General features: G+C 61.8%; 43 protein-coding genes and 3 tRNA genes (2 of these 46 running past the window's edge). 25 read left to right on the top strand and 21 right to left on the bottom strand.

Going from position 1 to position 57,671, the window contains the following annotated elements:
• Nucleotides 1–370 carry the end of an alpha/beta hydrolase gene (locus BUS42_RS07610; RefSeq protein WP_074310815.1) on the top strand. 560 nt of this gene lie to the left of the window's left edge, so only the last 370 of its 930 coding nucleotides appear in the window; its start codon lies beyond the left edge, outside the window; the stop codon is at nt 368–370.
• A 22-nt stretch (nt 371–392) separates the two neighbouring features.
• A complete protein-coding gene (locus tag BUS42_RS07605) occupies nt 393–1,196 on the top strand; it encodes a TrmH family RNA methyltransferase (RefSeq protein ID WP_074306397.1) in 804 nt (267 codons plus the stop codon).
• 151 nt (nt 1,197–1,347) lie between these two features.
• On the opposite strand, the gene BUS42_RS07600 is transcribed toward BUS42_RS07605, so the two are convergent.
• Together BUS42_RS07600 and BUS42_RS07595 are read right to left on the bottom strand one after the other, a co-directional pair.
• Nucleotides 1,348–1,968 (bottom strand): LOG family protein, encoded by a 621-nt coding sequence (locus BUS42_RS07600; protein WP_074306396.1) that lies wholly within the window; start codon nt 1,966–1,968, stop codon nt 1,348–1,350.
• Entirely contained in the window at nt 1,949–2,776 is an 828-nt protein-coding gene (locus BUS42_RS07595; protein WP_074306395.1) for a hypothetical protein, read from the bottom strand. The genes BUS42_RS07600 and BUS42_RS07595 overlap by 20 nt, the downstream gene beginning before the upstream one ends.
• Nucleotides 2,777–3,058: 282 nt before the next feature.
• Between BUS42_RS07595 and BUS42_RS07590 the strand changes: the two genes are divergently transcribed.
• The gene (locus BUS42_RS07590; RefSeq protein ID WP_074306394.1) at nt 3,059–4,057 is read left to right on the top strand and encodes an NADPH:quinone reductase; all 999 of its coding nucleotides are present in this window, start codon (nt 3,059–3,061) and stop codon (nt 4,055–4,057) included.
• A 16-nt stretch (nt 4,058–4,073) separates the two neighbouring features.
• On the opposite strand, the gene BUS42_RS07585 is transcribed toward BUS42_RS07590, so the two are convergent.
• A complete protein-coding gene (locus tag BUS42_RS07585) occupies nt 4,074–4,826 on the bottom strand; it encodes an HAD family hydrolase (RefSeq protein ID WP_074306393.1) in 753 nt (250 codons plus the stop codon).
• A 100-nt stretch (nt 4,827–4,926) separates the two neighbouring features.
• On the opposite strand from BUS42_RS07585, the gene BUS42_RS07580 reads away from it, so the two are divergent.
• From BUS42_RS07580 to BUS42_RS07570, 3 genes are all read left to right on the top strand, one after another.
• The gene (locus BUS42_RS07580) at nt 4,927–5,877 is read left to right on the top strand and encodes a sugar phosphate isomerase family (RefSeq protein WP_074306392.1); all 951 of its coding nucleotides are present in this window, start codon (nt 4,927–4,929) and stop codon (nt 5,875–5,877) included.
• Nucleotides 5,878–6,101: 224 nt separating this feature from the next.
• Nucleotides 6,102–8,246 (top strand): Calx-beta domain-containing protein, encoded by a 2,145-nt coding sequence (locus BUS42_RS07575; RefSeq protein WP_074306391.1) that lies wholly within the window; start codon nt 6,102–6,104, stop codon nt 8,244–8,246.
• 184 nt (nt 8,247–8,430) lie between these two features.
• A complete protein-coding gene (locus BUS42_RS07570) occupies nt 8,431–9,612 on the top strand; it encodes a M20 metallopeptidase family protein (RefSeq protein WP_074310813.1) in 1,182 nt (393 codons plus the stop codon).
• A gap of 58 nt (nt 9,613–9,670) precedes the next feature.
• On the opposite strand, the gene BUS42_RS07565 is transcribed toward BUS42_RS07570, so the two are convergent.
• Both BUS42_RS07565 and BUS42_RS07560 read right to left on the bottom strand, forming a co-directional pair.
• Nucleotides 9,671–10,789 (bottom strand): carboxylate-amine ligase, encoded by a 1,119-nt coding sequence (locus BUS42_RS07565; RefSeq protein ID WP_074306390.1) that lies wholly within the window; start codon nt 10,787–10,789, stop codon nt 9,671–9,673.
• Between the two features lie 77 nt (nt 10,790–10,866).
• Nucleotides 10,867–11,256 carry a DUF5658 family protein gene (locus tag BUS42_RS07560; protein WP_074306389.1) on the bottom strand — a complete coding sequence of 130 codons (390 nt, stop codon included), beginning with the start codon at nt 11,254–11,256 and terminating at the stop codon, nt 10,867–10,869.
• A 266-nt stretch (nt 11,257–11,522) separates the two neighbouring features.
• On the opposite strand from BUS42_RS07560, the gene BUS42_RS07555 reads away from it, so the two are divergent.
• Nucleotides 11,523–14,261, top strand: coding sequence for a WD40 repeat domain-containing protein (locus BUS42_RS07555; protein ID WP_074306388.1), 2,739 nt, complete (start codon nt 11,523–11,525; stop codon nt 14,259–14,261).
• Nucleotides 14,262–14,937: 676 nt separating this feature from the next.
• Here BUS42_RS07555 and BUS42_RS07550 read toward each other — a convergent pair.
• Together BUS42_RS07550 and BUS42_RS07545 are read right to left on the bottom strand one after the other, a co-directional pair.
• Entirely contained in the window at nt 14,938–18,378 is a 3,441-nt protein-coding gene (locus BUS42_RS07550; RefSeq protein WP_074306387.1) for a PVC-type heme-binding CxxCH protein, read from the bottom strand.
• Complete coding sequence (locus tag BUS42_RS07545) at nt 18,375–19,619, bottom strand: SGNH/GDSL hydrolase family protein (RefSeq protein ID WP_159452185.1); 1,245 nt, start codon at nt 19,617–19,619, stop codon at nt 18,375–18,377. The genes BUS42_RS07550 and BUS42_RS07545 overlap by 4 nt, the downstream gene beginning before the upstream one ends.
• Before the next feature lie 287 nt (nt 19,620–19,906).
• On the opposite strand from BUS42_RS07545, the gene BUS42_RS07540 reads away from it, so the two are divergent.
• Nucleotides 19,907–21,010, top strand: coding sequence for a M20 family metallopeptidase (locus BUS42_RS07540; protein WP_074306385.1), 1,104 nt, complete (start codon nt 19,907–19,909; stop codon nt 21,008–21,010).
• A 90-nt stretch (nt 21,011–21,100) separates the two neighbouring features.
• Nucleotides 21,101–22,486, top strand: a complete 1,386-nt coding sequence (locus tag BUS42_RS07535) for an aminotransferase family protein (RefSeq protein WP_083670094.1) — start codon at nt 21,101–21,103, stop codon at nt 22,484–22,486.
• Between the two features lie 1,017 nt (nt 22,487–23,503).
• Here the strand turns inward: BUS42_RS07535 and BUS42_RS45985 are convergent.
• A complete protein-coding gene (locus BUS42_RS45985) occupies nt 23,504–23,635 on the bottom strand; it encodes a hypothetical protein (RefSeq protein WP_256386129.1) in 132 nt (43 codons plus the stop codon).
• Between the two features lie 21 nt (nt 23,636–23,656).
• Between BUS42_RS45985 and BUS42_RS07525 the strand changes: the two genes are divergently transcribed.
• The 3 genes from BUS42_RS07525 (at nt 23,657) to BUS42_RS07515 (ending at nt 29,955) form a co-directional block, all read left to right on the top strand.
• On the top strand, nt 23,657–24,967 hold the full coding sequence (locus BUS42_RS07525) for an ATP-binding protein (protein ID WP_074310809.1): 1,311 nt from the start codon (nt 23,657–23,659) through the stop codon (nt 24,965–24,967).
• 406 nt (nt 24,968–25,373) lie between these two features.
• The gene (locus BUS42_RS07520; RefSeq protein WP_074306383.1) at nt 25,374–28,487 is read left to right on the top strand and encodes a PSD1 and planctomycete cytochrome C domain-containing protein; all 3,114 of its coding nucleotides are present in this window, start codon (nt 25,374–25,376) and stop codon (nt 28,485–28,487) included.
• A 4-nt stretch (nt 28,488–28,491) separates the two neighbouring features.
• Nucleotides 28,492–29,955, top strand: coding sequence for a DUF1501 domain-containing protein (locus tag BUS42_RS07515; RefSeq protein WP_074306382.1), 1,464 nt, complete (start codon nt 28,492–28,494; stop codon nt 29,953–29,955).
• A 26-nt stretch (nt 29,956–29,981) separates the two neighbouring features.
• Here the strand turns inward: BUS42_RS07515 and BUS42_RS07510 are convergent, their stop codons facing one another.
• From BUS42_RS07510 to BUS42_RS07475, 8 genes are all read right to left on the bottom strand, one after another.
• Entirely contained in the window at nt 29,982–31,121 is a 1,140-nt protein-coding gene (locus tag BUS42_RS07510) for a Gfo/Idh/MocA family protein (protein ID WP_074306381.1), read from the bottom strand.
• Nucleotides 31,118–31,924 carry an acyl-ACP--UDP-N-acetylglucosamine O-acyltransferase gene (gene lpxA, locus BUS42_RS07505; RefSeq protein ID WP_074306380.1) on the bottom strand — a complete coding sequence of 269 codons (807 nt, stop codon included), beginning with the start codon at nt 31,922–31,924 and terminating at the stop codon, nt 31,118–31,120. The genes BUS42_RS07510 and lpxA overlap by 4 nt, the downstream gene beginning before the upstream one ends.
• Nucleotides 31,925–32,020: 96 nt before the next feature.
• Nucleotides 32,021–33,343, bottom strand: a complete 1,323-nt coding sequence (lpxC, locus tag BUS42_RS46375; protein WP_074306379.1) for a UDP-3-O-acyl-N-acetylglucosamine deacetylase — start codon at nt 33,341–33,343, stop codon at nt 32,021–32,023.
• 227 nt (nt 33,344–33,570) lie between these two features.
• Nucleotides 33,571–34,281, bottom strand: a complete 711-nt coding sequence (locus BUS42_RS07495; protein ID WP_074306378.1) for an OmpH/Skp family outer membrane protein — start codon at nt 34,279–34,281, stop codon at nt 33,571–33,573.
• Nucleotides 34,282–34,782: 501 nt separating this feature from the next.
• Complete coding sequence (locus BUS42_RS07490; RefSeq protein ID WP_074306377.1) at nt 34,783–35,181, bottom strand: ArsR/SmtB family transcription factor; 399 nt, start codon at nt 35,179–35,181, stop codon at nt 34,783–34,785.
• A gap of 346 nt (nt 35,182–35,527) precedes the next feature.
• Nucleotides 35,528–36,427 (bottom strand): 4-hydroxy-tetrahydrodipicolinate synthase, encoded by a 900-nt coding sequence (dapA, locus tag BUS42_RS07485; protein WP_254053364.1) that lies wholly within the window; start codon nt 36,425–36,427, stop codon nt 35,528–35,530.
• A 115-nt stretch (nt 36,428–36,542) separates the two neighbouring features.
• Nucleotides 36,543–37,262: a pyridoxine 5'-phosphate synthase gene (locus BUS42_RS07480; RefSeq protein ID WP_074306376.1), complete on the bottom strand. Its 720-nt coding sequence runs from the start codon at nt 37,260–37,262 to the stop codon at nt 36,543–36,545.
• A gap of 166 nt (nt 37,263–37,428) precedes the next feature.
• Nucleotides 37,429–39,720 (bottom strand): UvrD-helicase domain-containing protein, encoded by a 2,292-nt coding sequence (locus BUS42_RS07475; RefSeq protein ID WP_074306375.1) that lies wholly within the window; start codon nt 39,718–39,720, stop codon nt 37,429–37,431.
• A gap of 291 nt (nt 39,721–40,011) precedes the next feature.
• Here BUS42_RS07475 and acpS point away from each other — a divergent pair, with 291 nt between their 5' ends.
• Nucleotides 40,012–40,443, top strand: coding sequence for a holo-ACP synthase (gene acpS / locus BUS42_RS07470; protein WP_074306374.1), 432 nt, complete (start codon nt 40,012–40,014; stop codon nt 40,441–40,443).
• 291 nt (nt 40,444–40,734) lie between these two features.
• On the opposite strand, the gene topA is transcribed toward acpS, so the two are convergent.
• Nucleotides 40,735–43,215 carry a type I DNA topoisomerase gene (topA, locus tag BUS42_RS07465; RefSeq protein WP_254053733.1) on the bottom strand — a complete coding sequence of 827 codons (2,481 nt, stop codon included), beginning with the start codon at nt 43,213–43,215 and terminating at the stop codon, nt 40,735–40,737.
• Nucleotides 43,216–43,669: 454 nt separating this feature from the next.
• On the opposite strand from topA, the gene BUS42_RS07460 reads away from it, so the two are divergent.
• The 9 genes from BUS42_RS07460 to BUS42_RS07425 all read left to right on the top strand — a co-directional run bounded on the left by BUS42_RS07460 (nt 43,670) and on the right by BUS42_RS07425 (nt 49,677).
• Nucleotides 43,670–45,562 (top strand): hypothetical protein, encoded by a 1,893-nt coding sequence (locus BUS42_RS07460; protein WP_074306373.1) that lies wholly within the window; start codon nt 43,670–43,672, stop codon nt 45,560–45,562.
• A gap of 308 nt (nt 45,563–45,870) precedes the next feature.
• A complete protein-coding gene (gene rpsB, locus BUS42_RS44875) occupies nt 45,871–46,506 on the top strand; it encodes a 30S ribosomal protein S2 (protein ID WP_254053363.1) in 636 nt (211 codons plus the stop codon).
• 167 nt (nt 46,507–46,673) lie between these two features.
• A complete protein-coding gene (locus BUS42_RS44870) occupies nt 46,674–46,856 on the top strand; it encodes a hypothetical protein (RefSeq protein WP_254053362.1) in 183 nt (60 codons plus the stop codon).
• A 193-nt stretch (nt 46,857–47,049) separates the two neighbouring features.
• Nucleotides 47,050–47,667 (top strand): elongation factor Ts, encoded by a 618-nt coding sequence (gene tsf / locus BUS42_RS07450; protein WP_074306372.1) that lies wholly within the window; start codon nt 47,050–47,052, stop codon nt 47,665–47,667.
• An 82-nt stretch (nt 47,668–47,749) separates the two neighbouring features.
• Nucleotides 47,750–48,508, top strand: a complete 759-nt coding sequence (pyrH, locus tag BUS42_RS07445; RefSeq protein ID WP_074306371.1) for a UMP kinase — start codon at nt 47,750–47,752, stop codon at nt 48,506–48,508.
• Between the two features lie 114 nt (nt 48,509–48,622).
• Nucleotides 48,623–49,183, top strand: a complete 561-nt coding sequence (gene frr / locus BUS42_RS07440) for a ribosome recycling factor (protein WP_074306370.1) — start codon at nt 48,623–48,625, stop codon at nt 49,181–49,183.
• Between the two features lie 88 nt (nt 49,184–49,271).
• Nucleotides 49,272–49,345 (top strand) — tRNA-Val (locus BUS42_RS07435).
• A gap of 95 nt (nt 49,346–49,440) precedes the next feature.
• Nucleotides 49,441–49,514: transfer RNA gene (locus tag BUS42_RS07430), tRNA-Val, on the top strand.
• 89 nt (nt 49,515–49,603) lie between these two features.
• Nucleotides 49,604–49,677: transfer RNA gene (locus tag BUS42_RS07425), tRNA-Val, on the top strand.
• A gap of 355 nt (nt 49,678–50,032) precedes the next feature.
• Here BUS42_RS07425 and BUS42_RS07420 read toward each other — a convergent pair.
• Nucleotides 50,033–51,394 (bottom strand): hemolysin family protein, encoded by a 1,362-nt coding sequence (locus BUS42_RS07420; RefSeq protein ID WP_074306369.1) that lies wholly within the window; start codon nt 51,392–51,394, stop codon nt 50,033–50,035.
• A 205-nt stretch (nt 51,395–51,599) separates the two neighbouring features.
• Complete coding sequence (locus tag BUS42_RS07415) at nt 51,600–53,279, bottom strand: hypothetical protein (protein ID WP_254053361.1); 1,680 nt, start codon at nt 53,277–53,279, stop codon at nt 51,600–51,602.
• Between the two features lie 470 nt (nt 53,280–53,749).
• Here BUS42_RS07415 and BUS42_RS07410 point away from each other — a divergent pair, with 470 nt between their 5' ends.
• The 3 genes from BUS42_RS07410 (at nt 53,750) to ispH (ending at nt 55,684) form a co-directional block, all read left to right on the top strand.
• Nucleotides 53,750–54,358: a hypothetical protein gene (locus BUS42_RS07410; protein WP_074306368.1), complete on the top strand. Its 609-nt coding sequence runs from the start codon at nt 53,750–53,752 to the stop codon at nt 54,356–54,358.
• On the top strand, nt 54,351–54,743 hold the full coding sequence (locus tag BUS42_RS07405) for a transcriptional regulator (RefSeq protein WP_074306367.1): 393 nt from the start codon (nt 54,351–54,353) through the stop codon (nt 54,741–54,743). Before BUS42_RS07410 ends, BUS42_RS07405 begins: the two co-directional genes overlap by 8 nt.
• Before the next feature lie 86 nt (nt 54,744–54,829).
• On the top strand, nt 54,830–55,684 hold the full coding sequence (ispH, locus tag BUS42_RS07400; RefSeq protein WP_074306366.1) for a 4-hydroxy-3-methylbut-2-enyl diphosphate reductase: 855 nt from the start codon (nt 54,830–54,832) through the stop codon (nt 55,682–55,684).
• Nucleotides 55,685–55,878: 194 nt separating this feature from the next.
• Here ispH and BUS42_RS07395 read toward each other — a convergent pair whose 3' ends face one another.
• Entirely contained in the window at nt 55,879–56,943 is a 1,065-nt protein-coding gene (locus tag BUS42_RS07395) for a heme-binding protein (RefSeq protein ID WP_074306365.1), read from the bottom strand.
• 97 nt (nt 56,944–57,040) lie between these two features.
• On the bottom strand, nt 57,041–57,671 hold the final stretch of the coding sequence (locus BUS42_RS07390) for a 3-keto-alpha-glucoside-1,2-lyase-like domain-containing protein (RefSeq protein WP_074306364.1). The gene runs 1,484 nt beyond the window's last position; the window shows 631 of its 2,115 coding nt (coding positions 1,485–2,115); the start codon falls outside the window, past its right edge; its stop codon occupies nt 57,041–57,043.

The following is a 57,671-nucleotide window of genomic DNA, read 5'->3' as shown; positions in this document are numbered from 1 at the left end:
GGACGCAGCGCTCGACACGCCGTCCCACCGAGAGTTCGCAAAAGGCTTCATGCTGACGCGATCCGAAATTCAATGGTTCATGCGTCATTATCTCGTTCGCCCCGAAGAGGGCGGAAACCCGCTGGTCTCGATCCTCAAGGCCAAGACCCTGCGAGGCCTTCCGCCCGCTTGCGTGATCACGGCGGAGTTCGACCCGCTTCGCGACGAAGGCGAAGCGTACGCCGCTCGGTTACGGGAGTTTTCGGTCCCGGTAGACTCCAGGCGATTCGACGGAATGATCCATGGTTTCTTCCAGATGTCTGGCATCATGGATCAAGGCAAGACCGCCATTCAGCATGCCGCCAACGCTTTGAAGGCCGCCTGGACATGACGTCTCGAAGGAATATTCCGGAATGCCCCAGGTTCTGATCGACAACCTTGACGACCCTCGAATCGCCAAGTACCGCAACCTCAAACGCACGAACCAGACGCGCGACGACGATCAATTCGTGGTCGAGGGCGAAAAGCTCCTCGAGCGATTAGTCGAGAGCACCTTCCCGCTGGCGTCGGTCCTGGCGACCGAACGGCACGCGCCTCGGGTCGAGGCGATCATTCCCGCCGACGTCCCTTTTTATGTCGTCTCTTTTGACCTGATCAGCGTGATCGTCGGTTTCAACTTTCACCGCGGCGTGCTCGCCTGCGGGTTGCGACGTCCCTGGCCCGACCTGGCGGAGATTGTCGGTCCGTCGAACCGTTCGACGATCGTCGTCTGTCCCGAGTTGAACAACCCGGAAAACCTGGGGACGATCGTTCGGATCGGCGACGTGTTCGGCGTCGATGCGGTGCTTGTCGGTGGTTCCTGTCCGGACCCACTCTCGCGCCGGGTGCTGCGCGTGTCGATGGGCACCTCGCTCCACTTGCCTGTGATCGTTCGGGAGGATCTGGACTCCGAGTTGAATCGGCTCCGTTCGGACTGGGGATTCGAGTTGATGGCCACGGTCGTCGATCCGCTCGCCGAATCGTTCGACTCGATTCAACGCCCGGAACGGCTCGCCTTGTTCATGGGTAGCGAGAGCGAGGGCCTCGACCCCCACTGGATTCGCCAGTGCCAACGGCAAATCACCATTCCGATGCGCCCCGATGCCGAGTCACTGAACGTGGCCGTCGCGGCTGGAATTTTTCTCTACCACTTCTCCCGGATCAATGGAGCGTCATAGCGTTCCTTTAGGTTTGGTAGGCTGTGCCCACGCCGCAAGACAAAGGCATGCTCTACTTTATAGTATGGGCACGGCGCAGCAAGTGTGAATCGATGGACATACCCAATCGACAAAATTGCAGAATTGTAGATGAGCTTTCTTTTGCAGTCGTCTAGGTCTCATCGGAGTTGATCCACTGGCGACCCTGTGGGGGCATTGCGTGATCGAGGAGCTTGGCGACCAGCCTCTCAGGGTCATCGGAGACGACCAACTGGTCTCGATGCGCGGGCCGAGCGAAGCCTTGAGCGATCGAGTTGTCCAGTAACGCGAGCAGCGGGTCGAAGTAGCCGTCGACGTTCAGGATTCCGATCGGCTTGCGATGCAGGCCGAGCACGGCCCAGGTGATGATTTCGAAGAATTCTTCCAGGGTTCCCACTCCCCCGGGAAGGGTGAGAAATCCGGCTGCACGCTCGGCCATCTTGGCCTTGCGCTCGTGCATCCCCGGCACAACGATCAATTCGGTAACACCTCGGTGAGCCACTTCCTTGGTGGCGAGTGGGTCAGGGATCACGCCCACGACGGGACCGCCGCCGGCCAAGGTTGCGTCGGCAACCACGCCCATCAAGCCCACCCGGCCGCCACCGTAGACCAGGCCCATCCGGTTGGACGCGATCGCGGCGCCGACGCGCTGGGCCGCGTCGGCATAGGCCGGACGCGTGCCCATGGACGAACCGCAGAAGACACAGAGATAAGGACGATCGAAACTCGCGGGCTCAGCTTCTTGCTTTGACAAGTTTTTCCTCGCTGGTGGCGTTCAAGACCAAGCTGAAATAAATCGCCAGGAGAGCGACCGTGTAGAGGAATCCAATCGCGGAACCTGCCAGGAGCGGGACCCGGCTCTGAGGGGCCTCCGATTCATTGACGGCCGCTGGCTCGACTTCGGCCGTTGAGGTTGAGGGAGTGGCGGCCTGGGGGCGGTTCATCGTCAACATACCCACGGCCAGGCCACCCGCGGCGGCGCCGCAGAGGCATACCATTAAGTACATGAGGAAGAAGATCGAGAAGGGATTGACCCGCTTGACCCGCTCGGAAGGCAGACCGAGCAGTGCGTTCATCTTCGAGACTTCATAGATGAGGCCGATTCGGGTCCGCACCAGGATCAAGCCCATGAAGATGCCGATGATGGCGAGTGTGCCGAAGGTGACCGGTAAGCACCAATACTGGAGTGTCTTGAGCGGAATCATCGGCACGACGTCTGCCCGCGCGTTCAAGAGCGCGGACGATGCGGCGAACGAGAGGGAGGCGACGGCCAGGAAGATCCCGACCGATCGATTTCGGTCGGTAATCAGTTGATGGATGGTGCGCGAAATGTGGAGAAATCGGACCTCGGGCGAGAGCGGTTGGTGGGGCGCGGGCTTCCAGCCGGCGGCGACCTCCTCCCCTTCCATCTCGATCTCGGCGAGCCGCCGGTCGACTCCTTCCTCTCCCCCAATGTCCAGTTGGATCCCCTCGGTGTGCTCGTGGATCTTTCGTTCCATGGAGGACGGAGGAGCGGCCGGGGGATTGGTTGCGGCCGGTGGTACGGGGGAGGGATCGCTCATTGGGGTTCGGCTCCTGGACGCGCAAGACGGCGGCACGGGGTTCCACCCGTCAGACACCGGCCGTTATCATGAAGTTCGTCGCCAAGCTCCGCAAGGGTTCCATCATCGAACGCTCTGACCTGAGAGTTGATCCGCGAGGATCCCACTCGGGGAATTCCCAGCCGGTCGCTATGCCGACCGACTGGAATCCTCCGGCGCCGGACACTGGCTCGCGGTCACGCTCGGTGACTGATTCGTGCCGCCGATCATGGCCCAAGCTCTCTTACCAAGGAGTCGTTCACGATGCGCGCCGCCTTCATCGAGAAGACCGGTTCAACCGACGAGATCAAAGTGGGCGATTTGCCCATCCCGACGCCGGGGCCTGGTCAGGTGCTCGTCAAGGTCGGAGCTTCGGCGCTCAATCCGATCGACCTCTACCTCCGGTCCGGCCTGATCGCGATGCCGATGGCTTTCCCCTACATCCTTGGCTGCGACTTCGCCGGGACCGTGGAGCATGTCGATCCCGGCTCGAAGCGAGTCCGGGTCGGCGATCGAGTCTGGGGGTCGAACCAAGGCCTTCTCGGACGGCAGGGCGTGACCTCGGAATTTGTGGTCGTCGACGAAGAATGGTGTTACCCCACGCCCGCTAAATTATCCGATCAAGAAGCCGCGGCTCACGCCATGGTGAGCCTGACCGCGCACCTCGGCCTCTTTCGGTCCGGACGACTCCAGACGGGCGAGACGGTCTACGTCCCCGGCGGCAGCGGCGGCATCGGTTCGATGGTCGTCCAGATGGCCAAGGCCGCCGGCGCTCGCGTAGTCACCTCGGCCGGCAGCCCCGAGAAGCTCGAGCTCTGCAAGTCGCTGGGCGCGGATCTCGCGCTCAACTATAAAACCGACAACATCCCTGAACAACTCCGTGCGTTCGCCCCCGATGGCATCGACGTCTGGTACGAAACCCAGCGCGAACCGAACCTCGAAGTCTCCATCCCCCTGCTCCGCAAACGCGGGCGGATGATCTTGATGGCGGGTCGCGCCGCCCAACCCGTCTTACCGCTAGGTTCGTTCTATCCCCGCGACTGCTCGTTGCTCGGTTTCGCGATGTTCAACGCCACGGCCGAAGAACAGCAACAATGCGCGGCAGACATCAATCGCTGGACCCAAGCCGGCCAGTTGAAGCCGCTGATCGGACGTGTCTTCCCCCTGGCCGAGGCGGCCCAGGCTGAACTTTTCCTCGAACAGAATACGTTGGAGAAAGCCGGAACCCTCTCCGGAAAAGTGGTGATCGCGGTTTCGTCGTGACGATTCATTTCTCATTCTAGGCCTTGAGGTTTACTACATCCTCTGACTTGATATTCCGGAGCTGATCCACGATCAGCGAAGGCTGGGGGCCCCGATAGCGGTCGATCGATCGAATCGTGCTCCGTTCCAGAGAATCGCGGAACGCCATGGCTGCCGGATCAACCGGGCACCAAGCCTTTTTTTTTCGCTCAGCCCAGCGGACCCAGACCGTGGCCATCCCGAGTGTCGCGGCCGGCTCGATGTCGTTATCGAGCCGGTCACCAATCATGACGCATTCCTTCGGCTCAGCGCCTGCGTCACCGAGTGCTCGAAGGTAGAGTGCGGGGTTGGGCTTGAAGATCCCGACCTCCTCACTCAAGGTCACGACCTGGAACCGACCCAGCAGGCCCAATTCGTCCAGCAGACTCCGGCATTCCGGTCCTTGATTGGCGATCAGACCGAGATGGAACCGGCAAGCGAGTCGGTCGACCAACTCGCGCGCCCCATTGAGCACCGGAGAATACTCGCGGAATCGACTTCGGATTTCGCGTTCAGCCGTGTTCCAGGCCGCGGCGCAGGCCGCCTCATCAATCAAAGTCGAGACCACATCATAGAGTGGCCAGCGCGACCCTAGAATCGACCGCGACTCGCGGGCCGCGATGAACTCGAGGAAGGTCGGGTCGGGTCGAACGCGCTGAACGGCCTCCCAGTGGAGACGCGTGCAATGGTAGGCGACCGGATCTTCGTCGAGTAGGATATTGCCGACATCGAGAAACACCCAGCGAATCATGCTCTCTCCCCTGGCCCGCCCCTGCCCTTGCCAGTGACGGCCCTCACTCCATTGGGATCTGCCGCAATTCGGCACGCTCTAACGAGGACGCAGCACTCCTATGAACCTCTTGACGACCTTCGCCGGTTCCATGATGGAAGGGTTTCTCCCCAAGGGGTGGGACCTCGCCAAGATTGACGCCTGCTGCTCGCATCCGCCTGAGGCGATCGGCGAGCGCCAACCTTGGTGGCATCCGGACTTCCAGCCCATCGCCTGCACGGCCCTGGCCGATTTCGACGTCATGCTCGGCCATGAGATCGCTCGTGCCATCCAGCGAACCGGCCAAGAAGGGCGCAAGGTTGCGCTCATCCTGCCGGTCGGCCCCATGGGAATGTATCGCTGGGCGGTCTACTTCCTCAAGGAGTGGAACGTCTCCTGCGACCACGTTTATGGGTTTAACATGGACGAGTGGAGCGACCGGCATGGAGCCACCCTCCCCTCCACCGACCCGGGAGCGTTTCAGAATGCGATGCAGAACGCGTTCTACGGACCGCTCGGGGCCAAAACGGTTCCCGAATCGCAGCGCTGGTTCGCGACGCCCGATCGGCTCCCCCACTACGCGGCCCGAATCGCCGAATTGAAAGCCGAAGGGGCCGAACTGATCGTCATCTTCGGTATCGGCCGGGTCTGTCATATCGCGTTCTGGGAACCGCATTTCGCCGCGGAATACGCCAGTGTCGACGAATGGAAGTCGCAGACGCATCGGATCGGCGCTCTCCTTCACCCGCTCACCATTGAACAGAACGCCCTGACCAGCTTCAAGAGTCGGACCACGCTCGTCCCCGCGTTCGCCAACACGATCGGCCCCGGCCTGTTCCTCCAGGCCGACCGAATCATCGGAGGCGCTGACGGCATCTTCGATCGTGGGATGCAGTGGCAGGGGATGAGCCTCTGGATGACCTTGCGGTACGGGCCGACCCCCTGGATCCCCAGCTCCTTCATGCCGACACTTCCGGGCCGGCTCTATTATCTCGATCAACTCGCGGGCCCGTTGGAGCCTGCGATGAACTGAGCGGGGAAACACGACCGGCTCCCCTTTTGTGTCGTAGAGTTTGGATAGCCCCTTCACTCGACGCACGCACGGGTGTGGGGGCGATTTCATGGGGTGGCCCGTGCCTGGGTTTCGTTCGCGCCTCGCCCCTGGCTCCGGGCGGCCTACGGGGCCGTCGGCACGGCGACTTATTTTGTGATATGTTTCTTGACTTACATCGATTTTCGTTTTCGGTGAGGCCAGCTATGCGAGCCTGTTTTCAACGACTGCGGACACTCGGAACGTCGGCGCTACGTTCGTCCCAGGCCAGGATCCGCTCGCGGTTCGTTCCCGCTTTAGGGGAGCTCGAGGAACGAACGCTGCTCAGTCTCACGATTAAAATTGATTATACCTACGATACAGCGAATTTTTTCGACACGTCGGCCAAACGGAGCGTGATGGAAGCGGCGGCGAACAGCGTCGCCAGCGTTTTGAACGACAACCTGCTGGCGATCCAGGCCTCGGGCTCGAACAGTTGGCGGGCCAATTTCCCCGACCCGGGGAGTGGCCAGCTCACGACGATCAACAACCTGGTCGTTCCGGCGAATACGATCGTGATTTTCGTCGGCGGCAGGTCGTTGCCCAGGGAGTCGGAGGCCGGTGAAGGGAGTACCGGCGGATTTGGGGCCCAGGGGACCCAAGCCTGGTTGGATCTCGTGGCTTCACGAGGCCAAGCAGGCGCTCTCACTGCAAATCCGACCGATTTCGGACCTTGGGGCGGCTCGATTTCGTTTGATAATTCGGGGTCGACCCACTGGTTCTACGGCCAGGATACGAACGGACTGAGCGCGACCCTGACCGATTTCCGCACGGTCGCGGAGCACGAAGTCGGTCACGTTCTGGGGGTGGGCACCAGCCCCTCGTGGTCAACCTATGTCTCGGCCGGGACCTTTATCGGTCCCGCCTCCATGGCAGTTCGAGGCGGGCAAGCCGTTCCACTCGATCCGAACCTCCAGCACTGGGCTCAGGGAACGAAGTCGGACGGTGTCGACGCCCTGATGGATCCCACCGTTCAGTATGGCCTGAGGCGAACCTTCACCAGTCTTGATTACGCGGCCTTACAAGACATTGGCTGGGCCGTTCAACCTCCGGCGCTGTCCGTCTTCCAGTTCGGTGCATCGAGTTATACCGTCTCCGAGACGAGCGGCAGTCTTCTCGTCACGGTGCAGCGTAGCGGCGGCAGCGGCGCGGCTTCGGTCGCTTACGCGACCAGCAACGGGACGGCGACCGCGGGACTCGACTACACCGCAGTCAGTGGCACCTTAAATTTTGCGCCCGGTCAGACCGTTCAATCGTTCGTCATCCCGATCCTCAACGACCAGGTTCCCGATGGTAACGAGACGATCAACCTGGTTTTGGGGTCTCCGAGCGCGGGGTCGACCTTGGGCTTCCTCAGTTCGGCGGTCGTCACCATCGTCGCTCCCGGGCGTCATCCGCTCGGCGACTACGATGGCGTCGGATTCACCCAAATTGGGATTTTCCGCCCGTCGAACGCGATGTGGACGATCCTGAATAACACGGGAGGCCGCGGCAGCGCCTACGGCGCGGGTAACCTTTTTGACATCCCGGTGCCGGGCGACTACGACGGGATCGGCCGGACTGAACAGGCTGTTTTCCGGCCATCAACGGGTCAATGGATCATCCTCAATCCGGTCGATCAGTCCCAGCGGGTGATCAGCTTCGGGGCCCTTAATCTGTTCGATATTCCGGTGCCGGGCGACTACGACGGGATCGGCCGAACGGAACCGGCGGTCTTTCGGCCGAGCACCGGCCAGTGGATCATCTTCAACCCGATCACCCACACCCAGCGGGTCGCCTACTACGGCGCGGCGAACCTGTTCGATATCCCGGTGCCGGGCGACTACGACGGGATCGGCCGGACCGAACTCGCGGTATTCCGACCCAGTACCGCGACCTGGGCGATCTACAACCCCCTCACCAACACCCAGCGGTTCGTGAGCTACGGTGCGGCGAACCTGTTCGATATTCCGGTGCCGGGCGACTACGACGGGATCGGCCGGACCGAACAGGCTGTATTCCGCCCATCGACGGGCCAATGGATCATCCTCAATCCGGTCGATCAGACCCAGCGGGCAGTCAACTTCGGGGCGACGAATTACTTCGACGTCCCGCTCCAGGCCCCAATCGCCAGCCTGAAAAAACTCGGCAAGCTCGGTGGAACCAGTCTGACCGCACTCTCGACCATGTCTGCTCAACAGAGCAGCTTGACCGCATCAGCGTTCACCGCGTCCTCGTCCCCGCCCACCGTTCCGGCTGAGATCATCACCGGTGACGATCAGGCAACGAGTTCACTGCCCCGTCGAAAGCAATCTGTTCATTTGTTTGCATGATAGGCCTGACTCGACGCTCCCGGGGGGAGTGCATTAACGATTGGCCCCGCGGTCGATCCTTCCCTGGCGGCTTCAAGGCGAGCGGGCAGTCCGCCGCTGTTCCGGGAAGAAGTGGCGGGGCCTCAGGTCCAACGACTATGATGGACGCGATGGAAATGAGGCGACTGAGGGAGTCCTGATTGGGATGAGCGACTGGCGACAGGCAATTGACGATCAGATTGACGCAATCGCCGACCGGTTGCTGGGAATCCGCCGCCACCTTCATGCTCATCCCGAGCCGAGTCGCGAAGAGTATGCGACGACTCAATACCTGGGCGATCAGCTCCTCGCGGCGGGATTGCCGTTGAAGATCCTGCTCGGAGGTCGTGGGATCATCGCCGGCAGCTCGCTTTCGCCAGAGGGACAGGCCGTGGCGCTCCGGGCTGATACGGACGCGCTGCGGATTCAGGATCGGAAAGAGGTGGCCTACCGTTCGGAGCACGCAGGTGTAATGCACGCGTGCGGCCACGACGCCCATTCCACGATGGTCCTGGGGGCCTCGTTGGCGTTGCATCGTTGCGAAGGTTTGCTTCCCTGGCCGGTGCCCTGGAGAGCGATCTTCCAACCGGCCGAGGAAGTGGGCGAAGGGGCCTTGGAGATGGTCGCGGCCGGAGCCGTCGAAGGCGTGCGGTCGCTGGTCGCGCTCCACGTGGCCCCGGACCTCCAGGTCGGACGCGTCGCGCTCCGCCGCGGGGTCATGACGGCCTTCTGTCAGGAGTTCGCCGTCACGGTCCGCGGCGTGGGAGGACACGCGGCCCGGCCGCATCTGACCCACGACTCGATTGCCGCCGCGGCGCAATTCATTAGCTCTGTCTATCAGTGGATGCCAAGGTCCATCGATTCCCGCGATGCCGTGGTCGTTTCTTTTGGCGCGATCTCCGGCGGCGCCAGCTCGAATGTGATCCCCGATCGGGTGAGCCTACGTGGTACGATCCGAACGCTTGGGCACGTCACGGCCGCCAAGGTCCGCGATCGCTTGCGGCAAATTGCGAACGGCGTGGCTGGGGCCTCGCTCTGTTTCATCGACCTCTCGTTCGGGATCGAGACGGACGCGGTTGTGAACGACCCGCTCGTTACGGATCTCTGTCGCCAAGCGGCCGAGGAGGTGGTCGGAATCGACCAGGTCGAGACGATTCCCTTGCCCAGCTTGGGAGGCGAAGACTTCTCGGGATACCTCACGCACGTCCCGGGCTGCTTGCTCCGCCTTGGTGTGGCGAATGGCGATCGCTGGCCCTCGCTCCATTCACCCGACTTTGATATCGATGAACGTGCGTTGGTCGTCGGTGCCAAGATCCTGGCAAGGAGCGCCGTTCTGCTCGCTCGCTGACGAAGCGGGTTCGACTCCGAGCGCCAGGAGCAAGCGGAACGAGTCTTGAACGATTCGCTCAGGGCTGAGTGCCCGCCGCGGTTTCTTTGATGAGGAGATCGACGACATCCTCGAATCGACCACGTTGCGCGTAGGCGTCACGTTGTCGCTTGGCTCCCGTGCCGCGGTCGAGCGTTTGCCGGACGAGGGTACTGATTTCGTCCCACTCGCCGGCGGCCTCGAGCGTGGTGCGAAGGAATTCCAGGAACTTCCCGATCAACTGAGCGGCCGGCACGGCGAGTCGGGCGTCGATATCGATGAGCTCTCCGTCGAGCCCGAAGCGGGAAGCCCGCCACTTGGCGGCTCGCAAGAGTTCGGGGCGTACGTGTTCGATCGGCAAGCCGCGCTCGGCCTGGTTGTAGCAGGTTCGCGCCAGAGCACGGCAAAGGCCGGCCACCATGACCGCCTCATCGATCGACGCACAAACATCGGTGACGCGAAACTCGAGCGTCTCGAAGTGAGAGGAGGGCCGGATATCCCAGTAAATCTTCGAGGCATCGCTGATGCTCCCGGTCTCGATGAGGGAGGAGACCAGGTCGTCATACTCGCTTCGCGACGCCAAGACGTTGGGGGTTCCCACCATCGGGAAGCGTTGGAACAACTCGGTTCGATAGCTTGCGTAGCCGGTCTCCATCCCCAGCCAGTAGGGAGAATTGCAGGCGAGCGCGAGCAACGGTGCCAACCAAGGGCGGGCCCGGTTCATCACCTGGATCGCCAGCTCTCGATCGGAGATTCCGACGTGGACGTGGCATCCGAAGATGATCTGCTCACGAGCAAGTTGCTGGAAATCGGCCGCGATACCATAGTAGCGCGGTTTGGGGGTGATCGTCTGGTCTTCCCAGTGGGAAAACGGGTGGGTCCCCGCGGCGACGATCCGACTCCCTTCGCGTTTGGCCGCGTTGATCAGACCGCTACGGAGCCGAATCAACTCGGTGCGGACCTCTCCCAGGGTCTTGCAGATCGGAGTGCCGATTTCAATCTGCGAGAGGAAGAGTTCATTGGTCACATCCTCGCCGACCGTCTTTTGCGCTTTCCGGAGGATTCGCTGTGCACCTTGCCGAAGTTCACGAGTCTCAGGGTTGATGATCTGATACTCTTCCTCGACGCCGATCGTGAAATCTTCGATGGACTGACCCACGCGAATCGCTCCTGAGAAGCGATTGACCGTCGGCTCGCTCGGATCTGGGTTTGAGACCCACGCGAACCGCAACCGCTTTAGCCTGGGACCGACAGGACGTGCCGGTAAAAGAGCAGGAGACTGTACGCGACCACCGCGCTGGCCGCCACGGTTCCAAATCCGAGGACTTTCCGACCGAGGCCGGGACGACGACGTTCCACGATCTCGCAGAACACAATGGCCAATGAGATCAGGAGAAACTTGAAGGCAACCATTCCCGCCATGTTCCAACGCAAGAAGAACCAGCGGGCAACCGGGTTGGATTCATAAAAATGAAACCCTTGTCGCAGCAGGACGTAGGTCATCAGCAAGTCGAGCACGCTCACCGCGAGAATCGCGGCGCTCTCCCGACTCAAGAGGAGAGGATCACCGTGAAACTCGCGGTTCAGATTCCTCAGCCAGTTTCCAAAGGCCTTGGCAGGATCCATTCCATGAGCTTAACAGATCCGACCGCCGAGCGACGATGCGGAAAATGACGCGATCGGCTCGCTGAGCCATGAGAATGCGATGAGGAGCCCGGGAGAATAACGTTGCATCACTGACAGGCGGCGTCTATGTTCGGCTTTGTGCAAATCCCCTCGTCGAGCGCGGAAGAGCCTCGACGGGGCGGCCAACGAGACCGGATCGCGGCGGAAAGCCGCGATCCCCTGCCAAACCCGGCGTCAACGATCCTCAACGTTGCGAGTCTTGACTTATGAGACGCGTCTCTATTCATCGATCCAGGGTCGCAGCCGCGCTGACGGTCGCCCTGGCAACCACGGTCGTTGCTCTGGCGCAGCAAGCGGCGACCGTCGTCGGCACCCTCGACGGACACACCGAGCCGGTCTACACCGTCGCCTGGAGCCCGGACGGAAAAACGGTCGTCACCGGGGGCTTCGACAGCACGGTCCGGCTCTGGGACGTCGCCACACGCAAAGAAATCAAGAAGTTTGAAGGCCACTCAAATCTCGTCCTCTCGGTCGCCACCTCACCCGACGGCAAGAGTATCCTCTCGGGGAGCCTCGATAAAACGGCCAAGGTCTGGCGGATGCCCGGGGGCGGAGCTTCCAAGGACCTGGCCGGTAACCCGGGCGGCGTCCACGCCCTGGCGGTCAAGCCCGACGGGAAGCAGGCCGTGGCCGCCTCGGCCAAGACGGTCAAGCTCTGGGACCTGGTCGCGGGAACGCCCGTGAAGGACTTCGATGGGCACACCGCCGAGGTTGAAAGCGCGGCCTGGCGGCTCGACGGAGCGCAAATCGCCTCGGGCGACAAGGCACGGACGATCCGCCTTTGGAACGCCGCCGATGGAGCCCCCCAGGGAATCATCGAAACCCCGGCCGATACCGTGCTTGGGCTGAGTTACCTCCCCAACAACCTGCAGCTCGTCTCGGCCGGCTCCGACGGCCTGGCGCGACTCTGGCAACTGCCCGTTGCCGACCCGAAGGTTGTTGACCTCGTGGGCACGAACACGGCCTTTGCCTTCAGCGCAAACGGAGCGCGATACGCCACCGCCGGGGCCGACAAGGTGGTCCGGGTTTATAACACCGCGGATGGCGCGGTCGTCAAGGAAATCCCCGCCGCGGAGGAACCGATCGCGGCACTGGCGTTGAAGGCCGACGGCAGCCAGGTCGCGATCGCCCTGGCCAATCGCGTGATCCGGATCAGCAACACGGCCGACGGCGCCGAGGTCAAGAAGAGCGAGCCGCTCCCTTCCCCCGTCTCCGCGCTTGCGTTCCGGGCCGACGGCGCGCAACTGGCCGTCGCGGGCGAGGACAAGATCATTCGAGTCCTCGACGCCGCCGCTGCAACCGTCGTCAAGGAACTTCCCGGCCACGGCGCCAAGGTGAATGCCCTTGAGTTCGCCCCCAATGACGGCAACCTCCTGGTCTCGGCCTCGGACGATAAACTCGCCAAACTCTGGGACGTCAAGGAAGGCAAATTGATCCGCGACTTCGCGGGCCACACCGAGCCCGTCTTGACGCTCAACGTCTCGCGAGACGGTGCCAAGCTCGTGACCGGGTCAGCTGATAAGAGTATCAAAGTTTGGACCATCGGCGATGCCAAGAACGTGGCCACCCTCGCGGGCCACGCCGCGCCGGTCAAAAGCGTCTTCCTTTCGAACGACGGCAATCGGATCGCCAGCGGTTCGGCCGACAACTCGGTCCGGTTCTGGGACGTCGCCAATGCCCGCGAGCTTCAGCAATCGACCTCGCATGGCGCCGCGGTGCACGCGTTGACGATCCTGCCCGACAATGCCTCAGTCGTCTCAGCGGGGGGAGAAAACAAGCTGCGAATCTGGAAGCCGGCGGCCGTTTTGGTCTATGCGGGCAACCAAGGCCCTGTCTTTGGGCTGGCCGTTCATCCCAACGGCTCGCAGATCGCCACGGCCTCGGCTGACAAGACCGTGAAGGTCTTCGACACGAATACCGGGAACCTGATCCGACCGCTCGCCGGTCATGCCGACGCCGTCAAGGCGGTTGCCTACACCAAGGATGGAGCCAAGATCGTCTCAGGATCAACCGATAAGACGATCAAGACCTGGAACGTCGCCGATGGGAAGCCGTTGCTGAGCTACCCGGCTCAGGCGAACGCTGTCCTGTCGGTCGCGACCTCGGCCGACAACAAGTGGCTCGTGGCCGGCCTGGCCGATAACACCGCCAAGGTGTTCGACCTCACCGCGGCCGACGCCGCGAAGGCGGAACGTCAGACCCTCAGCGGGCACGCCGGCCCCGTGAACGCGGTCGCGATCTTGCCGGACAACGCGACCGTGGTAACGGCCTCCGAGGACAAGACGGTCAAGCTTTGGACCTTGGAAACGCCAGGCGCGTCGAAGAATCTGGCCGGTCACACAGGGCAAGTCTACAGCGTGGCCTGGGCCCCCGACGGCAAGCAGGCGGCCACCGGGGCAGCCGACAAGACGGCCCGGATCTGGGACATCGAAAAAGGAACCCAGATTCGCGCCTTGGAAAAGGCCCACGAGAATGTCGTCTATTGCGTGGCGTACAGCCCGAAGGGGGACCTGCTCGTCACCGGGGGCGATGACAAGCTCGTGAAGTTCTGGAATCCCGCCGACGGCAAAGAACTTCGCAAGAGCGCCGGCCATGGCGCGGCGGTCTATTGCGTGGCGTTCCGACCGGATGGTGCCAAGCTCGCCTCGGGCTCGGTCGACAAGACCATTCGAATCTGGAACGTGGCCGATGGCAAGGAGCTGAACAAACTCGACGGCCACCCCGACGACGTCTACTCGCTCACCTTCAGCCCCGACGGCAAGCGGCTCGCGTCCATCGGCTACGGCGGTAACCTGTTCGTCTGGGATGTCGACGGCGCCAAGGCGATCTTCAACCAGAAGGTCGCCCCCAACACGATGGCCTATGGAATCTCATGGAGCCCGGACGGCAAGCAGCTTGCCATCGCGGCATCGGACAACAAGGGCTATCTTTTCAATATCCCTTGATGCCTGGCTATTCCTTCTTGGGCTGAGAGTTCGAGGAGGAGAACCCCATTGGCAGGGTTCTCCTCCCTCTTCCTACCTCTCCCCCATTTCGCTTGCCTGAAAGGCGAGCGGGGAGCGTAAGCTCCCTGTCTTCGCGATCTGACTTCGCGGGGAAGTCGACCAGTGGGTGCACTGAAGGCACCCGAGAAAGAACGGATTCCCCGCCTTTTTCTCCGCGGGATCAGCCACGCCCTCCCTCACAGCATGTCTCGCAGATTGTGCGACAACGCGTGCATTGCAACTTACCGCGCAACTCAAAGAGCCGTCCGCCGCAGACCGGGCAAGCCGGCTGCGGTGGGGTGGAAGGCCCCTGTGTGATGGGCTGACGTTCATCCGGTTGTGGCGAAGCCAGACTCATGAGTTCCCTCACAACGCGAGAAGTTTACAGGCGAAAGACCCTCATGGATCCACTGTACAGCACCTTACGTTCGAGTGGATGACAGGCCTCCCAGACGTGGGCAATTCGAGGGTAAACCGCTCTGGAGTGAGTCAGAAAAAAATTGCACGCATTTTGTCGCCCCGTCGGGGCGACAAAATGCGTGCATGACTCTTCTGATCTTCGATCACCCAGGAGGCTTGCGAAGGACAAGTATGGCTTTTGCCGTAACTTGCCCTTCGCGAGCGATCCCCATCTCGATTATTTACCCACGAGCACGCGAGCGCGGGCCGGGGAACCGGGCTCGTCTTCAAGGGTGCAAACGATCCCGTCCGGCCGTTTCGACAGGTCGACGCCGAGCGTCACGGTATGGACGCCGGTCGGCAGGTCCAGCACGACTTCGGGTTTGAGTTCGACCTTCTTGTCGTCAACCCAGAGCTTCATCCCCGCGACGGAGTTGAAGGTGAGTTTCAACGGACCGGGCGTCGTGACTTCAATCTCAGCGCGGGCCATTCCGAACGCCCCCTGGTAGGACCCGAACGGCTTGAGCGCCTCGATCGGCAGCAGCCCCGAGACCCGGCTGTACGCGGGCGTCCAACTGCGAAGTTCACCGCTCTCCAGCGCCGCGTCGAGCCCGCTGTGTTGAATCGTCAACGCCTCTTTCGGAGTCGGCTCAAGAACGCGCCAACGTCTGACAACGCGTGCCTTGCTCACCGAATAGGGGCCGATTTTTCCCAGCTCGGACAGGAACCGGACGAGGTCGAGCAGTTCCGGACGGGTCAGAGGATCGGTGAGGTTGGCCGGCATCAGCGAGCCGGCCGGCTTCTGCTCTTCGATCGTCGCCACCGGAATCGTCAGCTCCTGATCTTCGGCATCCCGCAGGATCAGGTCGGTTTCCGTCTGGCGGAGCTTGATGCCCGTGATGATCTTGCCATCACTGGTGGCCACCACCAAGGCGTGATAGTTCTCCTTGATCGCCTTGCTCGGCAGGAGGATCGAGTCGACCAGGTAGTCGGCCGGTGCGCTGGCGCCGATGCTTTCGAGGCTCGGCCCGACTTGCCCTCCAGCCCCCACGATCGCGTGGCACTTCAGGCAAGACATCTCCTTGCGCCGGAACACCTCCTCGCCCCGCTTGGCATCGCCGAGACGAGCCACATCGGCGAGGAATTCCTTCATTTGCTCGGGGGAGAGCTCGCCGGAGGCCGAGGCCAGTTGACCGGCTGAAGTCAATGCTTCGACGAGCTTCTCCTCCGGGCGTCCCGAGGCGCGAACCGCGCGAATGGCAACCTTGGCGACATCGGAGGGGAGCGTTTTGCCGACCAGGGCGGACGTGAGCGCGGCGGAACCGGTTTGGAGTTGGAGGAAGCGAGCGAGCAGGCTCTCGACGGCCGCCGGCTCTGTCGTTTTCGACAAGCGTTCGATCGCGCGCTGCGACGCTCCGTTGGGATCGATCGAAGCGAGGGCACTGATGGCAAGGGCCTGGATTTGCCCGGGGGCGTCGGGGGCCGCGAGCCGCGCGAGCTCGGTTCGGCTTTGCGGACCTCCCATCTCGGCCAGCGCGTCGACCACCGAGCGGGCGAGCGTCGCGGACGTCGTTTTCGCGTTGGCCAGTTCGACAAGGCGGGGACGAGCCGATTCGAGCTTCCAGGCACCGGCCGCTTCCGCGGCGGCTCGGCTGAGGGCCTCGTCTTTGCCGTCGAGCAACGAAGCGACTCGGTTGAGGTCTCCCGTGGGCTGAACTTTCCGTTGCCGGGCGGCCTTCGCCAAAGTCTCCAGGAGCGTGGCACGCTGGCCGTGAGTCGACGAGCCCCCCTCAAGGGCAAGGTCGAGGACCATGGCCAGGTCGCTTGGATCTCCCAGGGTGGCGACCGTCGTCAAGACCCCTGAGACTTGCTCCTTGGGGATTTTCGAGGCCCGCAACGACTCGACGAGCGGCTTGACCACGCCGGAGGAGCCGTTGGCCTGGAGCGCGAACACGAGGTGGCCGATATGCCCCTTGAAGTCGAAACGTCCCGCCTGGACTTCGGGAAGCCAGGTCGGCGCCAGTTCGCGTGCCGTGAGCCAGAGCGCGTAGTCGAGAAAGCGATCGACCGGCCGGTCGAGGGCACTCATGGCCAGTTCCGCGGCTTGCGTGGTCGGGAAAAGCCCCAGTGCCCGAACCGCCTCGAGTCGAACCCGCGGGTGGTCATCGATCACTTGCTGAGCCATCGTGGCCACCGGATCCGCCAGGCGGCTCTGCCACTTGCTGGCCACTCGGGTCGCCGCCGCTCGCACCCGCGGATCGTTGCTTCGCAAGAGCGTTGCGAGCAAATCCGACTCGACTTCGTTGATGGCTTGATAGGTCCAGAGCGCTTCAAGTCGCTGGTGCTCGGCGTCGGGATCGTTGGAATCGAGCTTCGCGACCCAATCCTTCAGCGCGGGGACGATCGACTTGCCGCGCTCCTTCAACACCATTCGGGCGTTCTGCCGGGTCCAGTCTTCGGGAGCTCTCAAGGCTGCAAGTAAGGCTTCCGTCGACGCTCCCACGAGCTTCGGTCGTTCGACGAGCGGGCGGCCCTTGGCGGTGACCCGCCAGATTCGCCCCCGGGTGTGATCGCGCCTCGGGTCGCGGAAATCGACTTCGCCATGCTGGATGATCGGGTTGTACCAGTCGGCAATATAGATCGCGCCGTCCGGGCCCATCTTGGCGTCGATCGGCCGGAAGGCCATGTGCTTGGTCTTGATCAACTCGGGCTGCTCACGCGATGCATAGCCCGCGCCGTCTTCGCTGAGCACGAACCGGCAGACCCGGTTTCCGCGGAAGTCGCTGGTGACGATGCTCCCCGACCAGGACTCGGGGAGGTGTCGCCCGCTCACGAACTCCGCGCCGCAGTGTTTCGGACTTCCTGGGTTGAGGCCCTGCAAGATCCGGGTCGCGTCGGGTGCCGTGACGTAATAAGCGCCGGGAAGGCAGTAGTTGATCCCTTCCCCCCCTGCTCCATCGGTCGCGAACGACTGGCCCCAGCGGTCGAAATGGTGTCCCCAGGGGTTGACGAGTCCACGAATGAACACGTCGAGTTCCATCGTTTCCGGCCGAAACCGCCAGATTCCACCGCCACCGAGTCGTCGCACGCCATGCGGTGTTTCAATATGGCTGTGAATATAAATTGACTGGTTGAAATAGAGCATTCCGTCATATCCCCACCGGAGCGTGTGGAGGATATGGTGGGTGTCTTCGGTGCCGAAGCCGGAGAGCATCACGCGGCGACGATCGGCCTTGCCGTCGTTGTCGGTGTCCGCGAAGTGGAGCAGCTCGGTGCTGTTGGCGACGTAAACTCCCCCGTCACCGGGCTCGACGCCGGTCGGGATGAGGAGGCCATCGGCGAAGACCGACGTTTTCTCCGCGCGGCCGTCGCCGTCACGATCCTCGAGGATCAGTACCTTATCGTTGGCCGTCTGCCCCGGCTTGATCTGCGGGTAGACCTCGGAGCTGACGACCCATAACCGCCCCTGGGGGTCGAAGTTCATCTGGATCGGTTTGGCGAGGATCGGGTCGGCGGCGAACAGGTTGACCTCGAAACCATCGGCCACGATGAACGACTTGCGCTCGACCTCCGGGTCGGGATCGGGAATCTCGAACGGGGCGCGTTGCGCAAAGCTCGAGGAAGTGGCACCAAGGGCCACGCAGACGCTCAGGATGAAGGATAATCGGTAGCGAATCATCGACCCACCTCGCTTTCACGACTCAACTCATAAACGTGGGAGACGGGAACTCGCAACGTGGCGACTTCCTGCTCCTTGGCCTCAACGAGCGGGTCGAACAGAGGAATCTCGCGTGCGTTGTTGCCTTGTTCGTGCTTCCGAAAGCCAAACAAGTAGGTCTCGTTCTGGGGCCGCCAGCGATGGAAGTAAAGCAGGTTCTTCTCGTTGATGACCTGACGGAGTTTCTCGACTTGATCGAACTCGGGCCCTGTTTTGAGGTCCCACGACTTCCATTGGTCCGCGGTGGCCGAGGCGATCGACTTCCCGTCAATTTTCAGGGTGTACCGCCCTGGGGCCAGTCCTGCGAACTCGAGAACGCGTGCGCTCGCCTTCGGCGCCGCGAGTTGGGCCGGGAGCGGGAGGGTGGCGTCCAAGACTTCGAAGCGAATCCGTTGCGGGGAGACTTCGAGATTGGAGACCTTGGCATTTTGAGCTTCGGCGGTTCCGTCCGGTCGAACCCGTATGGACCAGGGGGTCCCGACGTTCTTCAGGAGTTCGCGCGCGATCTTCGCGTCGGCCAATCCGTAGCCATGCTCGGTCAAATGGATCCCGTCGTCAGTCAAGTGACGAGCGTCGTGCGGATCCCCCGCGCGATGCGTAGGGTCGATTCCGGAACCGATCGAGGCGAGGTCAACGTAAGGATAGCCGCGCGAGCCCGCCACCCGGGCGATCGTCTCGCGGTAGAGCCCAAGCTTCTGGTTGTGAACCGTTGGGTCGGGAAGCGGGCGACCGAGATTTTCATGAGCGATGGGCGAGAGCAGCACCACCTTGGCCTTTGACTCGGCCAGCACGTCAAGTAACGTGTTCAGGCCCTGCTCGAAGGAGGGAAGTCCGGCTTTGCCGTCGAAGGATTCGCTCATCCCGTAACCGACGAGGATGACCGTGGGCTTGAGCGCAAGCACGTGCTCTTTTAATTGCTTAAAGCCGTCAGCACGTTTGCCAAAGCCTGCGCGGGCATCGCCGAAGACGGTATCACCGCTCCAGCCCAAGTTGCGAACGGTCAAGTTCTTCGCGGGATTCGACAAGGTGAGGAGGGTTTCGAGGTAGCCATGCTTCTGGTTACGCTCGATCAGATCGTCGCCGAGGAGCACGATCCGATCGCCGTCCTTGAGCGCGAAGTCATTGCGATCGGCCGCTTGAGAGATCGCGCTCAGGCTGAGCCATGAGGCGAATGCGGCGACGTACAGGAGAGGTCGTTTCACAAGGTCGCTCCGGACCGAAATCAGTGATTGGGATCGCCCCATCGGAAATCGCGTCAAAAAAATAGGGGAGGCTGGTTTTGCACGAATCACGGAGGGGCCGCCGTCTCATCCAATCTAGCCGTAGGACTGGCGATGGTCGAGAACCTTCCGCCTCGCTGAGGGGACTGTAGAGTGTGACCGGGACCCACGCTACAATTCAGGCCATCATGAAACAAAGGCACTCGACTGGCGCGCCCTCAAAACTGCGGATCGACCGGGAGCGGCTGGTCGAGACCGCGGTTCGGTTAATGGCAATTCCGAGTCCGACCGGCCAAGCGGGCGCGGTGTCGGACTTGCTGGCTGGCATCCTGCGGGAGGATGGGTTCGTCGTCGAACGCCCCGAAGGGGGGCATCCTGTCGCGCCCGCGGTGGCGGTGCGGTTCAGTTCGGGCCGGCCCGGCCGAACGCTTCAGTTCGACGGGCACCTGGATACCGTTCACCTCCCGTTCGTCGCCCCCACGGTCGAGGACGGTCTGATTCGGGGTAGCGGGGCCTCGGATATGAAGGGCGGGGTTGCTGCGGCGATCGAAGCGGTTCGGGCAATTCGCGACGCCGGGGCCCTCTCGGCCGGCTCGATCCTTCTGACCGCCCACGACCTTCACGAAGCGCCTTGGGGCGATGGGCGACAACTCGACCAGTTGATTCGAGACGGCTACGTCGGTGACGCGGTGCTCATCCCCGAGCCCATGCACGAGCCGCTCGCTGTGATCGGGCGCGGGTCGGCGACCTGGAAAGTGTCGATCCGCCGCGACGGTCCTCCGGTTCATGAAGTCAGACGTCCCGTCGATCAGCCCAGCGTAATCGCGGCGGGGGCCGCCCTCGTGGCCCAGCTCAAGACGCTCAACGATCGCCTCTCCCAGCCCGCGGACCCGCTCTGTGGATCGGCCAGCGTTTTCATCGGCCAGTTCCATGCCGGCGAAATCTACAACCAGTTTCCCCAGGATTGCTGGCTCCAAGGGACGCGGCGATGGCTTCCTGGAACGGATTGTCGGGCCGTCGAGAGTGAGTTTCGTGCCTTGCTTGCCGAACTGGCCCGGCAAACCCAGACCGAGATCGATTGCGACTGGTTCTTGATCCGCGACGCATTCCGGCTCGATCAGGCCGACCCCTTCGTCACGGCGTTTCAGTCCGTCTATCGCGAGCGAACCGGAGCTCCCTTGACGATCGGCGGTAAGATGTTCGTCGATGACGGCAACAGTTTCTGGACGCTCGCGCAGGTGCCGGCCATCACCCATGGCGCCCGGAGCGGAGGGGCTCACACGATCGACGAATGGGTCTCGATTGATGATCTCGTCCGGGTCGCCGAAGTTTATGCTTTGACCGCCGCGGCCTATTGCCCGAATCCGGCTTGAAACCACCGCCCCTGCTCTGTGCCTCCTCTTTAGTTTAGAACGGCCAACGGCATGCCCAGACGGCATCCTATTTTATTTGCAGGACCATCCATGTCCAAGTCGACGATGCCTGAGCTCATCAGCGAGGCCCAGACGACGGAAGAAGCATTCCTCAGGCAGATCTTCATTCGGGACCAGATGGCCGAGTGGTCGAGGTCGCCGCTGATCATGGCGCGTGCCGAGGACGTTTATTACTGGGACGTCAATGGCAAGCGCTACGTTGACGCCCTCTCGGGAATCTATGTGGCATCGGTGGGCCACAACAACCGTCGCGTGATCGAGGCGATCCGTCGCCAGTTCGACACCTTGACGTTCTCTCCGCCGATGCATGGGACCAACCCGGTTGCGATTCAGCTCGCCAATTTGCTCGCCGAGCTGGCGCCCGGGGATCTTTCGGTGGTCAAGCTCCAATGCGGGGGGTCGGAGGTCACCGAGGCGGCGATCAAATTGGCGAGGCAGTATCACCGGCTCACAGGATCGCCGGGTAAGTATAAGATCATCAGCCGTTATCAATCCTGGCATGGGTCGACCCTCGGCGCGCTCTCGGCCTCGGGCTTGAAGTCACGCAGGACCGTGAACGAGCCATTGGCGCCGGGGTTCCTTCATGTTTTTCCACCCACCTGCTATCGATGCCCGTTCGGCAAGACGTATCCGGGCTGCGGGATCACCTGCGCCTCGATCATCGAATCCGTCATCGAGATGGAAGACCCCGCCACGGTCGCGGCGATCATGGTGGAACCGATCGGCCACACCGGTGGAATCATCGACCCGCCCGAGGAGTATCTGCCGATGCTCCGTGAGGTCTGCGACCGACATAACATTCTCTTGATTTTCGATGAGATTATTACGGGGATCGGTCGCACGGGACAGATGTTCGCCGCCGAGACGTTCGGCGTCGTGCCCGACGTGCTTTGCGTCGCGAAGGGACTCAGCGGCGGCTATGCGCCGCTCTCGGCCATGATCTGTCGGCGGCCGATTGCCGACGCATTTTGGGGGCCGATCGCCGAGAATCCTGGATTCGTGGAAGGACACACGTTCGAGGGAAATCCGATCTCATGCGCAGCCGGGATCGCCGTGCTTCAAGAGATCCTGGAACGAGACCTCTGTCAGAACGCACGCACTCAGGGTGACCGTCTCAGGCTTCACTTCCAGAAAATGGCCGAGACGCACGGCGTCATCGGCGACATCCGCGGCAAAGGGTTGTTCCAGGCGATCGAGTTTGCCCGCGATCCCGCGACCAAGAAATCCTTCCCGGCCGAGATGGCGTTTGGAGTTCGGGTGGGCCGCCGGGCTCTCGAGAAAGGTCTCCTCTGCCGGTTCGACCCGAACTGGATCGCCTTCGGTCCCCCCTTGACGACGACCAGCGATCAACTCGATGAGATGGTCTCGATTCTTGACGCGAGCCTGACTGAAATCCTTCAGGAAATTCACGTATAGAAAATTCGTGAATCAGTGAGCGTCATAGGTGGGGCGTGAACGAGTCTGTCGCAAGGAAGGAGGGCCGTTTGTCTACCCCGGAGGCCGAAATTCGCGGGAGACTCGATCCCGGTATCCTTGCTACAGTTTCGCGTGAACCCTTGATTTCGCCAGGTCGATCATCGTCTCTCTGGCCATAACGACGGGACCATTGGTGTGGTGCAATTCGCCTTCACGAGAAGGCAACCGAGAGGGGCACCGGATGTCAGGGACCGCGGGGAAAACCGATCAGCCAGCCCGATCAAATTCAGCTCGGGCTGGCCATCATCGTGGCAATTCGGGATGGGTAATGTTTGATGTCAGCTTGCGGCGGCGTCTTTGACGGTGGAGAAAGTCGAGCTCGCACCGGTCCCAAGTGAGGTCACAATCGTTATACAGGCGACGAGGATCAATGCCAACATGACCGCGTACTCGACTGCGGTCGGACCGTCTTCGTGGAGAAGGAATTGGCGGAGCTTCGTTCCGAAGTGGCGCATGACTGATGCCTCTTGAGCGAAGGAAATGGCGACGGGCGAAACGCAGGAAACCAAGGGAAAACACAACCAAGAGCGGTTTGCGCCCGCGATGGGTAAAAAAATGGCGCGGGCACTTGGCCTCTTGGCCTTGTCATTGTCGTAACGAAATTTGAGTTACGACGATCGCGACCTCGAGCTCGTCAAGCAAACCTACGCCGTGAGTCCGAGGAATGTCAAATCAACGCATCGAATATTTTAATCGATATCGGTTTTGTTGTTTCGATTTAACAACAGAAGGTTCCCCGCGATCGCGTCGAGAAGTCGGAGGCTGCTTCCGAGCTGTCAGCGGTTCGGACCGAGAACGGTGTCTGTCTGACCTCAAGGGAGCGAGTGCTCATGCCGGGGCGGCACGACGGAGTCGTGGTGAGCTTCAGGCTACCTGGTGACGACCGAAGCGGACGGCTTTCGACGCGTTGGCCTTTGACGGCAAGCCGATTGTGCCCTATCAGTTGAGTGACGGCGCTCAAGGTGCCAGTTGTCGGCTCGGGAGCCGCCTTGTCGCCACGAATTGGTCGGGACGTGGGGCGATCACGCCGACCTTGGCCATCTCGCGGCCTCCTCCGGCGCCCCGCCCGGCCGCTTGAGGGACGTCCATTCGCTCGGGAGTCGTCGCACCGTGAATTCGTTTGAGCCGAGTACCGTCCCCTCGTTGACGACCGAAGCGAAAGAACCGTTCCGCCCCCGGCCAGCCAACGACTTCGTCACGGCGGGGTTGAACAGCGCCCAGATCGAGAGCCTCGTCCTCAAGTTCCTGCTCAACTTCGGGAACGCCGCCGGACGGAGGATCGCCGACGAGCTTGGGTTGCCGTTTGGACCTTTTCCCGAATTCCTCCGTCATCTCAAGAATCAGCAGATCGTTGCCTACACCGATAATGCTTCCGCCAACGATTACTACTATTCGCTGACCGACTCCGGACGAGCCCGCGCACGGAATCACTTCGAGGAATGTGCCTACGTCGGCACCGCCCCCGTTCCGTTCGAGAGCTACGTCAAGTCGGTCGCCGCCCAAACGATCGACGCCGAGCAGCCGAAGATGGCCGATCTTCGGCGCGCTTTCTCCGATTTGTTGATCAATGAGGACATGTTTCAGACTCTGGGGGCCGCAATCAATTCAGGGCGAGGCATGTTTATTTATGGGTACCCCGGGAACGGGAAAACCAGCATCGCTGAACGAATCACGCGTTGCTTCGGCACGTCGATCTGGATTCCACGGGTGATCAGTATTGAGGGACACATCCTCAAACTCTTCGACCCGGCCAGTCACGAAGCGGTGCGGCCGAGGGCAGGCGGCCTCCTGCGGATGGACGACCAGGACGACCGCTGGATTGAAATCAAACGGCCGACCCTCATCGCCGGTGGTGAACTGACGATGGAAAATCTGGAGATCAGCTACAATCCCGCAACCAAGATCAGCGAAGCACCGCTCCAGATGAAGAGCAATAACGGGACCTTCCTGATCGACGACTTTGGTCGCCAGCGGATGCAGCCGATCGAGCTCCTCAACCGCTGGATCATTCCGCTCGAGAAACGATACGACTTCCTGACGCTTGCCAACGGCAAGAAGATTCGCGTCCCGTTCGACCAGCTCATCCTCTTTTCGACCAACCTCGAGCCGAAGCAACTCGTCGACGAGGCGTTCCTGAGGCGAATCCCGTACAAGGTCAACGTCACTGACCCGAGCGAAGCGAACTTCCGAAAGCTCTTCGAAATCTTCGGGCCGAAGCTCGGTTTCAAGTCGATCGATCAGCAAGCCATCAGTTACCTCATCGAAACCCACTACTGCAGAGCGGAGCGTCCGTTTCGCGCCTGTCAGCCGCGTGACTTGATGCTGCAAATTCGCAACCACTGCATCTTCAATGAGCTCGAGATCGAGATGACCGCCGAGTATTTCGACATTGCCGTGGGCAACTACTTCACGGTTATGTGATCATGCGATAGAGAGTTGACTTTTCGGTTTGGATCGACTCAGCCAAGCCGATTCCGTCGCGTCACTCGTCCCGCCTGCACACACTCAAGCATGCAAATGGATCGGAATCGACGCTCACGAGCGCCCGGTTCTCGACGATCGGCCCACGTCCGGACCCGACTGGATTCCTGGTCGAGCGAATCAGGTGGACGCATAGTCGATACTGCGAGATTCTGTTAAAATGACGGGTGAGGTTCCTGCTGACCAATACCTGCCTCACGTGTGCGCCCGCTCGATCATCCCCGCTGAACCGCAACGACGTATGACTCTGTGCGCCTTGATTGAAGCAGAATCAACCAAGCCTGGTCGGCTGAGGCAAGGAACCACGACGAGATCGGCGCCGGCGTCTGATGGAGTGGTATGAGTCATGAGCCCAACGCAGCACGTCCGGTGGTGGGGGTTGCGATTCTCCCGAATCGTCACTTTAACGATCCTCTTCGGATTGGCTCGTGCCGTCGATGCCGGCCCGCTTCCTCCGCCGGCGAGTCAACCGGTCGACTACGCTCGTGATGTTCGGCCGATCCTTGCCAAACATTGCTATCAGTGCCACGGTCCCCAACGTCAAAAGGGGGGCCTGAGTCTTCACGCGAAAGCGCGCGCGCTCGCCGGTGGTGATGGTGGTCCTGCATTCGAGGCCGGCAAGAGTGCGGAGAGCCGGCTGATCGAACTCGTGGCCGCGGTCGATGAGGACGATGTCATGCCTCCCCAAGGGGGCGGTGAGCGCTTGACCCCGGAACAAGTGGGCGTGCTCCGTGCCTGGATCGATCAAGGGGCCGCATGGCCCGATGATCCGGTCGGTTCCTCGTCGATCGCGAGTGATCACTGGTCGTTCCGCAGGCCCGTGCGTTCCGACTTGCCGGAAGTGAAACGATCTGGGTGGGCAAGGAACCCCATCGATCGTTTTGTTCAGACAAGGCTCGATCGAGAAGGAATGATTCCCGCGCCTGAAGCCGATCGAACCACCTTGATTCGCCGGCTGTCCCTCGACCTGATCGGGCTTCCTCCGACCATCGACGAAGTGGACTTGTTCGTGGCGGACACCAGGCTCGACGCCTATGAGCGGCTCGTCGAGCGTCTGCTCCAATCTCCACATTATGGCGAGCGCTGGGGGCGTCGATGGCTCGATCGCGCCCGTTATGCCGACACGAACGGCTATGAAAAAGATCGGGAACGGTCGATCTGGCCCTATCGCGATTGGGTGATCCAAGCGATCAACGCCGACATGCCCTTCGATCAGTTCACGGTCGAGCAAATCGCCGGAGACCTGCTCCCCAATGCCACCCGCTCGCAACAGGTGGCCACGGGGTTCCACCGAAACACGATGATCAACGAAGAGGGGGGAATCGATGTTGAGGAATTCCGATTCACCTCGCTGGTGGATCGAGTCGCCACGACCGGGGCCGTCTGGCTTGGCCTGACCATTCAGTGCGCCCAGTGCCATACCCATAAGTACGACCCGATTACCCAACGCGAATATTATCAGTTCTTCTCGTTCTTCAATAACGCGGACGAACCTGAAATCGACGTGCCGGACCCGGCGATCACCGTCCAGCGCCAGGCCATCGAAGCCAAGATCGCCGGGATGGAAGCCGGCCGGGAAGCTCAGTTCGCTGAGCATTCGAAAACAGAGTCGCTCGAAACCCGGATCGCGGACTGGGAAAAAACGATCAAGCCCGTCCACTGGACCCCGCTACGTCCCACGCGTCTCGTTTCGGCGAAACAGGCGACGCTCACCGTCCTGGACGATCTCTCCGTACTCGCCAGTGGCGATAAGCCGAACCAAGACACCTATGAGATCGATGTCTCGACCGACCTGAAGGGGGTCACCGCACTTCGGTTGGAGGTGCTTCCCGACCCCAGTCTGCCCAATGGCGGTCCAGGGCGTGCCCCCTTGTTCTCCGTTGGCGACTTCCTGCTGACGGAATTTCAAGTCGTCGCGACACCCGCAGCGGGCGCGGGCTCAGCGCAGCCAGTCCCGATCCAGAACGCGAGCGAAGACTATTCCGAACCGAACCGTCCCGCGGCCCTCGCGGTGGACGGCATTCCCGATACCGGGTGGACCGTCAAGGGAGGGGTCGGACAGGCGCACGCGGCCGTCTTCGAGTTCCGGGACAAGGTCGGCGATGGGGCCGGCGGCAAGCTCACCCTGACGCTGCGGCAAGAGGGGATCCACCAGATGACGATCGGCCGATTTCGGATCTCGGCGACGTCGGATCGTGGGCCGATTCGCGCGTCGAAGGTGCCGGCCGACGTCGAGGAGCTTCTCCTCCGTCCTTCTACATTGCGGTCCGAGCTGGAACAGTCGAGACTCAAGACCTATTTCCTGAGCATCGCGCCGGAGTTGGCCGATTCGAACAAACAGATCGCCGCGCTCCGGCGGTCGCTCCCGCTCCAGCCAACGACGTTGGTGATGCGGGAACGATTGCCCGAGCACGCCCGGACGACGCACATCCACAAGCGCGGGGAATTCCTCAAAATCACCGACCCCGTCGCGCCCGGCATGCCGTCGGTGCTCCCTGCCCTGCAAGCGGACGAGCCGCGGAATCGGCTGGGGCTGGCTCGCTGGCTGGTCACCGAGGAGAACCCGCTGGTGGGACGGGTCGTCATGAATCAGGTCTGGCAAGCCTACTTCGGCCGCGGCCTTGTGGCCACCGTGGATGACTTTGGAACCCGCGGGGAGAAGCCGACTCATCCCGAGCTGCTCGACTGGCTGGCCACCGAATTCCCGCGACGCGGTTGGAGCATGAAAGCCATGCATCGGCTGATCGTCACGAGTTCCACCTATCGACAGGACTCGCGGATCTCCTCAGAGCAACTGGCCCGCGACCCGAAAAACGAGTGGCTGGCACGCGGCCCTCGATTTCGCGTCGAGGCCGAGGTGGTTCGGGATATCGCCTTGTCGGCCAGCGGCCTACTCAATCCGGCCATCGGCGGTCCGAGCGTCTTCCCGCCACAACCCGATGGGGTGACTGCGCTCGCTTATGGGAGCGTCGCCTGGAAAACCAGCAAAGGTTCCGACCGGTTCCGTCGTGGTTTGTATACATACACCAAACGCACGGCACCTTACGCGGCATTCACGGTTATGGATGCCCCGACTTCAGAAACGGCCTGTGTCCGGCGCGAGCGGTCGAACACGCCGCTCCAGGCGCTCACCCTACTCAATGACACCGTCTTCATCGAAGCGGCACGCTCTCTCGCTCAGCGCGTGCTCGACGAGGCTCCCGACGACGATCAAGGGCGTGCGCGCCATGCGTATCGACTCTGTCTCTCACGACTTCCGCACGAGCAAGAGTTGGCCACCCTGATTCGGTTCTATCAACAACAATGCGAGCGGTTCCGCCTGGGTGAAGCCGACCCCGCGCGCGTGGCCGGGCTGGACGAAGCGACGGCCCGCGACGTCAAGAACCTTCCGGAGCTGGCGGCCTGGACCACCGTGGCGCGTGCCTTGCTCAATCTCGACGAGACAATCTCGAAGGAATAAGACTGTGAAACCGTTCACTTTCGATCCGACGCCGGAGCGGCCCTCGTCTCCACTCCACGAGTCCACTCGTCGCCATTTCTTTCGCGAGTGCGGGGTCGGGATTGGCAAGATCGCACTGAGCTCGCTCCTCCTCGAGTCCCAATCGCGCGCGGCCATGCCACGCGCCGTGGATCCGCTCACCCCCAAGCCCGGTCACTTCGCCCCCAAGGCGAAGCATGTGATCTACCTCTTCATGGCGGGGGCGCCCAGCCAGCTCGACCTCTTCGACAACAAGGCGTCGTTACGGAAGTACGACGGCCAGCCGGTCCCTGCCGAGATCGTCAAAGATCAGCGGTATGCCTTTATCAGGCCGGATGCAAGCCTGATGGCCTCTCGTTTCAAGTTCGCGCGACACGGCCAGTCTGGGGCGGAACTCTCCGAGATGCTGCCTCACCTGGCCAAGGTGGTCGACCGGATCACGTTCGTCAAGTCGATGTATACCGACCAGTTCAATCATGCTCCTGCGCAGATCTTCGTCAACACCGGCTCGCCACTCCCCGGCAGGCCCTGCATCGGGTCGTGGGTCACCTATGGCCTCGGGAGCGACGCCGCGGATCTTCCTGGTTTCGTCGTTCTCTCCTCAGCGGGAGGGACCAGCGGTGGAGTCGCCAACTGGAGCAGTGGATTTTTGCCCAGTACCTATCAGGGCGTTCCATTCCGATCCACGGGTGACCCGATCTTGAACGTGGCCAACCCGCCCGGCTTTGACCGCCGACTCCAGCGCGACTCGCTCGACCTGATCCGCAATCTCAATGAGAAGCGGCTCGACGATGTGGGCGACCCGGAAATCGTGACCCGGATCGCGGCCTACGAGATGGCCTATCGGATGCAGACCAGCGCCCCCGAGTTGATGGACCTCGCGGGCGAAAGCGCTGAGACGATCCAGCTTTATGGGGCCAAACCAGGCAAGGCGTCCTTCGCCAACAATTGCCTTCTGGCGCGGCGGCTGGTCGAGCGTGGTGTCCGGTTCGTGAACCTGTACCACGAGGGGTGGGACCATCATTCCGACGTGGCCGGAGGGCTCAAGAATCAGTGTGGGCAGACCGACCAGGCCGCCGCGGCCTTGATTCTGGACCTCGAACGGCGCGGACTGCTCGACGAGACACTCGTCGTCTGGGGAGGCGAATTCGGCCGCACCCCGATGGTCGAGTCAAACGCCACACTCGGGCGAAGCATGGGACGCGACCACCATCCCCAGGCGTTCACGATGTGGTTCGCCGGAGGTGGAATTAAGCCGGGTATCACCCTCGGTGCCACCGATGAACTCGGCTTTCAGATCACCGAGCACCCGGTCCACGTTCACGACTTGCAGGCCACGATTCTCCACCTGCTCGGGATCGACCACAAGCGACTCACCTTCAAGTACCAGGGTCGTGACTTCCGGTTGACGGACGTCCACGGCGAGCTCATCGAGGCGATTCTCGCTTGATGACATGAGCCACGCCGCGGGCTTGGTTACTGGCTCTGCGGCGTGTTGGACGTGGCGGGTCGCCCCGTTCTCGATCGCCACGAGAAGGGCCCTTTCAAGAGGCTGTTCGGGCTGGCGAGTGGTTGCGGGAGGTGGTGCGGGCCAATCGGGCCGTCCGAAATCCCTTCCCATTGATGGGTCTGGATTGCTCGGAGGATTTCTCCGGCCAGGCGCATCGCGCGGAGGCCTTGCTGGCCGCTCACTTTCGGGGGTGTACCCGATCGAAGCGCCTGGACGAAATCCTCGAGCTCGAGCTTGAGCTGGTCCTGGATTTCGGACTGGACCTGATCGACGCGCAGGACCGTACCGAACAGATGTTCCTTCACGGCCGCCGGGTTCGTCAAATCTACGCCGCTCAGGTCGAGTTGTCCGCGGCGGAGCTGGTCCGAAGGACGAACGAGGGTGCCCTGCTTGGTCATGAAGTCGAGCATGGCATAGCCTTCCGCCGACCACAGACGCATCTTGCGCATCGCCTGAAAGCTCGCGCGGCTGGCCGTCAGATTGGCGACGCAACCATCCTCGAACTCGATCCGAGCGTTGGCCACATCTTCATGACCCCCGAAGACGCTGACCCCGACGGCGACCACCGATCGAACGGGTCCGGGGTTCATCGCCAGGACGAGGTCGATGTCGTGAATCATCAGGTCCAGGACGACGCCGATGTCGGCGGAGCGGAACGTGTAGGTTGAGAGCCGCTCGGCGGTGATGTACTTCGGCCGCATCGGCAGGCCGTCGAGAGCGGTAAGCGCGGGATTGAAGCGCTCAATGTGGCCGACCTGGAGCAACGTCCGACGGAGCTGCGCCAGCGCCACGAGTTCTTCGGCCTCGGCCGAGCTGGCTGCCAGCGGTTTTTCGACTAAGGTGGCGATGCCCCGCGCCAGAAAATCCCCGGCCACTTCCCGGTGCATGAACGTGGGGACGGCGATCGAGACGGCATCGACTTCGTTGAGGAGCTCGCGGTAGTCGGCCACTGCGCGAGTGCCCGTCTTCTCGGCGACGCTCTGAGCTTGTTCGATTCGCGAGTCGGCAACCGCGACCAGCTCCACTTCAGGGATCTGTGACAAGATCCTGGCGTGGTGCTGCCCCAGGTGGCCGACGCCGACTACCGCCACACGCGACCGCGTCATGATTTTCTCCAGCGTTCGCGGGCCCGGCCGTGCTTGCCTTCTTGCTGGGCCTGGATGAAATCGAGCAAGCTTCGCACTTCGGGGACGAGGTGCCCATGCGACTCGAGGATTTCGGTCGCATGCTTCGCGCTCATCTTGGCGCGATAGATCAGGCGATGCGCTTCGTGGAGTGCGTCGATCCCTTCGGAACTGACGCCGTTGCGTTTCAGACCGACGACGTTGATGCAGCGGATCTTCGACGGATTGCCGTCGACCAGCATGAATCGCGGCACGTCGTGAACGATCCGCGACTGGCCGCCGACAAAGCTGTAGGCGCCGATGGTGGAGTAGTGGTGGACCGCCACTCCCCCGGAAATGCTGGCGTGCGACTCGACGTGGACGTGACCACCGAGCATCGATCCGTTGGCAATGGTGATTCGATCACCAAGCTTGCAATCGTGAGCGACGTGGGCCCCGGCCATCAGGAAGTTGTGGCTGCCCAGGCGGGTCACCCCGTCTTCCTTTTCGGTGGCGCGGTTGATCGTGACGCTCTCACGAATGATGTTATGGTCACCGATCTCGACGCGGGTCGACGACCCTTTGTAGCTGACATCCTGGGGGTCGCCGCCGATCACGGTGAACGGGCTGAAGACGTTCATCTCCCCGACCGTCGTGACCCCCAACATGCAGACATGAGCAATGAGACGGGTGCCTCGGCCGACCCTCACGTCCGGCCCGAGCACACAGTAAGGTCCGATCTCGACATCGTCGGCGAGCTCGGCTCGGGGATCAACGCAAGCCGTATCGGCGATCAGCGTGGCCATGATATCGATTATCCTCAAATCCTTGAGGGTCGGAGGCGCCATCCTTGGCACCAGAGCCGAACCAGGCACTGCAACTGCAAACCACCCGCACCAAGGTCACGCGGGGCGTTCCGTATCGACGATCACAAAGCGAATCTTGGCCTCAGCCGCAATTTGATTATCGACCGTCGCGACCCCTTGCACGTAGGCTGAGCGGCTCTTGGTCCGAAGATTTGTCACTTCAAGCCGAAGTTGGTCGCCCGGAATGACCGCTTTTCGGAACTTGACTTTGTCGATGGAGATAATGAGGGCAACTTGTTCGTTGGGATCGACCCAATCCGCGATCATGATCCCGGCGGCTTGGGCCAGGGCTTCCACGATTAGGACACCAGGCATGATCGGTCGGCCCGGCCAGTGGCCCTGAAAAAAGGGTTCGTTGCAACTCACGTTTTTCAAGGCGACGACCCGACGGGTCAGGTCGTGCTCCAAGACCCGATCGACCAAGAGGAACGGGTAGCGGTGCGGCAAGATCCGCATGATGTCGTTGATTTCGAGCCGGCCCTGTCCCCCGCCTTGGAGCGAGGTCTTGCAGTGGGCGGCTTCCCAGAGCTTCCGGACCAGGGCGGCGTTGAGTTGATGCCCCGAGCGGTGGGCAACCACGTGGCCACTCAGGTCCTTGTCCAGGAGGGCGAGGTCACCGACCATGTCGAGGATCTTGTGCCGGACGCACTCGTCGCGATAACGGAGTTGGTTGCCGATCACACCGTCCGGTCCGAAGATCAGAAGGTCGGATTCGGTCGTCCTCGAGCCGATTCCCGCGGCGCGAAGCGCCTTGGCCTCGTTCTCGAGCAGGAACGTCCGGCTGGGGGCGAGCTCTTCGCGGAACGTCTCCGGAGAGACGTCGACGAAAAGGCTCTGAGACCCGATCGGAGTCTGCCGCCCGTAATCGAGATGATAGGAGAGCACGAGGCCGTCGTCGCTGCCGGGGTGCGCCGTGAGGATCGCCTTGCCTTCGCGAACCGTGATCGGCCGCTCGATCACCAGGGTCTCGCGCTCGCGGTCGAGCTCGACGATCCCGGCCCCGTTCAGCGCCTCGACGAATGCCTGGCTCGAGCCATCGCAACCGGGCGTCTCCGGCGCATCGATCTCGACCACGCAGTTGTCGATTCGCAAGCCCGAAAGGGCCGCCATGACATGTTCGACCATCTCGACGGTGGCTTCACCCTGCTGAAGCGTCGTGCGTCGTTGCCGCGGGATCACGTGGCGAATGTGGGCGGGGACCGACGGCCGACCCGGCAAGTCGGTCCGAACGAAGACCACACCCTGGTCAGCCTCCGCCGGGCGAAATCGCACGGCGACGTCGACCCCTTGGATGAAGCCGACACCACGGACTTCGGCTTCCCGAGCAATCGTTCTCTGCAATCGCCTCGTCGTGACCATTGCCTTCGACGGCTCCCTCTTCCTTGAGGTTCGTCAGACACAAGGGCCCTCAACGCGGCCCGGTTATGCCGCGGATCAAGGGCCGATCCCGTGGTCTCGACCTAAGGTCAGCGCGACATCAGACCCGAGATGCTCGAGGGTGTCGTGCCGACCTGGCGTTGACGTCGAGAGATCCTCAAAGACCTCGTTGAGACATGAATCGCTAAGTTCAAGGGGAACCGCGAAAATTAGTTGCCGGCTGGCTTCACGCTGGTCGGGCTGGGAGTGACTGACGAGGTGGCCTTGGGAGCGACCCCACCCTTGCTCTTGTACTCGGCGTTCAAGTACTGGACCACGTCCTTGGTGATGTCGTTCGTGGCCTCCGCGTAGACCACCGACCGTTCGATGGCACGCATCGCCGAGTTGGGGTCGGAGCCGGTCACCGGGTCATTCGAGACCCGCAGCACGTAGGTCATATGACGATGCACGGCGACCCGAGCGACCATCGTCTGGATTTCTTTGTAAAGCGTGGCGAGCATTTCGGCTTCGCGAAGCGAGAATTCCCGTTCCGCCTGCTCGCGCCCCGCCTCGTTCGACGCCTTGAGCTGGGTGAGCTTGTCTTCGATTTTCTTGGCGTCGCTGCTCCCGGGCGCCATCTTGGCTAGGCTTTCCGACTCCTGCTGCATCTGCTGCATGATGCCCATCAGGTCTTTTTTCTTGGCCATCACGGCGGCCTGGAATTCTTGGCCGCTGACCTTGACCTTATCATAGCCCTTGAAGACGGCCGTCATATCGATCGTGCCGAATGTGGCCGGAGCCGGAGGCGCAACCGTGGTGCCCTGGGTCGTCGTCTTTCGGACGGCACCATCGCTCTGTTGTCCGAATAAAGCGCTGGTCAGGGTCATGACCCCGATCAGGCCAAGGCTCACCGCCGCGACCGCGCGAGAGGAGACGACCATCAGTTCAACTCCTTTTGACTGGCCGCCGGCGCGGCCGCTGGATCGTCGAAAACACTCGGCGTTCACGCCGAGGGAGCGTCCGCCACGTCCACCTTTGAGACTGTCAAAGGGGTCCGCCTGGTAGACCGCCCGGCCCGGTCCAGATCGCGCAGGGAACCCTGCCACGACGTCTAGCCCGGGGTCTCCATGTCGAGCGGCATTTTGCCGTGATCCGCGCAAGCGGTCAAGTCGAACCTCAACGAACAAGGGTCGCGGAGCCGACAATGAATCGGATCCCTTGCTTGCTCCCGCTCGCTCGCTCGCTCACTCACTTGCCCGTACCGGTCCGGATTCCCCTCTTGAGACGATCCGGCTGCCCTGGAGCTCGTCCAATTCGCTCCAGGACATCCCCACAAATCATTGAGACGTGCTTCGTCGCGTCGACCTTCGAGGGTCGAGTGGGACGTCGCACGCGGAACCAGCGATTTCCCAAGTTCGAGTCCGACTCAACCTGGATCGTGCTCACTCGCCCGAGTAGGTGAGCGTGAAGTCGTGGAAGCGAACCTTGCGCGGCATCTCACCGGTCGCCGAGAACAGGCTGACCAACAGTTCGCTGAAGTGCTCGGTCAGAACGCTGTAGAAATTGTGCTTGCCTTCACGTCGCGCTTCGATCAGCCCCGAGACGCGCAGCAGCGCCAGATGATGGCTCACGGCGGGCTGGCTTTGGCCGAGGCGGTTGCAAAGATCGGTGACGTGAAGCTCACCGTTCTGAGCCAGGTAAAAGAGAATGCGAAGCCGAGTCTCGTCGCTGAGCAGCTTGAACACCTGAGCAAGCTCACGAACGGCGGGTTCGGACACTTCCTGCTGGGGTTCCGGTGCCACAGTCACTGCGGCAGATTTCTTGACGGTCTTGCGTGCCATGAAAACCTCAATTTGTGTCAAAAGAAAAAAATAACCGAGATCAACGGATGCGTCACATCCGCATTGAGCTCGCCATTGATCTCGGGCCAGAGATCAACCCGTCGCTGACGGGGGGGAACATCCAGCTCATGAGGAGACGAGCCTGAGTGAGCCCGAAGTTCGACCGAGGGGGAAGGATGTGTGAGGGGTGGACGTCCGATCTCTAGGAAGGAAATCTAATCACTCACACCGCGAAAACAGTCCTGAAACTAGCAAACGATCCGAAAGACAAATCGATCGGAAGAAAAGGTCGTGGCTCACCGACCAGGCGGTCACGCTTGATCGATCCATTAGACCGTTCAGTTAATTATGCCACACCTGTCAAGAGGCCATAGCGAGTTAGGCTCGTACGAATGGCCTGTTGAGCCTGCTCATCGGGGGGGCAAAGCGGGAGTCGGAACTCGCCGTTGCCGCGTCCCAGCATAGCGAGGGCCATCTTGACCGGGATCGGGTTTGCGGCAATCGCGAGGAGATCGCGACAGAGCGGGAACAGCTTCAAATGAAGCCGACGCGCTTCGTCCCGATTTCCCTGCTCGAACGCGGCGACCAAGGCCATCATGTCTTTGGGAACGAGGTTGGCCACCACCGAGATCACTCCCTCGGCGCCGAGCGCGAGCATCGGCAGCGTGAGGCTGTCGTCGCCCGACAAAATCGTGAGGTCGGTCCGGCAGAGGAGTTCGCTCACCTGGTCGAGCGAGCCGCTCGCTTCCTTGACCGCGACGATCGGTCCCAACTTGGCAAGTCGTTCAATTGTCGCGGGCTCAACGTTCCGGCCGGTTCGTCCCGGTACGTTATAAAGGACGAGCGGAAGGTCCACGCTTTCCGCGATCCGGGCAAAATGGGCGTAAAGCCCCTCTTGCATCGGGCGGTTATAGTACGGTGAGACGAGCAAGGCCCCGTCGGCCCCCGCCTTGGCCGCAAAACGCGTGAGCCGCACGGCCTCGGTCGTGGAATTCGACCCGGTGCCCGGAAGCACCTTGGCACGCCCTGCCGCACGTTCGACGACCGTGGCGATGACCCGCTCGTGCTCATCATGAGTCAGCGTCGGACACTCACCCGTCGTGCCCACCGGGCTGATGACGGGAATCCCTTGTGCGATGTACCAGTCCACGGACTCTTCAAGGAGTGGGTAATCGACCTCGCCATTACGAAACGGGGTGACCAGCGCCACGGTACACCCAGCAAACATTTGACCCTTGGATGACATTCCCAACTCCCGCCCTCGAAGATCCGCGCACGATGAGACCGCGTGTCAATTCTAAGAGGCGACTGCCTGAGAGGGAAGCCCATATCTCCAAGGCAGCGCACTCAAATCAACCGATTTATCTCGTAATCAAGCAATCCTTCATTTCTCGAACCGCTCGTTCGAGACCGACAAAGACCGCCCGTGAAATGATGCTATGGCCGATGTTCAATTCCGTCATGCCCGCCACTTGAGCGATCGGCCCGACGTTTTGGTAGTTGAGGCCGTGCCCTGCGTGCAGTTTCAGGCCACTGGCGACTGTGATCCGTCCCGCCTCGATCAGGGCGTTGAGTTCGCGGGTCTGATCGAGTTCGGCTACGGCGTCGGCATAACGGCCCGTGTGCAACTCGACCGCCTGGGCTCCCAACGCGGCGGAGAGCTCGACCTGGGCCGGGTCGGGGTCGATAAACAGACTGACCTCCAGCCCTGCGTCCAGGCAACGTTTGACGGCCTCGGCGACACGATCGCGATGTCCGAGAACGTCCAGGCCCCCCTCGGTCGTCAGCTCGGCGCGGCGTTCCGGGACGAACGTGACCTGGTCGGGACGGGTCTCGAGAGCGATCGCAATGATCGCGGGGTCGATCGAGAGTTCGAGGTTGAGTCGAACGTTGACGGTCTCGCGGAGCAAGCGCAAGTCCCGGTCCTGGATGTGCCGACGATCCTCGCGGAGATGGATCGTGATCCCATCGGCGCCGGCGAGCTCGGCAAGGGCGGCCGCCCAGACCGGATCAGGTTCCTTACCTCCGCGAGCCTGGCGCAGGGTCGCGACGTGATCGATGTTGACACCCAGGCGTGGCATGCTCTGAATTTTCCTCAGCTAGGCCCCCTGAATCCAAAAAGGAAAAATAAGGGGGCGAGATCCATCGAACGGTCTTGATCCTTGAACAATGTGGAATCGAGTCGAAGGTGTGTCCCCGGTGGGACCAATACGAAGCGGATTCGCGACGGAGGCTCCGACGCGAGTCCTACTTGCCGGTCACCGGGCGAAGCGGTGACTTGGCGAGGACAAAGGTCTTCTCTCCTCCGACGGTGAACGCAACCCGCCCCTTTCGGTTCGGACCCGCGCCCTCGATCGCGATAATCCGACCGATGCCATACTGCGGGTGGAGAACCGAAATTCCAGGCCGGAAATCACCGAGGTTGGTAGGCGACGCCGGGGCCCCGCCCAGCTCGGCCGCGGTGGTGATCCGAAAGCCTTTCGGCGGAGCCGAGGGCACGGAACTACGCGCTGCCCAGGGCGCCGAACCGCGCGGAGCCGGGGGCGCTGAACCGCGAGGCGCCCAGGGCGTCGAAGTTTCCGGCCGCCTCCAGCCGACGGACGAGGAGGTCATGTCGTTTTCGGAGAGGTCCCGGAAGCTCATCGGCTCTTCGGGCAATTCCCCCAGGAAGCACGACGGGATCGTCGCCTGTCGCTGGCCTCGGAACTCCCGGACCCGACAATGACTCAGGTAGAGCTCGCGTTCGGCCCGTGTGATTCCCACGAAGAGCAGGCGACGCTCCTCCTCCATCTCGCGCTCGTCATCTCGAACCCGGGAGTGGGGGAGGATCCCTTGCTCCAAGCCGACGAGGAAGACGACAGGGAATTCGAGTCCCTTGGCGGCATGGAGGGTCATCAAGGTGACCGCGCCCCCTTCGTCCTTCCAGCGATCGACCGCGGAGGAAAGGCTGATCTCCTCCATGAAATCGATGATGGACGCGCCCGGATGCTCCCGATCGAACTCGCGCGCCGCGGACACAAGCTCATCGATGTTGGCGAGCCGCTCCTCGCCGTTCGTCTTGGATTCGTCGGCGAGGTACTCGCGGTAGCCGGTCAGAGCGAGGAGCTTGCGCGTGACCTCCTCGGCGGTGTGATCGCGCAACGCCGACAGCTCATCCATCAGCATCCCGAAGTCGCGGAAGCCTCGGGCCGCTTTGTCTTTCAGTCCGGGAACCGCCGAGGCTTGGCGGGACATCGCGAGCAGGGGAAGCTTGAGCGCTTTGGCTCGCGCCGCGAGGTGATCGAGCGACGTTTTCCCCAGGCCGCGTGGGGGAACGTTCACCACCCGGCCGAACGAAACGTCGTCCTTCGGATTCACGAGCAGGTTGAGGTAGGCCAGGACGTCCTTGACCTCCTGACGCTCGTAAAAGGAAACGCCGCCCACGATCTGATACGGGATCTTCGCGGCCCGAAAGGTCATTTCGAAGTTTCGGGTGAGTGCGGTCACCCGGCAGAAGACCGCGATATCACCAAACGTGACTCCCCCATCCCGCACGAAACTGAGGACCTTCGTCGCGACCCCTCGGGCTTCTTCCGTCTCGTTGGAGTAGACCGTCAGCTCGACCGGCGCACCGGTCGGATTCTCGGTCGTCAGCGCCTTGGCTTTGCGCCGGCTATTGAATCGGATCAAGTGATCCGCGACTTGTAAGATGTTCTTGGTACTTCGATAGTTTTGTTCGAGTTTAACGACTCGGCAGCCTGGGAAATCTTGTTCGAATTCAAGGATGTTATTAAGATTCGCGCCTCGCCATCCGTAGATCGACTGATCGGGGTCGCCGGTGACGCAGAGGTTGGGAATGTCGGTCGAGAGCGCGCGGACGATCGCATACTGGGCGAGGTTCGTATCTTGATATTCGTCGACCAACACGTAGCGGAATCTCGCGTCGAGATGGGCTCGGACGTCCGGTTTCGTCTTCAGGATCGTCACGAGATGGACGAGCAGGTCATCGAAATCCACGGCCGAAGATTCTTGGAGCCGTTCTTGGTAGGCCCGATAGACCTTGGCGACGATCGCGTCGGTGTGGTCCCCGATCCTTCGAGACATGATTTCGGGAGTGATCAGGTCGTTTTTGGCCCGGCTGATCGCGGAGTCGATCCGTTCAGGGGGGACCGAGACCTCGTCGAGATCGAGCCGGGCCATCGTCTGCTTGACGGCGCGAAGTCGATCGGACTGATCGTAGATCGTGAACCCTCGATCGATACCGACCAGGGGGGAGTAGGTTCGCAACAGCCGGGCGCACAAGCTGTGGAACGTTCCGACCCAGACCTCGGATTTCGGCGCAAGCGCTTCGATTCGCTCGCGCATCTCACCGGCCGCTTTGTTCGTAAACGTGAGAGCGAGGATGTTCCGTCCCGCGATCCCATGCTGAAGCAGGTTGGCGACGCGTCTCGTGATGACCCTCGTCTTGCCCGATCCGGCGCCGGCCAAGACCAGCAGCGGGCCCTCGACGTGAGCGACCGCCTTGCGCTGAGGTTCGGTGAGATCGGCAAACAAATCCATCGAGGAATTCATCCATGGGAGAAGGATCGAAACAGGGCGAGTGCGGGTCAGCGCCGGCGGTCCTGCCACTCTGTTAGTATAGCGCACGGCCGACGAGGTCGCGAGCCGACTTCGGGGTACGATGCGGCTCAGGTTGACCCGTCGGCCGCAGAACCGAACCTTGAGTAGGCCACAGCTCCCTCGTCAGAGCGAGGTCGTAGGCCCGACTTGGACGTGGCCGGCGCGTTGGATTAAACTGGAGTCGCTCGACGTCCCGTCAACGCACTCCCCCTTGTAGGAAAACGAACCGGCATGGAAATCTTGGGCATCGGCACGGACATTATCGAGTGCCCTCGAATCGGCAAGATGATCGAACAGCATGGCGAATTATTCCTGCGTCGCGTCTATACCGAGCGCGAGATTCGCTATTGTCAAGCTCGCAAACATGCGATCGAGCATTTCGCCGGCCGGTGGGCGGCGAAGGAAGCGATCCTCAAGGCGATGGGGACCGGTTGGAGCCGAGGACTGGCTTGGACCGACCTGGAGGTTCGGAATTTAGGAGGCGGTCAACCGCAAGTTCTGATCTGTGGCGGGGCCAAGGAGCTCGCCTTGCAGAAGGGAATCGGTGACATCCTGATTTCGATCTCCCACTGTCGGACCTACGCCACGGCCTACGCGCTTGCACTTCGCCTCTCGCCACCCACTCCGATGGCGATCGAGGAGCCAGAGCCAGGTCAGGAATAGCCAGGATGCCGCTTCGGGCCCCGGTCAAGGATGTTCGTTCGCTGGGCGCTCGCCCGGCTGGGGGCGCGCTTGTCCCCGACTCACCCTGGTCAAAAAGAAGCTATTTATAAGAGGGGGGGGCGAGCCCACCTCGCGAGGGATTCGAGCCTCACCGCGGATTGATCGTGACTTGATGACGACTTTCTCGCGGATTTGGCATCGCTTGACAAAGGAGAAAAGGCCCGGCTCGCGGACGAGTCGGGCCTTTCCGGATCCTTGTCTTTTTTCAAGACCAGCGACACGTCAAAGGTCTTACCGACCCGTGACGGCGGTGATCTTTTCCAGGGTCGCTTCGCCGGGTTCCTTCGTCCCTTTGCACTTCGGGAAGTTGGCACAGCCGAGGAAGTAGCCTCGCCGACCTTCACGGACGGTCATGGCCCCGCCGCAATTCTCGCAGGTCTCGTCGCAGACGATGGACTTCAGGTCGTCTTTCGCCGCGGTGGAAGCCGCTCCCGGCCCCTCCCCAATCTGTTCCTTGAGTTCCTCGGGGACCGGTTGGGTGCTCCGGCACTTCGGATAGTTCAGGCAGCCGAGGAATGCGCCTCGCTTGCCTCGTTTGACTCCCATCGGGCCGCCGCACTTCTCGCACTTGACCTCGACCTTGACGGGGGTGACGGGTTGCCCTTGATCGTCGACCGGGAGCGTGTTCCGGCACTTGGGGTAGCCCGTGCAGCCCAGGAAGTTCCCTCGCGAGCCTTGGCGCAGGGCCATCGGCTTGCCGCACTTCTCGCAGACGTGGTCGGTTTCCACGACCGAGGGGACCGGTTGCCCTTGGTCGTTGAGGTTGAACGACTCCTTGCAGGCGGGATAGCCGGAGCAGGAAAGGAACTGACCACGCTTGCTCTCACGGAGCATCAACGGCTTGCCGCACTTCGTGCAGATGTGCTCGGTCTCGACGGCCGCGGGGCGGGCCGAGCCGTCCATCGGACGGGTGGACTTGCACTCGGGATACTTCGAGCAGCCGAGGAATTGCCCGGTCTTGCTGAACTTGACCACCATCGGAGCCCCGCAGACGAGGCAGACTTCCGAGGAGAGCACCTGCACCTTCTGCATCTGCTTCTCGGCGAGTTTCAGAGCGTCCTGAAACGGGTGGTAGAACTCGTCGAGAACCTTGACCATTTCCTCCTTGGCGGAGGCGATTTCGTCGAGCTCATCCTCCATCTTGGCAGTGAACTTCAAGTCCATGATCTTGGGGAAATGCTCGACCAAGAGGTCGGTGACGATCATTCCCAGGTCGGTGGCGAAGAACCGCCGTTCCTTCTGCTCGACATAGAGGCGCGTCTGGATCGTCTGAATGATCGGTGCGTAGGTACTGGGACGACCGATATTCTCCTTTTCCAGCGCCTTGATGAGCGTCGCTTCCGTGAACCGCGGCGGGGGCTGGGTGAAGTGCTGCGTCGGGTCGAGCGAGTTGAGGTCGAGGGGCTGGTCGGCCACGAGCGGCGGCAGGAGCGAGTCCTCCTGTTTCCCCGCCGGTGAAAGCACCCGACGATAGCCGTCGAACTTCATGATCTTGCCTTGGGACTTGAACAGTCCCTCGGCCGCCGTGATCGAGACGTTCGTCACCGCGAAGATGGCCGGGGTCATCTGACTGGCCACAAACCTACGATAAATCAATTGATAAAGTTTGAATTGATCGATCGAAAGCCGGCCTTTGATCTTCTCAGGCGTCAGGCTGAGGTCGGTGGGCCGAATCGCCTCGTGCGCTTCCTGGGCCGACTTGCCCGCGGCGTAGCGATGCGGCTTGGCCGGCAGGTAGCGGTCGCCATAGTCGGCCTTGATCAACTCGCGGACATGCTCGATCGCCTCCTTGGAGACGCTCAGGCTGTCGGTTCTCATATAAGTGATCAGACCGACCTGGCCGTCGGTCCCGACGTCGATACCTTCGTAGAGCTCCTGAGCGACCTTCATCGTCCGCTTACCGGAGAACCGCAAGCGGATCGCCCCTTGCTGCTGAAGGGTACTTGTCTTGAACGGGGCATCGGCCTTGTCGAGCTTCTCCACTTCCTCGATGCTGGCGACCTTGAACGGGGCCTCCGCCAGGGCATTGCGAATCGCGGTGGCGTCCGCCTCGTTACCAACCTCGAATTTCGCCCCTTGCCATTCGGTCAGCAGCGCCTCGAAGCGGTCCGACTCAACCTTCGACCCCGCGGGACTCACGGAGGCGGTGATCTTCCAGTACTCTTCCGAAACGAAGGCGCGGATTTCCTTTTCGCGGTCGGCGATCAGGCGGACCGCCACGGACTGGACCCGGCCCGCGCTCAGGTGGCGGGCGACCTTACTCCAGAGGAGCGGGCTGAGCTGGTAGCCCACGAACCGATCCAGGAACCGTCGCGCCTGCTGCGCATTGACCATTTCCATGTTGATCGGACCGACATGCTGAAATGCCTCCTTGACGGCACGTTCGGTGATCTCGTGAAACATGACCCGACGGACGCGCTCGTCGGGGAGATCGAGCGCTTGCTGCAGGTGCCAGGCGATCGCCTCACCCTCACGGTCAGGGTCAGTCGCCAGGTAGACCATATCGGCCTTGGCGGCCTCGCGCTTCAGTTCCCCGACCGTATCTTTCTTCCCCTTCATGATCTCGTACGAGGGGATGTAGCCGTGCTCGACGTCCAGGCCCAGCTTGCGCTCGGGCAGATCGCGGACGTGGCCCATGCTGGCCTTGACCACATACGCCGTTCCCAAGAACTTGTTGATCGATTTGGCCTTTTTAGGACTCTCGACGATCACCAACGAACGACCGCTTCCCTCCTCCGAAGTGGCACGCCGCTTTGGGGTCGTGGTTTTCTTCGTGGTTTTGGCGGGACTCTTCGCCGGACTCTTCGTGCTCTTGGTCTCCGCCTTCGCGGCCTTCGCAGTCTTGGTATCAGCGGACGACGCACGTTTGGCGGGCGTTTTGGGGGTTGATTCTGGTGACGACTTAGCGGACTTGCGAGCCACGGTGCCTTCCTATCCTATTCACCCGAGCCTGGTTGGGTCAACACGCCGGGTAGTCCGGACGCGATCGCGGGGGCTAGCGGGGTGTCCTGTTTGCGATTGCCCCGGCAACGAATCTTGGTACACTACGGATTGGGCCGGTCTGCAAATGCCTGCGCCCTTCAAATAGCTAGGGTATCGGGGCGTGTCAAGGGGGGAGGCCCTCTACAAGAACCCGACGGCCTGAAATCGAGCCTAGAGGATCCCCATGCCGTTCGCGGTCTTTCGACGCCATCAGCGGAAGCTCCTCGCCGTCTCTGCCATCCTCGCGATGTTCGGCTTCGTTCTGGCGGATTCTTTGCCTCGCCTTCTCGGCCCGGGAGCGGGAGGAGCCGACCAAAATTCGGTCGTCGTTGAACTCTACAACAAGCCGGTTTACCGGAGCGAGCTCAATGAGATGGCCGTCCAACGGAATAACGCCAACCGCTTCATGGAGACGCTGGCGGGAAGTCCCATCTTCGGCGACATCAACACCCGGTCGATCGTCGACGCCTTGATCCTCCAGCACGAAGCCGATGCACTTCGGATACCGACGGGACCGGATGTCGGTCGCGAATGGCTCAAGCAGGCCACGAGCGGCCAGATGAATCGGGAACTCTTCGAGGCGACCCTGAGCCGCTTCGGCAACCAGGTCAGTGGCGAACAGATCCTCAGTGATATCGCCAACCAGGTGCGGATCGCCAAGGTCCGGCAGCTCTTGGCCAGTCCGGTCGTGACGCCGCTCGACGTGTTCCAGACCTACCGTGACCAAAACGAACGGATCTCCGCCCGCGTCGTTCCCTTCCCCGTCGAAAGCTTCCTCGATAAGGTCTCCGAGCCGACCCCAGCGCAAGCGCAAGCGTTTTACGACAAGTATAAGGATGTCTTGCCCGACCCGAATCGAGACACGCCAGGTTTCAAGATCCCCCGCCAGGTCCGCGCTGAGATCCTCTCGATCGACGGCGCGGCGCTCGCCAAGTCGATCGAATCGCGACTGACCGAGGCGGAGCTTCGCACCTACTACGAAAACCATAAGGCCGACTACAAGAAGACCTCCGAGCTGCCCGACGACCTGTTCGCCAACGATCCGCGCGCGTTGCTGACCCCGCCTCAGGTTCAGTCCTTTGAAGACGTCCGGGCCTTCCTGCCCGCGACGGTGGCCGACGAAAAAGCGCAGGCGGAAATCGTCGAGAAGTTTGGCAAGCTCAAGGACGAGGCGATGATCCCGTTCGCCGACTCCTATCACGACGCACTCGACGAGATCACCGAGGCCAAGAAGCAAGGCGAGAAGTCCTCGGTCACGCTTCCCAAGCTCAACGACTTGAAGGACCTCGCCAAGGCCGAGGGCTTCATGCATGAAGTGACTCCGCTGCTGACCAAGAGTCAGGCCGAAAACTACGGCGAGATCCATGACGCCGAGGTTGGCCTCACGCCTGGCAGCGGCGGACGGAAGTTCGCCTCGGAGTTCTTCGACACCAAGACCATGCTCTACGAGCCGGTCGAATTCACCGATATCTTGCGGCGCCGGTTCCTTGCTCGGAAGATCGAGGACGTGCCGCCCCGAGTTCCTCCCTTGAAAGAGATCCAGTCCGAAGTCAACCTCGCCTGGAAGTTGGCTGAGGCGCGTCCGTTGGCCGAGAAGGCCGCGAACCAGCTTGCCGAGGAAATCCGTAAGGCCGGTGGCTCGATCAAGGACGAGACCATTGGCGGGCGCAAGGTCATCACCACGCCTCCGGTTCCCCGGTTGGAAGCGGGCTTCCCCCTTCCTAGCCAAATGTTCCAGCCCGGTCCGACACGGCCTGTGGAATTCCCTCAGATTCCCAACGTGGGGGAACCGTTCCGCGATGCCTATTTCGGACTGCAACCCAGTAAGGTTGCCGTCGCCCCGGACGAGCCGAAGAACGTCTACTATGTCTTGACGCTCGGCCAACAAATTCCGGCAACGTTCGGAACCCTCTACGCGCCCAACGGCGAGTATTTCCGGTATCGGTTTGAAGCCGAGAAAAACGCCCAACGACGCCAGGCGGACGATTGGATGGCGCGACTCCGCGCCGACGCCGGTTTGAAAACGGATTGGGTACCCAACGACGAGTTGGATCGGAATTCCAAGAACGCGGAGTAAGGGCCGGATCCGCCCGGCCCACGCGGCCGGCCGGGCTCGATCCTCGGCGACTTTGCGGATGCTCCTCAGTCCATCGGGTGAATCTTCGATTGACGGATCGCCAGCATCGATCAAGCCCGTCCCGAGATGAACGTCCCTCGCGTGGGGTCGTTAACCTCCGGGGCGGGATTTGACGTGCCCCCGTTCACCCGGTAGACTGTCGATCCTGGAGCTTGGATGTCTCTCCTTCCCTTTGCAAGGCCGCTTGCGGGTCATTTGTCCGTGAGATCATCGGCCCTGAAATCAGACGATATCCGGAGGTCAATCACGTGCCTTTAGCGGTGAAAGAACTGATCGATGCCGGCGTGCACTTCGGCCACAGGGCGAGCCGGTGGAACCCGAAGATGAAGCCGTATATTTACGGCAAGCGCAACATGATTCACATTATCGACTTGAAGGAAACCGTCAGAGGTCTTCTTCGGGCGACGAAATTCTTTCATCGCGTGGCTGCGTCCAATGGGCTGATCGCGTTCGTGGGAACGAAGCGACAAGCCGCCGAGACGATCGTTGAAGAGTGCACCCGCTGCCAGATGCCGTACATCACGGAGCGCTGGTTGGGTGGCACGCTCACCAATTTCCGGACGATCCGGAGCCGGCTCCAGCGTCTCGAGGAACTCGAGTCGATCCTCGACGGCGAGCAGGCCTTGAGCTACTCCAAGAAGATGATCGCGACGCTCACCCGCGAGCGGACCAAGATCGATCGCAACCTCTCCGGCATCCGCCACATGGCTCGACTGCCCGAGGCTCTGTTCGTGGTCGACCCGCACCGTGAGCATATCGCGGTCGCCGAAGCCCGCAAGCTGGGCATCAAGGTCGTGGCGCTGCTCGATACGGACTGCGACCCCGATGTTGTCGACCTGCCGATCCCGGTAACGACGACAGCATGCGCTCCATCGAGTTGGTGATTCGCCACCTCGCCGACGCAATCATCGAAGGCAAGGCGATGGCCCCGGCCGAGCCACCGCCCCGTGAGACCAATGACTCGCAAGGACCGGGCCGGGGCGACCGTCGTGGTGACCGCCGTGGTGGTCCCGGAGCGGGCCGTGGTGGTCCTGGTCAACAAGCCGGTGGCGTGAGCCGCTCTGGCGTTCGTGCCGCCGTGCGTCCGCCCGAGGCCGAAGTGGCCACGGTGAATTCGGCCGAGGTTGCGGCCGCTCCGGCCCAGTCCGAGAGTGCACCCGCCGAGGCCTCAACCGTCGTAACCGACACGCCGGTGGCAGGGGGCGAGGCGACCCCTCCTCCCGCCGCGGAATAAGCGGACACGCTCAAGCCTGATTCGGCCGCCGGTCCACCAGGACCGGCGGCCCTTGCGTCAATTTCGCGATTTGCAATTGCCGTTCTTCTCTGGTTTGTCCAGACGAATTCAATCCACCCGAATCACGACACGAATCCAGGGCGGACGGACGACCCGTCTACCGACCGTGTTGCAGCGCAGAGGAGCAACGCCGATGGCCGGGATCACGGCTCAGGCTGTCAATGAGTTTCGTAAAACGACCGGTCTGGGCTTGATGGAGTGCAAAGCGCTCCTCAAAGAAGCCGACGGTGATGTCAAGAAGGCTTTGACCCTTGCGAAAGAGAAGCACGGCAAGAACGCCGAGAACCGCGCGGGCCGGGCCACCACGGCCGGCCGGGTCGAGGTTTACATCCACCACGACGGCAAGTCGGGCGGATTGGTCGAAGTGAACTGCGAAACCGACTTCGTGGCTCGCAACGACGCGTTCCGGGCCTTGGCCAAAGACCTCGCTCTTCAGGTGGTCGCCGCCAACCCGACCTGCGTCAATCGCGAGGAAATGCCGGCCGATCAGGTCGAAGAACAGAAGCGGATCTTCATCGCGCAGGCGGCCGACAAGCCGGAAAACGTGCGTGAGAAAATCGCCGAGGGCAAGCTCAACTCCTGGTACGAAGAAAAGGTGTTGCTGGAGCAGAAGTTCGTGAAGGACGGCGCTCAGTCGATCAAAGACATGATCTTGGCCGTCAACGCCCGTACCGGCGAGAATATCACGGTTTCTCGCTTCGCCCGCTTCGTGATTGGTGAAGGGGCGACAGCCGCAACCCCGGCTGAGTAACCCTGACGTCTTCTGAAGCGGATCCCCTTGCCCTGTTTCGGTGCTGGCTCGTCGTCTTTTTTGAGGTTCACAGGACACGTCGATGGAAACTGAATACCCCTACGGACCCTCGGTTTTCCGCCGTGTCCTCCTCAAACTCTCCGGTGAGAGCTTTTGCCGGCCGGGCGAGGGGGGCATCAGTGTGGATGAAGTGAGCCGGATCGCCCGCCAAGCGTCGCGGGTGGCCTCACGCGGGGTCGAGCTGGCCATCGTCGTCGGCGGGGGAAACATCCTCCGAGGCGCCACTCTGTCGCGAGGTTCCGACGTCATCAAAGAGGCGACGGCTCACTACATGGGGATGACGGCGACCGTCATCAACGGCCTGGCCCTCCAGGATGCGCTCGAAGGCTTGGGCTGTGAGACTCGACTCCTCACCACAATCCGGATGGATGAGATCGCCGAGCCGTTCATTCGCCGGCGGGCGTTGAGCCACCTTTCGCGGGGACGAGTGGTCGTTTTGGCCACCGGAACCGGCAGCCCGTTCGTGACCACCGACACGGCGGCCGCCCTCCGCGGCAAAGAGCTTGGCGTCGAGGTGCTCATGAAGGCGACCCGCGTGGACGGGGTCTACTCGGCCGATCCCGAGAAGAACCCGCATGCGGTCCGGTACGACAACTTGACCTACGAGCAGGTCATGCGTGACGACCTGAAGGTGATGGACATGACGGCCATCGGCATGTGCCTGGACAACAACCTGCCGATCCTCGTGTTCAACTTCAAGAAGGAAGGGAACATCGAGCGCGCCATCGCGGGCGAGCCGATCGGAACCTGGGTCAATAATGCACCGCGGCCGCAACGTTGAATGGGAACGTTCCCGGATTGCGCTGATTGATCGTAACGATCGTCCATGAGAAGATGGATTTGGGGTGCTTCGGAACGAGCACTCCCCATGAGCCTGTTGGGGTAGAGGTGTCGCATGAGTATCGAAGAAATTGCGCTCGAAGCGGAAGAGCGGATGGAGAAGAGCCTCGCCCTCCTCTCCGACCAACTTCGAGGTGTTCGCACCGGACGAGCCAGCGTCGGTCTCGTCGAATCGATCCGCGTCGACTATTACGGATCACCGACCCCGCTCAAGCAACTGGCGAACCTCAGCACGCCAGAGCCTCAGCAGATCTTGATCCGTCCCTTCGATCAGACCGTCCTTGGTGACATCGTCAAAGCCATCCAGGCGAGTGATATTGGTCTGACCCCCAATTCCGACAACAAGGTCATCCGCCTGAACGTCCCCTCCTTGTCGGTCGAACAGCGCAAGAAGCTGGTGAGTCGCGTCAAGGATCTCTCGGAAGAGGCCCGGATCGCGATCCGAAACATCCGGCGCGACGCCAACAAGCAGGCCGATCAGGAGCAGACCGACAAGATCCTGACCGAAGACGACCTGGAAACCTGCAAGGAAGAGACCCAGTCGCTGACCAAGCGCTTCGAAGCCAAGGTCAACGAGATGGCCGAAAAGAAGTCGACCGAGATTCTCGACGTCTAAAGGTTCGCGAGCCGGGTTGGCCGGGAGCGAATCGCCATGAAGTCACCTTGACTCAGCTTCGTCTCTTCCCTATAGTTGTGTCTTCGACGGGCGATTAGCTCAGTTGGCTAGAGCACCAGCTCGACACGCTGGGGGTCACAGGTTCGAGTCCTGTATCGCCCATGGTTAAGTCTACCTAGCCATAAGACTTAAAAAGAGGGACCGACTTCGAGCAGTCGGTCCTTTTTGATGGACGCAGTGGATTGGTTTGGCTCGGCGGGCGATTAGCTCAGTTGGCTAGAGCACCAGCTCGACACGCTGGGGGTCACAGGTTCGAGTCCTGTATCGCCCATATTTAAGTCTACTTAGCCATTAGACTTAAAGAACCGATCGACCTTGAGCAGTCGGTCAGTTTTGATCCTTCGAATCCGTTTGCTCAGCGGGCGATTAGCTCAGTTGGCTAGAGCACCAGCTCGACACGCTGGGGGTCACAGGTTCGAGTCCTGTATCGCCCATATCTGTAGGTTTTGATTACCGAAGACCGATGAAGCCCCCCGATTATTACAATCGGGGGGCTTTTTTTGTGCGCCCGACATGTCGTGAAACCTGGTGGCTTGTCGGAAAAGTTTCAGTCTGCCTCTCTTGAGGGGGTGGAGGCTGAAACCTGGGGGACAGCTTGGGTGCCTTTGGCCACGATGCCCCTCGCTTTTGGACAAGCGACTCGGGCGGATCGGCGTTCGCTTCATCCTCGGGGACGAACCTGGTGGGCCGTGCCCAGCCTCCAAGAGACCGACGGGGCTCTGGCGCCTTATGGTCCGGCTCCACAAGGCCGCCAGGTCAGCACACCGAACCGCTTGGATCTGCGAGCGGTCAGGCCCCCTGAGCGGGGCTGCCATTGGACTCTGGGGAGGTGAGTTCACCGACCGGCTCGACGCGAATGCGGCGGATTCGCGTGGGATCCGCGCGGATCACCACGAGGCGAGCGGCGTCGACGAGGACGCTGTCACCGGTCTTGGCGAGTCGTCCCAGGAGGTCGAGGATGAGGCCGCCGGCGGTCTCGGCCTCGGTCTCAGGGACGTTCACGCCACAACGATCGGCGAGCACGTCGAGCGGGCAGGTGGCGTCGACCTCGAACACACCGTTGCCGAGGAGGGTCACTTGCGGATCCTCGCGGTCGAACTCGTCCTGAATCGGCCCGACCAACTCTTCGAGGACGTTTTCCAGGCTCACCATTCCGACCACGCTGCCGTATTCGTCGAGCAGCATCGCGAGATGGACCTTGTTGCGCTGAAACTCCACGAGCAGGTGGTCGAGTTTGAGCGATTCGGGGAGGAACGGCACCTTGCGCGCCCACTTCCGAAGGTCGGGCCGGCCGTTGCTGGTGGCGCCCGCGCGGAACAGGTCCTTGACGTGAATCATACCGATGACGGTGTTGAGGTCGTCTTCGCAGATCGGATAGCGCGTATGTCCAGCCTGCCGCGCGACCCGGAGGTTATCCTCGACCGGCCGCGAGAGGTTCAAATAGACGATGTCCGGGCGAGGCACCATGATGCGTCTGGCCGTCTTCTCTTCCAGGTTCAAGACATTTTCAATCATGATCCTTTCGTTACGGGAGAGGTGGCCCCCGGCGACGCTCTCGGCGACGATGTGCCGGAGTTCGTCTTCCGTGTGGGACACCTCGGCTTCGTCGGTGTTGCCCAGACCGAGCATCTTGAGCGTCAGGTTGCTGGCATTGTTGAGGAGCCAGATCACCGGCCAGAAGATGAAGTAGATCGCCATCAGCGGGGGGACGGTCCAGAGCGCGACGACTTTGGCGGAACGGATCGCCAGGCTCTTGGGGGCCTGCTCCCCGAGCGCAACATGGAGAAAGGTCACAAAGGCGAACGCCGCGATTGGCACCGCCGAGACGACCGAGAGCGAGAACAGGCCGAGGGAGATCTGGCTCCCCTGCATGTGGTTTTTGGCGAGCCAGACCTCAACGTTGTGGACCACGCGCTTCTCGATCGCCCAGCCGAGTCCCAGACTCGCGACGGTGATCCCGACCTGGGAGGCTGACAGATAAGCGTCGAGATGATCGAGGGCCCGGCTCACCAGCTTGGCCGCCCAGTTCCCCTGCTCCACCAACTGATCGATCTGGCTGGTGCGAACCTTGACCAGGGCGAACTCCGCGGCCACGAAGAACCCGTTTACGAACACCAGGCCGGCAATGATCAAAAACTCGGTCAGTCCCATCGAGGGGTTTTTTCCGCTCAAGGCGAGAAGAGAATGGCCCCGGGAACCGGCGAGTCAATTCGCCGTCACGAAGGTCCTTGGAGAGAAAGTCGATTATAATCGAAGACGAGGATGGCACGCACAACGAATTTAAGCTGGACACCGAAGTCAGCGAGTTTTCGACCGTCATTCCGAGCACAGGGCGACCCTTGAGGAGTCGCCTAATTTAGAAGTCGGTAAGCATTTGAAGCTGGAACAGGGTGCCGCTCTCCCCCGCGCGGTATCCGGTCAGACCGTTCTCGGCGGGCGAGTGATTGATCCGGGTCACGTCGAACGTCATCCGCCAGTTCCGCTCGCCGGTGACGTACCAGTTGAGCCCACCGCTCCACTCGTCGCCTGCGCCGAACCGACCGGCCACGAACGAGTAGCGGGCATACCCCTCCAACCGACTCGGGATGACAAAATATGAGGTTTGGGCGTAGGCCCCCTGATCGAACAAGCTGCGGATCGGCAGCGCGCCGCCGGTGTGACGGAAATCGTTGAGCCAGCGAAGGTAGTACTCCCCCGAGAGGCTGAACCCGCGGTACTTGACCGCCGCGTCGATCGCCCAGAGCTGAACGCTGGTCGTATTGATGTGGACTCCAGGACCGAGGGCACCGGCGAGTGCCAGCGGGGTGCCGTCCGAGAGCCGGAAGAGAGTGTCTTCCGGGTTCGTTTGGATCGAGGCGGCGTTGGCGAGTTGTTCCCGCGACACCGTCAGGCTCGAGCCGAATCGTGCGGTCGGCTGGTTCCGCGACTCAATGTCCGACGGGCCGAGCCCGTACTTGCCGAAGGGTTCCCACCAAAGGCTGCTCGCGAAGGCCGTGTTACTGCCGATCCGGTTGTCCGCGAGGTTCAGGCCGTTGAACGAATTGGCGACCATCGCGATGTAGTGCAAGTTCGCCAAAGGCTCACCCGACGCCCAGATCCCTGGGCTCATGTTCGGTCGGAAGAAGGTCGTCGCCATCGTGCGGTCGGCCCCGAGCGTGAACCGAAACGAGTCCATCCACTCCCGGCTCCCGGGCAACTTGAAGTATCCCGCAGACAGGAGGAACGCCTCGCTGAACTTGTAGTCGATCCATCCTAAAAAGAGAGTCGAATTCGTGGTTGAGGAAGAGAAGATCGCGGCCATGAACTGGAGCCGGGGGTCGATGGCGTAGCCGGTGAACTGCAGCCAGTTGCGGTTCACCGCGAACGTGCTCAGATTTCTTACGGGCCGGACCGTGCCTGCGCTGTCGGTCCAGGTCCGCGCCGACCGAGAGAACCCCGTGTAACGCAACTGGGTGATCAGGTCGAAGTTGAGCGCGAACGGCATGTCCTCCGGAGTCCGCGGCTGGACGAGGACGAACTGGCCCTTCTTCCGGTCGTATCGACCGGTCAGGAACTCAGGCCAAGCCGGGGTCGAGGCCGAATCGGGAGGACTCTCGACGACGGGTTCCGAAGCCGGGACAACGGCTGCGGCGCCTGCGATCTCATTCACGGGTCGCGGCAGGGTGGCGGACGGGAGGGTCGTTGTCGCGTTCGCCTTGGTCACACCATCGAGACGGCGGGACAGCATGTCCTGGCGCTGGTTCACCTGCTGAAGCTGTTGCGCGAGCCCCTGGTTCTGCTCGGCGAGTCGACGGTTCTGCTCGGTCAGCCGCTGATTCTGCTCGATGACGGCGGCCCCGAGTGCCTCGAGCCGCCGGATCCGGTCTTCCAGAGCGGAGGGATCCCGGCCCGCCTCAGACCCAGGCGGCGGGTTGGCCGCGGATCGGGACGCGAGCACGGCCTGAACGAGCAAGGCGGCCAGGACCATCCTCCGGCTGGGCAGCAGCCGGGGTCCCCTGCCCTTCGGTCCCCAGAAGGTTCCCGTGGCCTTGGACATGAATCCCCGAGACAAGAGCGGGTGATCGATGGATCGTGTGGCATTATCACACCACTTGTGAATATCGGATGCGGACGCCTGTTTCGCAAGAGATTGTCGATAATCCGGATTTTAGGGGCGGCTCGAGCCCGGCTTGAATCCGCTTCTTGGTCGCGGACCGCCCCCTGGTGCCACCGGCCCGTGCCGTGGTCGATCGGGAGCACCCTGAAGTTCGTGCGCACGATACACGGGGAAGTAAAACGACGGACAACCTCGCGCGTTCGAGCACTTGGAGAACAGCGAAGTCCCACGGTCAAGGAAGCCAGTCTCGCCCCCGGCTCAGTTTGAAAAATACGACGGGCTGGTAAAATATTCCGACGATGCTTGACGTCGACCAATGCACGCTTTACGATACAAAGCGAACAGGAAAATCGATCGGGTCGAGTGGATTCCTCACCCTTTTTATTTGGTCTCGAGAGATACGGCGCTCCATGGAACTTCGGGACGCGTTAACCCAGATCTCCGAGATCCGGTTGCAGATGGCACGGACGGAGGTATTTCGTGGCATCCGTGCGATGCCGGTCGCCTTTTCGGGAGTACTCGCCCTGGCGACCGCCGGGTTTCAACTGGCCTGGATCCGCGACCCGAGCCAGGAATTGTCGGGGTACCTCGGGCTCTGGATTGGAGCGGCCGTGATCAGCGCGGTGGCGGCCGGGGCCGAGATGGTGATCCGGGTTCGCAACTCCGCCTCGCCCTGGACGCGCGAGATCACCTGGCTGGCGGTCGAGCAGTTTATCCCCTGCCTGGTCGCGGGTGGGCTCCTCACGTTTGTGTTGATCCGGTTCGCCCCCGAAGCCCTCTGGATGTTACCCGGACTGTGGCAAATCCTCTTCAGCCTGGGTGTTTTCGCCTCGTGCCGGCTCTTGCCTCGTGCCACGTTCGGGGTGGCCGTGTTCTACCTCGCCACTGGACTCGTGTGCCTGGCACTGGCACGCGGAGAGTACGCCTTGTCGCCTTGGGCCATGGGCCTCCCCTTCGGGGTCGGTCAACTCCTCGCGGCGGCCGTGCTCTATCGCACCCTGGAGTGTCGCGATGAGTAAAACAAAGGACGACGAGTCGTCAGGCCGCTTCGCTTATGAAGGCCTCGAACGCGTGTTTCATGAGAAGGCCCGGCTCGGGATCATGACCTCACTCGTGACTCATCCCAAGGGACTTGTGTTCGCCGACCTGAAAGAACTGTGTGCCCTGACGGACGGGAACCTCAGCCGGCACCTCCAAGTTCTGCATGAGGCGGGACTCCTCGAGGTCTGGAAAGGGTTCCAGCAGAATCGCCCCCAGACGCTGTGTCGACTCACCGAGGAAGGCCGGCGGCGCTTCCTCGATTACATCAATGTCCTGGAAAATGTGGTGGCCGACGCGCTGACCGCCGCCAAGACGGCACCCACACCGGCGAGCTCGCTCGCCGAAGGCTGGTTCCCCGCCTGAGACACCTCCGGGGAACCCGCGACGGAAGAATGCTGCTGGAAACTTTGCAATGCAAAGCTTTTGGTGATCGAGATTAGGGAGGCATCATGAAGATCGTACGAGCCGAAGTTATGGGGATGTGCTTTGGTGTTAGAGATGCGCTCAAGATTATTCAAAAGATTGCCGATCCGCAGTCGGTGACGATTCACGGGCAATTGGTTCACAACGAGACGGTGCTGGTCCAGCTCGATGCGAGCGGATTCGCCATGACCGACGAGAGCTCGCGCCAGGAGGTGCCGGAGACTCCGGTCGTGCTGATCACCGCGCACGGGGTCAGCGATCGCGAGCGGTCACGCCTGGCCGACGCCGGGAAACGCATCGTGGATACGACCTGTCCCCTGGTCACCCGGGTCCACCAGGCGGCTCTCAATTTACAGAAGCAGGGATATTTCGTGGTCCTGATCGGCCGCCGTGGACACGTTGAGGTCCAGGGAATTATCGAGGATCTCGAGCGGTTCGACGTCGTTTCGACCGAAGACGAGGTCAAACGGTATCCCGCCGATCGGCTCGGAATCATCTGTCAGACCACCGCCCCCGCGCGGACCGTCGAACGGATCCGCGAGGCGATCGCCCGACACAATCCGGACGCCGAGATCCGCTTCGTGGATACGGTCTGCTTGCCCACCAAGGAACATCAACGTTCCTTGGAACGGCTCATCGAACAGGTTGACGCCATGGTCGTCGTTGGCGGCAGCAACTCCAACAACACCCGCGAGCTCGCCAAGCTCTGCCAGGAACGTGGCATCCCCTCCATCCACGTTCAGGGGCCGAACGACCTCGACCCGGAGTGGCTCTCCCGGTTCGAGAACGTCGGCCTCACCGCCGGGACCTCGACGCTCGACTCGACCATCGACGAAGTCCATCAGGCAATGTTGCAGATGACGGTCAATGTTGAAGCTTGATCACCCTCGTGCTTAAGGAGAGTCGGATCGGCTCGTCGGGCCGTCGATAGCGGCCGATCCGGATGCCCAGGCCTTCGGTAGCGGAAGGCCTGGCAATCTTGTCGCACCGGTTGGTCGCGCGTCCTTCAGCGAGTGGTCTCGTTGGCGATCGAGGCACTTCCGATCCCTCCTCGGAAGCGCCTGGAGTCGACGGTTTAAGGTAGGGTTGGTTTCGGTTCCGAAGTGGGCGGGCTCTGACTCTCCTTGAGTTCAGTGAGCAACGCTTCAATTCCTGCTTTGGCGACGATGGCGTCCTGCTCTCCGGTCCCGCCACCAACTCCCACGCCCCCAATCACCTGACCATCGACGAGGACAGGGACCCCGCCGAAAAGCGTGGTGAGCTTGCCGCCGCTGGCCGCAGCCGCGTTCTGCAAGCTGATGTTGAGGAGCGGGTCGGGGGTGGTTGTCCCTCGAGGTGACGGGCCGGTCTCCTGCCGAAACGTGGCCGCGGTCGTGGCCTTGGTAATTGCGGTGTAACCGCTGGCGGGCCGCGCTCCATCCATCCGGGCGAAGGCGAGGAGATGGCCGCCATCGTCCACCACCGCAATATTCACCTTCAGGCCCAACTCGCTCGCCTTTGCTTCGGCCCCTTCAAGGATGCGTCGGGCACCCGAGAGGGCGAGCTTGACCTGATTTCGCACAACGAGTGAAGATCCAGGTTTGTTTGGATGACTCTTTGGCGAGGCGTCCGAGGGCTCCGGCGGAGCCAGCTCGGTATTCCGGACCTTGCGGAGCGCACGGTTCAGCGCGCGTACGCCCAGGGTCACCGCTTCCTCGGGTTTCCCCTTCCGAAGCCCTTCGATAAAGGCGTCGCGAATTCCCTTCCGTTCCGTCTCGCCAACGACGCTCTCGAACCGTTTCGCGACGCGTACCTCGATCTTCTTCTCACGCTTCGCGAGGAGGATGTAGACCCCATCCTCTTGGGGAGGGAGCTCCTTGCGGGCGACGGCTTCATCGATCGTTTTACCGTCGAGCGATTCCACCGTCTCAATCAGGACGGGGAGTTTCGCAAGTTTCGACTGCGTTTCTAGGTCCGCGTTCATGACAGACACGAGGAGCGGATCGAACATGTGCGCATTGTCGACGATATGGTTGAATTTCTCCGTCGACCCTGCGAGTGGCTCGTCACTCGCGGCGTGAAGTGGAGACGTCAGGAGGCTCAGAAGTCCCAGACTGAACATGAGCGCGAATTGCCCGGACCACCAACGCTTGACTCGCATCGAGAGAGAACTCCTGGTTTGTGACCGGAAATGAAACCACAAATGAGCCTCGATGAGCACGGCGCCCAAGGATCGACGGTCGAGGCTCAATGCGCGATTATTGCGTGAGGTGGCCGATCAACCACTTGAGAAGTGCCGGATCGTGATAAGCACGATCCCAACTATTGTGGGGGACGCCTCGGTATTCGGTTTCATTGACCTTGGCTCCCGCCTCGCGAAGCGCCTTGGTCATCGCTCGGCCATTGATCACGGTCTTGGGACCGTCGGCGTCGCCGACGAGGACCCAGACCGGAACGGATTTGAGTTTGGCGGCCGTCTCCAACGCGCCCTGTCCGCAGATGGGTACCACGGCGACGAATCGCTCGGGCTGAGCCGCGGCGAGGTCCCACGAGCCGGATCCGCCCATGGAGAGGCCGGTGAGGGCCACACGTTTCGGGTCGGCCTTGAAATTCTTCAGCACGTCGTCCAGGGCCGCGAGCGCTGCCTTGCTGTCCGCCGAATCGGCCTTCCAAGTCTTCTTCGCCTGAGGATAAACCGCGATGAACGGATAATCCTGTGGGCGACCGAACACGGCAGCTCCGAGGCCCACCTGGGCAGAGACAATTCCGTTGTCACCGCGCTCACCCGAACCATGCAAGAACAGAACGACCGGGAATTCCTTCGAGCCGTCGTAGCCTGGAGGGAACGAGACCGTGTATTTCCGTTCCCCATCGTCAGTCTTGACGGTC

Source organism: Singulisphaera sp. GP187, assembly GCF_900129635.1.
In the GTDB taxonomy this organism is placed as follows: Bacteria; Planctomycetota; Planctomycetia; order Isosphaerales; family Isosphaeraceae; genus Singulisphaera.
The sequence above is the reverse complement of the archived record's forward strand: the minus strand, read 5'-3'. Positions and strand labels throughout refer to the sequence as shown.

Excerpts from the sequence above, each read along its gene's own strand:
- BUS42_RS07590 (WP_074306394.1), top strand. The coding sequence starts at position 3,059 with ATGCGCGCCGCCTTCATCGAGAAGACCGGTTCAACCGACGAGATCAAA.
- BUS42_RS07495 (WP_074306378.1), bottom strand. The coding sequence starts at position 34,281 with ATGGTCGTCTCCTCTCGCGCGGTCGCGGCGGTGAGCCTTGGCCTGATC.
- BUS42_RS07520 (WP_074306383.1), top strand. The coding sequence starts at position 25,374 with ATGAGCCCAACGCAGCACGTCCGGTGGTGGGGGTTGCGATTCTCCCGA.
- BUS42_RS07405 (WP_074306367.1), top strand. The coding sequence starts at position 54,351 with ATGAGTAAAACAAAGGACGACGAGTCGTCAGGCCGCTTCGCTTATGAA.
- BUS42_RS07490 (WP_074306377.1), bottom strand. The coding sequence starts at position 35,181 with ATGGCACGCAAGACCGTCAAGAAATCTGCCGCAGTGACTGTGGCACCG.
- BUS42_RS07535 (WP_083670094.1), top strand. The coding sequence starts at position 21,101 with ATGTCCAAGTCGACGATGCCTGAGCTCATCAGCGAGGCCCAGACGACG.
- pyrH (WP_074306371.1), top strand. The coding sequence starts at position 47,750 with ATGGAAACTGAATACCCCTACGGACCCTCGGTTTTCCGCCGTGTCCTC.
- BUS42_RS45985 (WP_256386129.1), bottom strand. The coding sequence starts at position 23,635 with ATGGACGTCCCTCAAGCGGCCGGGCGGGGCGCCGGAGGAGGCCGCGAG.
- BUS42_RS07410 (WP_074306368.1), top strand. The coding sequence starts at position 53,750 with ATGGAACTTCGGGACGCGTTAACCCAGATCTCCGAGATCCGGTTGCAG.
- BUS42_RS07460 (WP_074306373.1), top strand. The coding sequence starts at position 43,670 with ATGCCGTTCGCGGTCTTTCGACGCCATCAGCGGAAGCTCCTCGCCGTC.
- acpS (WP_074306374.1), top strand. The coding sequence starts at position 40,012 with ATGGAAATCTTGGGCATCGGCACGGACATTATCGAGTGCCCTCGAATC.
- frr (WP_074306370.1), top strand. The coding sequence starts at position 48,623 with ATGAGTATCGAAGAAATTGCGCTCGAAGCGGAAGAGCGGATGGAGAAG.
- BUS42_RS07550 (WP_074306387.1), bottom strand. The coding sequence starts at position 18,378 with ATGATTCGCTACCGATTATCCTTCATCCTGAGCGTCTGCGTGGCCCTT.
- BUS42_RS07480 (WP_074306376.1), bottom strand. The coding sequence starts at position 37,262 with ATGCCACGCCTGGGTGTCAACATCGATCACGTCGCGACCCTGCGCCAG.
- BUS42_RS07575 (WP_074306391.1), top strand. The coding sequence starts at position 6,102 with ATGCGAGCCTGTTTTCAACGACTGCGGACACTCGGAACGTCGGCGCTA.
- BUS42_RS07560 (WP_074306389.1), bottom strand. The coding sequence starts at position 11,256 with ATGGATCCTGCCAAGGCCTTTGGAAACTGGCTGAGGAATCTGAACCGC.
- BUS42_RS07585 (WP_074306393.1), bottom strand. The coding sequence starts at position 4,826 with ATGATTCGCTGGGTGTTTCTCGATGTCGGCAATATCCTACTCGACGAA.
- BUS42_RS07510 (WP_074306381.1), bottom strand. The coding sequence starts at position 31,121 with ATGACGCGGTCGCGTGTGGCGGTAGTCGGCGTCGGCCACCTGGGGCAG.
- BUS42_RS07475 (WP_074306375.1), bottom strand. The coding sequence starts at position 39,720 with ATGGATTTGTTTGCCGATCTCACCGAACCTCAGCGCAAGGCGGTCGCT.
- BUS42_RS07595 (WP_074306395.1), bottom strand. The coding sequence starts at position 2,776 with ATGAGCGATCCCTCCCCCGTACCACCGGCCGCAACCAATCCCCCGGCC.
- BUS42_RS07395 (WP_074306365.1), bottom strand. The coding sequence starts at position 56,943 with ATGCGAGTCAAGCGTTGGTGGTCCGGGCAATTCGCGCTCATGTTCAGT.
- BUS42_RS07540 (WP_074306385.1), top strand. The coding sequence starts at position 19,907 with ATGGCAATTCCGAGTCCGACCGGCCAAGCGGGCGCGGTGTCGGACTTG.
- BUS42_RS07420 (WP_074306369.1), bottom strand. The coding sequence starts at position 51,394 with ATGGGACTGACCGAGTTTTTGATCATTGCCGGCCTGGTGTTCGTAAAC.
- dapA (WP_254053364.1), bottom strand. The coding sequence starts at position 36,427 with ATGTCATCCAAGGGTCAAATGTTTGCTGGGTGTACCGTGGCGCTGGTC.
- BUS42_RS07555 (WP_074306388.1), top strand. The coding sequence starts at position 11,523 with ATGAGACGCGTCTCTATTCATCGATCCAGGGTCGCAGCCGCGCTGACG.
- BUS42_RS07580 (WP_074306392.1), top strand. The coding sequence starts at position 4,927 with ATGAACCTCTTGACGACCTTCGCCGGTTCCATGATGGAAGGGTTTCTC.
- BUS42_RS07605 (WP_074306397.1), top strand. The coding sequence starts at position 393 with ATGCCCCAGGTTCTGATCGACAACCTTGACGACCCTCGAATCGCCAAG.
- lpxC (WP_074306379.1), bottom strand. The coding sequence starts at position 33,343 with ATGGTCACGACGAGGCGATTGCAGAGAACGATTGCTCGGGAAGCCGAA.
- ispH (WP_074306366.1), top strand. The coding sequence starts at position 54,830 with ATGAAGATCGTACGAGCCGAAGTTATGGGGATGTGCTTTGGTGTTAGA.
- tsf (WP_074306372.1), top strand. The coding sequence starts at position 47,050 with ATGGCCGGGATCACGGCTCAGGCTGTCAATGAGTTTCGTAAAACGACC.
- BUS42_RS07415 (WP_254053361.1), bottom strand. The coding sequence starts at position 53,279 with ATGTCCAAGGCCACGGGAACCTTCTGGGGACCGAAGGGCAGGGGACCC.
- lpxA (WP_074306380.1), bottom strand. The coding sequence starts at position 31,924 with ATGGCCACGCTGATCGCCGATACGGCTTGCGTTGATCCCCGAGCCGAG.
- BUS42_RS07570 (WP_074310813.1), top strand. The coding sequence starts at position 8,431 with ATGAGCGACTGGCGACAGGCAATTGACGATCAGATTGACGCAATCGCC.